51 protein-coding genes and 10 pseudogenes (1 of these 61 cut by a window edge) are annotated in these 56,332 nt (G+C 69.3%); 32 read left to right on the top strand and 29 right to left on the bottom strand.

The annotated features are described in order from the left end of the window. On the top strand, positions 1-170 hold the 3' end of the coding sequence (locus tag ACFYR3_RS36790) for an RNA-guided endonuclease InsQ/TnpB family protein (protein WP_389286330.1). 1,105 nt of this gene lie to the left of the window's left edge; 170 of the gene's 1,275 nt are visible here — the last part of the coding sequence; the start codon falls outside the window, past its left edge; the stop codon is at positions 168-170. On the opposite strand, the gene ACFYR3_RS36785 is transcribed toward ACFYR3_RS36790, so the two are convergent. The 3 genes from ACFYR3_RS36785 to ACFYR3_RS36775 are packed head-to-tail and all read right to left on the bottom strand — an operon-like array spanning position 118 to position 3,262. Then, positions 118-1,023: a carbohydrate ABC transporter permease gene (locus ACFYR3_RS36785; RefSeq protein WP_355839247.1), complete on the bottom strand. Its 906-nt coding sequence runs from the start codon at positions 1,021-1,023 to the stop codon at positions 118-120. The two genes, ACFYR3_RS36790 and ACFYR3_RS36785, sit on opposite strands and share 53 nt — an antisense overlap. Continuing rightward, complete coding sequence (locus ACFYR3_RS36780) at positions 1,020-1,943, bottom strand: sugar ABC transporter permease (RefSeq protein WP_355839249.1); 924 nt, start codon at positions 1,941-1,943, stop codon at positions 1,020-1,022. The genes ACFYR3_RS36785 and ACFYR3_RS36780 overlap by 4 nt, the downstream gene beginning before the upstream one ends. Next, positions 1,940-3,262, bottom strand: coding sequence for an ABC transporter substrate-binding protein (locus ACFYR3_RS36775; RefSeq protein WP_389286327.1), 1,323 nt, complete (start codon positions 3,260-3,262; stop codon positions 1,940-1,942). Before ACFYR3_RS36775 ends, ACFYR3_RS36780 begins: the two co-directional genes overlap by 4 nt. 309 nt (positions 3,263-3,571) lie before the next feature. Between ACFYR3_RS36775 and ACFYR3_RS36770 the strand changes: the two genes are divergently transcribed. The 13 genes from ACFYR3_RS36770 (at position 3,572) to ACFYR3_RS36710 (ending at position 17,667) form a co-directional block, all read left to right on the top strand. Further along, complete coding sequence (locus ACFYR3_RS36770; RefSeq protein ID WP_389286325.1) at positions 3,572-5,593, top strand: beta-galactosidase; 2,022 nt, start codon at positions 3,572-3,574, stop codon at positions 5,591-5,593. Between the two features lie 465 nt (positions 5,594-6,058). Continuing rightward, positions 6,059-7,618 (top strand): arabinogalactan endo-1,4-beta-galactosidase, encoded by a 1,560-nt coding sequence (locus ACFYR3_RS36765; RefSeq protein ID WP_356782284.1) that lies wholly within the window; start codon positions 6,059-6,061, stop codon positions 7,616-7,618. Between the two features lie 144 nt (positions 7,619-7,762). Further along, the gene (locus tag ACFYR3_RS36760) at positions 7,763-8,050 is read left to right on the top strand and encodes a helix-turn-helix domain-containing protein (RefSeq protein ID WP_355839255.1); all 288 of its coding nucleotides are present in this window, start codon (positions 7,763-7,765) and stop codon (positions 8,048-8,050) included. 4 nt (positions 8,051-8,054) lie between these two features. Further along, positions 8,055-9,035, top strand: coding sequence for an SMP-30/gluconolactonase/LRE family protein (locus tag ACFYR3_RS36755; RefSeq protein ID WP_355839257.1), 981 nt, complete (start codon positions 8,055-8,057; stop codon positions 9,033-9,035). A gap of 203 nt (positions 9,036-9,238) precedes the next feature. Continuing rightward, the gene (crcB, locus tag ACFYR3_RS36750; RefSeq protein ID WP_355839259.1) at positions 9,239-9,715 is read left to right on the top strand and encodes a fluoride efflux transporter CrcB; all 477 of its coding nucleotides are present in this window, start codon (positions 9,239-9,241) and stop codon (positions 9,713-9,715) included. After that, complete coding sequence (locus ACFYR3_RS36745; RefSeq protein WP_356782208.1) at positions 9,712-10,125, top strand: DUF190 domain-containing protein; 414 nt, start codon at positions 9,712-9,714, stop codon at positions 10,123-10,125. The genes crcB (ACFYR3_RS36750) and ACFYR3_RS36745 overlap by 4 nt, the downstream gene beginning before the upstream one ends. Continuing rightward, positions 10,122-10,496: a fluoride efflux transporter CrcB gene (gene crcB, locus ACFYR3_RS36740; protein WP_355839263.1), complete on the top strand. Its 375-nt coding sequence runs from the start codon at positions 10,122-10,124 to the stop codon at positions 10,494-10,496. The genes ACFYR3_RS36745 and crcB (ACFYR3_RS36740) overlap by 4 nt, the downstream gene beginning before the upstream one ends. A gap of 83 nt (positions 10,497-10,579) precedes the next feature. Next, the gene (locus ACFYR3_RS36735; protein ID WP_261706428.1) at positions 10,580-11,416 is read left to right on the top strand and encodes an undecaprenyl-diphosphate phosphatase; all 837 of its coding nucleotides are present in this window, start codon (positions 10,580-10,582) and stop codon (positions 11,414-11,416) included. Between the two features lie 202 nt (positions 11,417-11,618). Continuing rightward, positions 11,619-12,296 (top strand): FadR/GntR family transcriptional regulator, encoded by a 678-nt coding sequence (locus ACFYR3_RS36730; RefSeq protein WP_355839333.1) that lies wholly within the window; start codon positions 11,619-11,621, stop codon positions 12,294-12,296. Further along, on the top strand, positions 12,293-13,315 hold the full coding sequence (locus ACFYR3_RS36725) for an asparaginase (RefSeq protein WP_389286321.1): 1,023 nt from the start codon (positions 12,293-12,295) through the stop codon (positions 13,313-13,315). Before ACFYR3_RS36730 ends, ACFYR3_RS36725 begins: the two co-directional genes overlap by 4 nt. A 214-nt stretch (positions 13,316-13,529) precedes the next feature. Next, positions 13,530-14,480, top strand: coding sequence for a glutaminase (locus ACFYR3_RS36720; protein WP_355839267.1), 951 nt, complete (start codon positions 13,530-13,532; stop codon positions 14,478-14,480). 158 nt (positions 14,481-14,638) lie between these two features. After that, positions 14,639-16,045, top strand: a complete 1,407-nt coding sequence (gene mptB, locus ACFYR3_RS36715; protein ID WP_355839269.1) for a polyprenol phosphomannose-dependent alpha 1,6 mannosyltransferase MptB — start codon at positions 14,639-14,641, stop codon at positions 16,043-16,045. A 170-nt stretch (positions 16,046-16,215) separates the two neighbouring features. Next, a complete protein-coding gene (locus tag ACFYR3_RS36710) occupies positions 16,216-17,667 on the top strand; it encodes a glycosyltransferase 87 family protein (protein ID WP_389286352.1) in 1,452 nt (483 codons plus the stop codon). Between the two features lie 59 nt (positions 17,668-17,726). Here the strand turns inward: ACFYR3_RS36710 and ACFYR3_RS36705 are convergent. Then, a pseudogene (locus ACFYR3_RS36705) lies at positions 17,727-18,587 on the bottom strand (D-alanyl-D-alanine carboxypeptidase family protein); the annotation flags it as partial. Between the two features lie 89 nt (positions 18,588-18,676). Beyond that, a complete protein-coding gene (gene rho / locus ACFYR3_RS36700; RefSeq protein WP_389286319.1) occupies positions 18,677-19,852 on the bottom strand; it encodes a transcription termination factor Rho in 1,176 nt (391 codons plus the stop codon). Between the two features lie 775 nt (positions 19,853-20,627). Between rho and ACFYR3_RS36695 the strand changes: the two genes are divergently transcribed. The 5 genes from ACFYR3_RS36695 (at position 20,628) to ACFYR3_RS36675 (ending at position 25,305) form a co-directional block, all read left to right on the top strand. Then, on the top strand, positions 20,628-21,293 hold the full coding sequence (locus ACFYR3_RS36695) for an SDR family NAD(P)-dependent oxidoreductase (RefSeq protein ID WP_355839275.1): 666 nt from the start codon (positions 20,628-20,630) through the stop codon (positions 21,291-21,293). Positions 21,294-21,504: 211 nt separating this feature from the next. Continuing rightward, positions 21,505-22,728 (top strand): cytochrome P450, encoded by a 1,224-nt coding sequence (locus tag ACFYR3_RS36690; RefSeq protein ID WP_355839335.1) that lies wholly within the window; start codon positions 21,505-21,507, stop codon positions 22,726-22,728. A 200-nt stretch (positions 22,729-22,928) separates the two neighbouring features. After that, a complete protein-coding gene (locus ACFYR3_RS36685) occupies positions 22,929-23,675 on the top strand; it encodes a nuclear transport factor 2 family protein (protein ID WP_355839277.1) in 747 nt (248 codons plus the stop codon). Then, positions 23,672-24,013 (top strand): YciI family protein, encoded by a 342-nt coding sequence (locus ACFYR3_RS36680; RefSeq protein ID WP_355839279.1) that lies wholly within the window; start codon positions 23,672-23,674, stop codon positions 24,011-24,013. The genes ACFYR3_RS36685 and ACFYR3_RS36680 overlap by 4 nt, the downstream gene beginning before the upstream one ends. Next, a complete protein-coding gene (locus tag ACFYR3_RS36675) occupies positions 24,004-25,305 on the top strand; it encodes an RNA polymerase sigma factor (protein WP_389286350.1) in 1,302 nt (433 codons plus the stop codon). Before ACFYR3_RS36680 ends, ACFYR3_RS36675 begins: the two co-directional genes overlap by 10 nt. Positions 25,306-25,498: 193 nt before the next feature. Here the strand turns inward: ACFYR3_RS36675 and ACFYR3_RS36670 are convergent, their stop codons facing one another. Together ACFYR3_RS36670 and ACFYR3_RS36665 are read right to left on the bottom strand one after the other, a co-directional pair. Then, positions 25,499-25,942: a transposase gene (locus ACFYR3_RS36670; protein WP_389286316.1), complete on the bottom strand. Its 444-nt coding sequence runs from the start codon at positions 25,940-25,942 to the stop codon at positions 25,499-25,501. Then, positions 25,890-26,057: pseudogene (locus tag ACFYR3_RS36665) on the bottom strand (IS110 family transposase); the annotation flags it as partial. The pseudogene ACFYR3_RS36665 and the gene ACFYR3_RS36670, both read right to left, overlap by 53 nt. A gap of 1,208 nt (positions 26,058-27,265) precedes the next feature. Between ACFYR3_RS36665 and ACFYR3_RS36660 the strand changes: the two are divergent. Beyond that, a pseudogene (locus ACFYR3_RS36660) lies at positions 27,266-27,388 on the top strand (transposase); the annotation flags it as partial. Positions 27,389-27,658: 270 nt separating this feature from the next. Here the strand turns inward: ACFYR3_RS36660 and ACFYR3_RS36655 are convergent. Then, a complete protein-coding gene (locus tag ACFYR3_RS36655) occupies positions 27,659-28,552 on the bottom strand; it encodes a LysR family transcriptional regulator (RefSeq protein WP_389286314.1) in 894 nt (297 codons plus the stop codon). 102 nt (positions 28,553-28,654) lie between these two features. Between ACFYR3_RS36655 and ACFYR3_RS36650 the strand changes: the two genes are divergently transcribed. Both ACFYR3_RS36650 and ACFYR3_RS36645 read left to right on the top strand, forming a co-directional pair. Beyond that, positions 28,655-29,743 (top strand): alcohol dehydrogenase catalytic domain-containing protein, encoded by a 1,089-nt coding sequence (locus tag ACFYR3_RS36650; RefSeq protein ID WP_389286312.1) that lies wholly within the window; start codon positions 28,655-28,657, stop codon positions 29,741-29,743. Positions 29,744-29,931: 188 nt separating this feature from the next. After that, positions 29,932-30,150, top strand: a complete 219-nt coding sequence (locus tag ACFYR3_RS36645) for a hypothetical protein (RefSeq protein ID WP_389286310.1) — start codon at positions 29,932-29,934, stop codon at positions 30,148-30,150. 364 nt (positions 30,151-30,514) lie between these two features. On the opposite strand, the gene ACFYR3_RS36640 is transcribed toward ACFYR3_RS36645, so the two are convergent. After that, the gene (locus tag ACFYR3_RS36640) at positions 30,515-31,138 is read right to left on the bottom strand and encodes a DUF6000 family protein (protein ID WP_389286308.1); all 624 of its coding nucleotides are present in this window, start codon (positions 31,136-31,138) and stop codon (positions 30,515-30,517) included. 85 nt (positions 31,139-31,223) lie between these two features. Here ACFYR3_RS36640 and ACFYR3_RS36635 point away from each other — a divergent pair, with 85 nt between their 5' ends. Beyond that, on the top strand, positions 31,224-31,442 hold the full coding sequence (locus ACFYR3_RS36635; RefSeq protein WP_389286306.1) for a hypothetical protein: 219 nt from the start codon (positions 31,224-31,226) through the stop codon (positions 31,440-31,442). A 6-nt stretch (positions 31,443-31,448) separates the two neighbouring features. Here the strand turns inward: ACFYR3_RS36635 and ACFYR3_RS36630 are convergent, their stop codons facing one another. The 6 genes and pseudogenes from ACFYR3_RS36630 to ACFYR3_RS36605 form a co-directional block, all read right to left on the bottom strand. Beyond that, a complete protein-coding gene (locus ACFYR3_RS36630) occupies positions 31,449-31,760 on the bottom strand; it encodes a DUF6087 family protein (protein WP_389286304.1) in 312 nt (103 codons plus the stop codon). Positions 31,761-31,874: 114 nt separating this feature from the next. Next, positions 31,875-33,560, bottom strand: coding sequence for a dolichyl-phosphate-mannose--protein mannosyltransferase (locus ACFYR3_RS36625; protein WP_389286348.1), 1,686 nt, complete (start codon positions 33,558-33,560; stop codon positions 31,875-31,877). A gap of 311 nt (positions 33,561-33,871) precedes the next feature. After that, a complete protein-coding gene (locus ACFYR3_RS36620) occupies positions 33,872-34,138 on the bottom strand; it encodes a transposase (protein WP_356782278.1) in 267 nt (88 codons plus the stop codon). Positions 34,139-34,486: 348 nt separating this feature from the next. Next, a pseudogene (locus tag ACFYR3_RS36615) lies at positions 34,487-34,593 on the bottom strand (epimerase); the annotation flags it as partial. Between the two features lie 395 nt (positions 34,594-34,988). Beyond that, entirely contained in the window at positions 34,989-36,179 is a 1,191-nt protein-coding gene (locus ACFYR3_RS36610; protein ID WP_389286302.1) for an FG-GAP-like repeat-containing protein, read from the bottom strand. 800 nt (positions 36,180-36,979) lie between these two features. Next, entirely contained in the window at positions 36,980-37,531 is a 552-nt protein-coding gene (locus ACFYR3_RS36605) for a hypothetical protein (protein WP_355858150.1), read from the bottom strand. Between the two features lie 94 nt (positions 37,532-37,625). On the opposite strand from ACFYR3_RS36605, the gene ACFYR3_RS36600 reads away from it, so the two are divergent. Continuing rightward, positions 37,626-38,138, top strand: a complete 513-nt coding sequence (locus ACFYR3_RS36600) for a PadR family transcriptional regulator (RefSeq protein WP_355858153.1) — start codon at positions 37,626-37,628, stop codon at positions 38,136-38,138. A gap of 15 nt (positions 38,139-38,153) precedes the next feature. Here ACFYR3_RS36600 and ACFYR3_RS36595 read toward each other — a convergent pair whose 3' ends face one another. Further along, a complete protein-coding gene (locus tag ACFYR3_RS36595) occupies positions 38,154-39,068 on the bottom strand; it encodes an IS982 family transposase (RefSeq protein WP_355858156.1) in 915 nt (304 codons plus the stop codon). 104 nt (positions 39,069-39,172) lie between these two features. Between ACFYR3_RS36595 and ACFYR3_RS36590 the strand changes: the two genes are divergently transcribed. Next, positions 39,173-39,715 carry a sugar O-acetyltransferase gene (locus ACFYR3_RS36590; protein ID WP_356785051.1) on the top strand — a complete coding sequence of 181 codons (543 nt, stop codon included), beginning with the start codon at positions 39,173-39,175 and terminating at the stop codon, positions 39,713-39,715. 520 nt (positions 39,716-40,235) lie between these two features. Here the strand turns inward: ACFYR3_RS36590 and ACFYR3_RS36585 are convergent. From ACFYR3_RS36585 to ACFYR3_RS36575, 3 genes and pseudogenes are all read right to left on the bottom strand, one after another. Continuing rightward, positions 40,236-41,269, bottom strand: a pseudogene (locus ACFYR3_RS36585) (NlpC/P60 family protein). A gap of 240 nt (positions 41,270-41,509) precedes the next feature. Then, positions 41,510-41,644 (bottom strand): annotated as a pseudogene (locus ACFYR3_RS36580) (IS30 family transposase); the annotation flags it as partial. Between the two features lie 123 nt (positions 41,645-41,767). Next, on the bottom strand, positions 41,768-41,953 hold the full coding sequence (locus ACFYR3_RS36575) for a hypothetical protein (protein ID WP_356785055.1): 186 nt from the start codon (positions 41,951-41,953) through the stop codon (positions 41,768-41,770). Positions 41,954-42,006: 53 nt separating this feature from the next. Between ACFYR3_RS36575 and ACFYR3_RS36570 the strand changes: the two genes are divergently transcribed. Continuing rightward, positions 42,007-42,654 carry an RNA polymerase sigma factor gene (locus ACFYR3_RS36570; RefSeq protein ID WP_389286299.1) on the top strand — a complete coding sequence of 216 codons (648 nt, stop codon included), beginning with the start codon at positions 42,007-42,009 and terminating at the stop codon, positions 42,652-42,654. A 77-nt stretch (positions 42,655-42,731) separates the two neighbouring features. Further along, on the top strand, positions 42,732-43,556 hold the full coding sequence (locus ACFYR3_RS36565; RefSeq protein ID WP_389286297.1) for a hypothetical protein: 825 nt from the start codon (positions 42,732-42,734) through the stop codon (positions 43,554-43,556). 779 nt (positions 43,557-44,335) lie between these two features. On the opposite strand, the gene ACFYR3_RS36560 is transcribed toward ACFYR3_RS36565, so the two are convergent. Then, on the bottom strand, positions 44,336-45,940 hold the full coding sequence (locus tag ACFYR3_RS36560; protein ID WP_389286295.1) for an alpha-amylase family glycosyl hydrolase: 1,605 nt from the start codon (positions 45,938-45,940) through the stop codon (positions 44,336-44,338). Between ACFYR3_RS36560 and ACFYR3_RS36555 the strand changes: the two are divergent. Beyond that, a pseudogene (locus ACFYR3_RS36555) lies at positions 45,939-46,370 on the top strand (hypothetical protein); the annotation flags it as partial. The gene ACFYR3_RS36560 and the pseudogene ACFYR3_RS36555 sit on opposite strands and share 2 nt — an antisense overlap. A gap of 495 nt (positions 46,371-46,865) precedes the next feature. Then, positions 46,866-47,288: pseudogene (locus ACFYR3_RS36550) on the top strand (class I SAM-dependent methyltransferase); the annotation flags it as partial. Positions 47,289-47,500: 212 nt separating this feature from the next. Here the strand turns inward: ACFYR3_RS36550 and ACFYR3_RS36545 are convergent. The 3 genes from ACFYR3_RS36545 to ACFYR3_RS36535 all read right to left on the bottom strand — a co-directional run bounded on the left by ACFYR3_RS36545 (position 47,501) and on the right by ACFYR3_RS36535 (position 51,112). Then, entirely contained in the window at positions 47,501-48,226 is a 726-nt protein-coding gene (locus ACFYR3_RS36545; RefSeq protein WP_389286293.1) for a GntR family transcriptional regulator, read from the bottom strand. Positions 48,227-49,116: 890 nt separating this feature from the next. After that, entirely contained in the window at positions 49,117-49,743 is a 627-nt protein-coding gene (locus tag ACFYR3_RS36540) for a hypothetical protein (protein WP_389286291.1), read from the bottom strand. Between the two features lie 475 nt (positions 49,744-50,218). After that, the gene (locus tag ACFYR3_RS36535) at positions 50,219-51,112 is read right to left on the bottom strand and encodes a 2-dehydropantoate 2-reductase (protein WP_389286289.1); all 894 of its coding nucleotides are present in this window, start codon (positions 51,110-51,112) and stop codon (positions 50,219-50,221) included. A 32-nt stretch (positions 51,113-51,144) separates the two neighbouring features. Here ACFYR3_RS36535 and ACFYR3_RS36530 point away from each other — a divergent pair, with 32 nt between their 5' ends. Then, positions 51,145-51,288, top strand: coding sequence for a hypothetical protein (locus tag ACFYR3_RS36530; protein WP_389286288.1), 144 nt, complete (start codon positions 51,145-51,147; stop codon positions 51,286-51,288). A 269-nt stretch (positions 51,289-51,557) separates the two neighbouring features. Here ACFYR3_RS36530 and ACFYR3_RS36525 read toward each other — a convergent pair. From ACFYR3_RS36525 to ACFYR3_RS36510, 4 genes and pseudogenes are all read right to left on the bottom strand, one after another. Then, positions 51,558-51,892 (bottom strand): annotated as a pseudogene (locus tag ACFYR3_RS36525) (YnfA family protein). Between the two features lie 11 nt (positions 51,893-51,903). Then, entirely contained in the window at positions 51,904-52,218 is a 315-nt protein-coding gene (locus ACFYR3_RS36520; protein WP_389286286.1) for a hypothetical protein, read from the bottom strand. Next, on the bottom strand, positions 52,199-52,645 hold the full coding sequence (locus ACFYR3_RS36515; protein WP_389286284.1) for a MerR family transcriptional regulator: 447 nt from the start codon (positions 52,643-52,645) through the stop codon (positions 52,199-52,201). Before ACFYR3_RS36515 ends, ACFYR3_RS36520 begins: the two co-directional genes overlap by 20 nt. After that, positions 52,642-52,971 (bottom strand): hypothetical protein, encoded by a 330-nt coding sequence (locus ACFYR3_RS36510; RefSeq protein WP_389286282.1) that lies wholly within the window; start codon positions 52,969-52,971, stop codon positions 52,642-52,644. Before ACFYR3_RS36510 ends, ACFYR3_RS36515 begins: the two co-directional genes overlap by 4 nt. 276 nt (positions 52,972-53,247) lie before the next feature. Here ACFYR3_RS36510 and ACFYR3_RS36505 point away from each other — a divergent pair. After that, positions 53,248-53,487, top strand: a pseudogene (locus ACFYR3_RS36505) (hypothetical protein); the annotation flags it as partial. Positions 53,488-53,780: 293 nt separating this feature from the next. Here the strand turns inward: ACFYR3_RS36505 and ACFYR3_RS36500 are convergent. Beyond that, complete coding sequence (locus tag ACFYR3_RS36500; protein WP_389286280.1) at positions 53,781-54,896, bottom strand: WD40 repeat domain-containing protein; 1,116 nt, start codon at positions 54,894-54,896, stop codon at positions 53,781-53,783. Between the two features lie 364 nt (positions 54,897-55,260). Here ACFYR3_RS36500 and ACFYR3_RS36495 point away from each other — a divergent pair, with 364 nt between their 5' ends. Continuing rightward, positions 55,261-55,725, top strand: coding sequence for an SMI1/KNR4 family protein (locus ACFYR3_RS36495; protein ID WP_389286278.1), 465 nt, complete (start codon positions 55,261-55,263; stop codon positions 55,723-55,725). Between the two features lie 40 nt (positions 55,726-55,765). On the opposite strand, the gene ACFYR3_RS36490 is transcribed toward ACFYR3_RS36495, so the two are convergent. Continuing rightward, a partial coding sequence (locus tag ACFYR3_RS36490; RefSeq protein ID WP_389286276.1) for an IS3 family transposase occupies positions 55,766-56,332 on the bottom strand: 567 nt, incomplete at its 5' end.

Here is a 56,332-nt window from a genome sequence, read left to right as displayed (position 1 = left end):
CCTGTGGAGACGGTGTAAGACCTCAACGGGAGTCCTCCCGGACGGGGCGGTCGTCGATGAAGCAGGAACCCCAGCGGGCGACCGCTGGAACCCCCCGCCCTTGGACGGGGGAGGAAGTCAAGACTTTACGGCTCCGGACAGCAGGTCGAGGCTCCAGAAGCGCTGGATGACCAGGAACAGCGCGACCAGCGGGATGATCGCGAGCAGGGCCCCGGTGATCACCAGGGTGTACAGGGCCGGGGTGTTGGAGCCCTGTTCGAGGAGGGTGAACAGGCCGAGCGTGATCGGGAACTTCTCGTCGTCGCTGAGCATGATGTAGGGGAGCAGGAAGTTGTTCCACACGGCCACGAACTGGAACAGGAACACCGTCACCAGGCCGGGCACCATCATGGGCAGCGCCACCCGGGTGAAGATCCGCCACTCGCCGGCACCGTCCATCCGCCCGGCCTCGACCACGTCACCGGGGACGGCCGCCGCGGCGTAGATCCGGGCGAGGTACACCCCATATGGGGAGAGGACGAGCGGCAGCAGCACGGACGCGTACGAATCCGTCAGGTCCGCCTTGGCCAGGAGCAGGTACTGCGGGATCGCGAGGATCACCGGCGGCATCAGCACGCCCGCCAGCAGGACATTGAAGATGGTCTCGCGGCCCCGGAAACGGTAGATCGCGAGGGCGTAGCCGCTGAGCGCCGAGACGGCCGTCGACAGCAGCGCGCCGAGACCGGCGTAGAGCGCGGAGTTGCCCATCCACTTCCAGTAGATGCCGTCCCGGTAGGCGCTGAGTTCCTTGACGTTCTGGGTGAACCCGGTGCCCGGCAGGAAGGTGAACGTCGAGAACAGCTCGCGCCCCGACTTGGTGGCCGCGATCACCACCCAGGCGACGGGCAGCAGACAGTAGAGCGCGCCGAGCAGCAGCGTGAGGGTGGGGACCAGGGCGATCCGGCCGTGCAGGGGCGGTCCCTGCGCGGTGCCGGGCGTCGTGCCCGCGGCCGGCGCCGCCTTGCGGACGGCAAGAGAACTCATCGTGCTTCCTCCTGCTTGGTACGGGAGTTCGCGGCGCGCAGGAAACCGAAGGACAGCACCAGCGTGACCACGGCGATGATCACGGCCTCGGCGGCGGCCGCGTAGATGTCACCGGTGTTGAACGCGTCCCGGTAGACCTTCATCAGCGGACTCCAGGTCGTGGAGACGGAGTTGGTGAGCGGTTTGAGAGTGGTCGGCTCGCTGAACACCTGGAGCGTGGCGATGATCGAGAAGAAGAAGGTGAGCACCAGGGAGGGCGCCACCATCGGGATCTTGATCCGCAGCGCGGTCTGCAGCGGGGTGGCGCCGTCCAGCCTCGCCGCCTCGCGCACCTCGGCGGGGATGGCCTGGAGCGAGGTGTAGATGACGATCATGTTGAAGCCGGTGCCGCCCCAGACCGCGATGTTCGACAGCGCGAGGAACAGCGGGCCGCCGTCCAGCAGGTTCGGCTGCGGCAGCCCCAGCCTGTCGAGGACGAAGTAGAAGGGGCTGACGTCCGGGAGGTAGAGGAAGCCCCACAGCAGGGCCGCCACGACGCCCGGGATGGCGTACGGCAGGAAGATCGCGAGCCGGGTGAAGGGCGCGAGCCGCACCTTCTCGGCGTCGAGCATCAGCGCGAAGACCAGCGCGAGGCCGAGCATCACCGGCACCACGATGAGGCCGTAGCCCGCCACGCGCAGGGCGCCGGCGACCAGTTCGCTGTCGGTCAGCGCGTCGGTGTAGTTCCTGAGGCCCGCCCAGACCTCGCTGCGGGCGCCGGCGCCCAGGCCGAGGCCCTTGACCTGGACCTTGTGCAGGCTCAGCCAGATCGCGTAGCCGATGGGCAGCGCGAAGAAGAGGACGAAGAGGATCGTCGCGGGGAGGAGAAAACCGTACGGGGCCCCCTTGACCCCGTACGGCTTCCGGCGTGCGGTTGTCACTGAGCGACCCCGAAGCCCTGCTTCTTGAGGTCGGCGACGGTGGCGTCCTGCATGGTCGTCAGGGCGGCACCGAAGTCCGACTTGTTCTTCGCGGCGGCGCCGAAGGCGTCGTTGAAGGTCGTGTACGCGACGTTCACGTTCGGGCCCCACGCGGAGGGGGCGGTGGTCTTGGCGATCTCCGAGGCCTTGGTGTAGAAGTCCGGCTGGTTGGAGAAGAAGGCCGGCGGCTGCGCGAACGCGTCACTGGTCTGCGCGCTCGTGGCGGCCGGGTAGATGCCGCTCTCCTTGGCCAGCGCGGCCACCGCCTGCGGGTCCGTGTTCAGCCAGGCGGCGAACTTCGCGGCGGCCGCCTTGTGCGGGGAGTCCGTGGTCACGGCCGTCGAGGAGCCGCCCCAGCTGCCGGTGACGTTCTCACCGGCCGACCACTGCGGCAGCGGAGCCATGGCCCACTTGCCCTTGGTGTCCGGGGCCGCCGTGGTCAGTGTGCCGGGCGCCCACACCGCGCTGACCCAGGCGATCTCCTTGCCGGTGTTCAGCGCCTTGTTCCAGGCCGGCTGGTACATCGGCTGGTTGTCGATCGCGCCCTCCTTGACGAGACCGCCCCAGAAGTCGGCGACCTTCTGGGTGGCCGGGTCGTCGATGCCGACCTTCCACTTGTCGCCGGAGGAGGTCCACCACTTGGCGCCCGCCTGCTGGGCCAGGCCGGCGAACTGACCGGAGTCGTTGGCGGAGAAGGTGGTCAGGGCCTTGTCCGGCGCCTTCTTCTTCAGCGCGCGGGCGGTCTCGGCGAACTGCTCCCAGGTCGTCGGAACCGGCAGGCCGTACTTCTTGAACAGGTCCGCGCGGTAGTAGAACATCATCGGGCCGATGTCCTGCGGGATCGCGTAGACCGCGTCCGTGCCCAGCGTCGTCTGCTGCCAGACGCCGTCGGCGAACTTGCTCTTGGCTTCCTTCGACTCGGCGGCTATGTCGGCGAGCGCGTCATTGCTGACCAGCGTCGGCAGCGCCTGGTACTCGGCCTGGACCAGGTCCGGTGCCTTCTTCGCCTTGTGCGCGGTGAGGATCTTGGTGATGAGCGTGTCGCCCGAGGCCTGCTTCTTCACCTCGACGGTGATCTGCTGCTTCTTCCCCGGCCCCTTGTTCCAGAGGTCGACGACCTTGTCCATGCCCGGCGCCCAGGTCCAGAACGTCAGTGTCGCGGGTCCGGACTGGGATGCGCTCTTGTCGTCGTCCGACGAGCCGCAGGCGGCGAGCGAGGTGGCGCCGAGGACGACGGCGATGGTGCTGGCCACGAGGCGGTTGTGCTTCGTGATGGGCATGGAACGTTCTCCCCTGACCTGGGCCTCCGCCTGCTGCGAAGGCCTGCCCTGTACATGCGCGGGTCGCCTCGGGGCGCGTCTGTCGGTACCGGGACCACGACCGTGTTCTCGACCCTTCGGGCCTTCGCACGGTCGCCTCTCGACACCGGAGCGCCTCCTTCGGCACACTCGCGGTGCTTCTGTGAGCGTTCACAGTAGAGAAACATCCCGGACACTTGTCAATGGTTGTTGCTGTGCGGTTATGTTGGACTCACGCCGCTGGCGCTGTGTGTGCACGTTCCCAAATGATCGATTACATGGGAGAGATCCATGCCGGAGACCAACCCCAAGGGCCTCACCGGGCTCGCCTTCGGTGGGGACTACAACCCCGAGCAATGGCCGGAAAGCGTCTGGTCCGAGGACGTCCGGCTGATGCGCGAGGCGGGCGTCACGATGGTGAGCGTCGGGATCTTCTCCTGGGCGCTCCTCGAACCGGGTCCGGGCACCTTCGAGTTCGGCTGGCTCGACCGCCTGCTCGACCTGCTGCACGAGAACGGCATACGTGCGGACCTGGGCACCCCGACCGTCGCACCGCCCGCCTGGTTCTACCGCGAACACCCCGAGGCGCTTCCCGTGGCCGCCGACGGCACCCGCTACGCCTTCGGATCACGCGGCGCCATCTGCCACAGCAACTCCGACTACCGCGCGGCAGCCGCCGCCATCACGACCCGGCTCGCGACCCGGTACGCGGACCACCCCGCACTCGCCCTGTGGCACGTCCACAACGAGTACGGCGTCCCCGTCTCGGCCTGCTACTGCGACTCCTGCGCCACGCACTTCCGCCGGTGGCTGACCGGCACCTACGGCACCGTCGACGAGCTCAACGAGGCCTGGGGGACCGCCTTCTGGGGCCAGCGCTACGCCGGCTTCGACCAGGTCGACCCGCCGCGCGTGACCCCGACCGTCGGCAATCCGGCGCAGGCGCTGGACTACAAGCGGTTCGCCGACGCGACCATGCGCGAGAACTTCGTGGCCGAACGCGACATCCTGCACCGCCTCGCGCCGGGCATCCCGGTCACCACCAACTTCATGACGGCCCTCAGCCAGTGCGACTCGATCGACTACTGGGCCTGGGGTCGCGAGGTCGACCTGGTCACCAACGACCACTACCTGATGACCGACGGCCGCCGCACCCATGTGAACCTCGCGATGGCCGCCGACCTCACCCGCTCGGTCGCGGGCGGCGCACCCTGGCTGCTCCTCGAACACTCCACCTCGGGCGTCAACTGGCAGCCCCGCAACCCCGCCAAGGCGCCCGGCCAGATGGCCCGCAACTCCCTCTCGCATGTGGCCCGCGGCTCCGAGGGTGCCCTGTTCTTCCAGTGGCGGCAGTCCCGGCGCGGCGCCGAGAAGTTCCACTCGTCGATGCTGCCGCACGCCGGCACCGACTCACGGGTGTGGCGCGAGGTCGTCGAACTCGGCGCGTCCGTCGACTCGTTGGCCTCGGTCAAGGGCACCCGCACGGTCGCCGACGTGGCCGTGCTGTGGGACTGGCAGTCCTGGTGGGCCCAGAACCTCCAGTGGCGCCCCAGTGAGGACCACGACGCACGCGAGCGGGCCGACGCCTTCTACGAAGCCCTCTACGACCGTCATCTCACGGTCGACTTCGCCTACCCGGAAGCCGACTTGTCGGCCTATCCCCTTGTCGTCGTACCCGCCCTCTATCTGATGACCGAGGCCGCGGGGAACAACCTCAGGGAGTACGTCGACAACGGCGGCACCCTGCTGGTCTCGTACTTCTCCGGCATCGTCGACGAGCACGACGCCGTGCACGAGGGCCCCCACCCCGGCGCCCTGCGGGACGTACTCGGCCTGACCGTCGAGGAGTTCTCCCCGCTGCTCCAGGGCGAACTGGTCCGGATCACCGGGCCCGACGGCTCCGAACTCACCGGCGACGTGTGGACCGAGTTCGTGGTTCCGCGCGGCGCCGAGACCGTCTGGACGTACGCCGACGGGCTGACCGCCGGCCATCCGGCGGTCACCCGGTACCAGAGCGGCGCCGGCTCGGCCTGGTACGTGTCGACGCGCCTCGCGGCCGAGGGTCTGGACGCCCTGATCGGCTGGGTGGCCGACGACGCGCGCTTCGCGCCGCGCGCCGATCTGCCCCGTGATGTCGAAGTGGTGCGCCGTACCGGGGAGTCGGGCACCTATGTCTTCGCCGTCAACCACACCGCGTCGGACGCCAAGGTACCGCTGGACGCGCACGGCACCGAGCTCCTGACCGGCGAACGCGCCGCGGGCCGCCTCGCGGTCCCGGCGGGCACCGTCCGAGTCGTACGCCTCGACCGCTGAACGGGCACGGGCCGCGCGGGTCGTCCGACACACGCGGCCCGAACAGCCAACCGGCCTCCGGTGAACGGAACTTGCCCGCGCCCCGGCCCCGCCGGCCGGCCGGGGGATGACCCGGGTGACCGCACCACATATGGCCGGGCCCGCGGATCCGGCCGAACCGCACAGGCCGCCGGGTCCGCCGATCCGGGCGAACCGCATACGCCGCCGGGTCCGCCGATCCGTTCGGGTCGCTTGCACCGGCGCCGACTCCGAATCTTCCGGGTCGCGCACCCCGGTGACCGCTTCACCCGCCGGGGTCGCGCACCCCGTCGGAGCCGCTCCAACAGCCGTCCGAGTCAAGGGACTCGGCGGCGAGCCGACTCCCCTCCGCTCGCGTGAGCCATGAAGCCGCGGGCGGAGGGGTTCGCCCCCGGATCCACCGGAGGGCACTCTCTCCCCACCACGTCGAAGGGACGACGGACAATGATGTTCCATCCCAGACGCACGCTCAGGGCCTTGCTGCTGCCGCTCGCGGCCGGGCTCGCCCTCACCGCCCTCCCCGCGCAGACCGCGCAGGCGGCGAGCACCTTGACCAACGCCGGATTCGAGGCCGACGGGGCCGGCGCCGCCGTGCCCAGCGGCTGGTCGGAGTCCGGCAGTACCGGCGCCTCGTACGTCGAGGCCGGTGGCCACGGCGGGAGTTACCGTCTCAGCCACTACTCCGCCTCGGCGTACAAGGTGGAGACCTACCAGTACCTCTCCGGGCTGACCAACGGGAACTACAAACTCACCGCGTGGGTGCGCTCGGGCGGCGGACAGAACTCCGCCTACCTCGCGCTGAAGAACTGCGGCGGCACCGAGCAGCGCACCGATCTGCCGGTCTCCGCGAGCGGGTGGATCCACCTGGTCGTGCCCGTCGCCGTGACGGGCAACCAGTGCACGATCAGCGTCTACTCCGACGCCAACGCCGGAAACTGGATCAACGTCGACGACCTGACCTTCACCTCCGGCACCACCGGACTGTCCGTCAAGGGCTCCGACATCTCCTCCCTCGCCAAGAGCGAGGCCTACGGCGGGGTCTACAAGACCAGTTCCGGCACCACCGGCGACGCGCTCGCCATCCTCAAGTCCGCCGGGATGAACTACGCGCGCCTCAAGGTGTGGGTGAACCCGGCCGACGGCTACAACAACAAGGCCCGTGTCCTCGCGATGGCCAAGCGCATCAAGGCGCAGGGCATGAAACTCCTCGTCGACTTCCACTACTCGGACACCTGGGCCGACCCCGGCACCCAGACCAAGCCGGCAGCCTGGGCCGGACATTCGTACAGCCAGCTGAAAACGGACGTCTACAACCACACGTACGACGTCCTCAACGCCCTGAAGGCGCAGGGCACCACGGCCGACATGGTGCAGATCGGCAACGAGATCAACGGCGGCATGCTCTGGTCCGAGGGCTCCACGGACAACTTCGCGCAGCTCGCCGGACTGCTCAACTCCGGCTACGACGCCGCCAAGGCGGTCAGCTCCTCCACCGTCGTGGCCCTGCACCTCGCCAAGGGCGGCGATCTCACCGGCACCCGCTGGTGGTTCGACACCGCCCTCGCCAACGGCGTGAAGTTCGACGCCATCGGCCTGTCCTACTACGGCTATTGGCACGGTTCGCTCTACGACTTCCAGACCACCCTCGACGACGCGGCCGCACGCTACAGCAAGCCGGTCTTCGTCGCCGAGACGGCCTACCCCTTCCGTCTGGACAGCGACGACGCGCTCACCAACCAGATCGACACGACAGCCGAACTGGTCTCCGGCTACGCGGCCACGACCACCGGGCAGTCCAACTGGCTGCGGGACGTCATGAACATCGTGGAGGCCGTGCCGAACGGCCGCGGTCTCGGCGTCTTCTACTGGGAGGCCACCTGGACGGCGGTCACCGGCAACGGCTGGGATCCGACCGACGCGACCTCCGGCAACGGATGGGAGAACCAGGCCCTGTTCGGCTTCGACGACAAGGCCCTTCCGGCCATGTCCCTGTTCAGTCACCGCTGAGCGCGGAGGGGCCCGGCCGCCGGTGCGGCCGGGCCCCGTGTCCTTCCGGAACCGTTGGGCTCCGGCCAGGGTCGTGGAAGGCCGTGCGTGCCACCCCGGGCTGCGGGACAGTAGCGGGAGACCGCCGCGACGGAGGGGGACGAGATGCTGAAGGGGCCCGTCAACGGGCAACGACTGGACATCCTGGAGTGGTTGCGGAACCCCGCGGCGCACTTCCCGCCGCAGCGCCGCGGCGACCTCGTCGAGGACGGCGTCAGCCCCGAGGCCCTCGCCGTCAAACTCGGTGTGAGCCGGGCCGTGGCGCGCACCCACCTCGACCTCCTCACCGGCGTCGGACTGCTGCGCGCCAAGAAGGTGGGGCGGCGGATCTACTACCGCCGCGACGAGTACCGTATCGCCGAGGTCACCCACTTCTTCGAGAAGGGCTGGTAGACGCGTGGGACAACGGTCCGCGACGCTGGGACCCACCGCACTCGTACCCTGGCGCGTCGTGCCGCTCGGCGGCCGCGGCCCCGAGGACGTGGTGGCCGACTCCCGGGGCGGGGTGCTGACCGGTCTGGAGGACGGCCGCATCGTACGCGTCGACGGGCTCGGCGACCCCGACCGCACCGGCGTCCGGGTCGTCGCCGAGACGGGCGGCAGACCACTGGGCCTCGAACTTCTCCCGGACAACGCCCTGTTGGTGTGCGACGCCGAGCGAGGACTGCTGCGGATCGGGCTCGACGACGGGGTCGTCCACGTCCTCGCCGACCGGGTCGCCGGTGTCCCGCTGCGTTTCTGCAGCAACGTGGTCGCCCTCTCGGACGGCACGGTGTACTTCACCGTCTCCAGCCGGAGTTACCCCCTCAAGCAGTGGATCGGCGATCTCGTCGAACACACCGGATCAGGCTGCCTGCTGCGCCTCGCGCCGGGGGAGACGGAACCCGAAGTGCTCCTGGAGGGGCTGCAGTTCGCGAACGGCCTCGCCGCCTCGGCCGACGAGTCGTTCATCGTCGTCGCGGAGACCGGCGCGTGGCGTCTCGTCCGCTACTGGCTCACCGGGCCGCGGGCCGGCCACACCGAAACCTTCGTCGACGACCTCCCGGGCCAGCCGGACAACCTCTGGCGCGCTCCCGAAGGTCCGATCTGGGTGGCACTGGCGGGACCCCGCGTCGGCGCCCTGGAATTCCTGCACGGCCGCGGCCCGGCCGTTCGGCGCACCGCGGCCCGGCTCGCCGTGCGCGCTCCCTTCCGTCCGCCGGGCACCACGGGCGTCCTCGCGGTCGACGACACGGGCGCTGTCGTGCATCACCTGGAAAGCCGCCGTGCGCGGTTCCGCATGGTCACCAGCGCCTGTGAGGCCGACGGCCGGCTGATCCTCGGAAGCATCTGGGAGCGGGGCCTCGCGGTCTGTGATCTGCCCGGCGCCTCCGACTGAGCCGCCGCGCGAGGCCTTTCCAGGGGCGGGCCGGGTGTGCGCGGCCCGCACCCCCGGCGTTACCCTGTTCACCGGCCGCGATCTTGCATCGCGGCGCGGCGGTGGGGCCCGCCGTACCCGAACCGCGGCACGGATGCCGCCAACGGTCCCTGCTTGCGATGCCGTGTGCCCGTACCGGCCCGGCGAGTAGGAGCACCACACACATGACAGTCCCGCATCCCGAGCGCGTCGGCGAATCCGGCACGCCCGTGCGCGCGCCCGCGCGCGGGGCTTCACCCTGGCGCGGCCAGGGCCCGGTCGTCGCGGTGGTCGCCCTCGGCGGGGCCGTCGGCGCCACGGCCCGCTACGGAGCGGCGCGGCTGTGGCCCACACCGGACGGCGCGTTCCCGTGGACCACGTTCACGATCAATGTCGTGGGCTGCTTCGTGATCGGCGTCTTCATGGTGCTGATCACCGACGCATGGACGGCACACCGCCTGTTGCGCCCCTTCTTCGGCACCGGAGTCCTCGGCGGCTTCACCACCTTCTCGACGTACGCCGTCGACATCCGGAAACTGGTCGGCACGGGCCACCCGGGCACCGGGCTCGGCTATCTCGCCGCGACCCTGTTCGCGGCGCTCGCGGCAGTGTGGCTCGCGGTGACGGCGACCCGCCGCGCCCTGGCATGGAGGCGGCGATGACACGACTGACGGGCAGCGCCCTGCGGGTGACGATCTTCATCGGCGAGAACGACACCTGGCACCACAAGCCGCTCTACGCGGAGATCGTGCACCGCGCCCACGCGGCGGGCCTCGCGGGTGCCAGCGTCTTCCGGGGCATCGAGGGTTTCGGCGCCTCCTCCCTCATCCACACCTCGCGGCTGCTCTCGCTGAGCGAGGACCTTCCGGTGGCCGTGATCGTCGTGGACACCGAGGAGCGCGTCCGGGCCTTCCTGCCGCAGCTCGACGAACTCGTCACCGAGGGCCTGGTGATCCTCGACGACTGCGAGGTCGTCCGGCACGTGGGACGGGACGGCACTCCTGAGGGCTCCTCCGACGCCACCGGCGCCGGCCGCGGCGACCTGCCTGGAGAGGGTGAGAAGTCGTTGTGAACTGGCTGCTGGTGATCGTCGGTGCCGCGGTCGGCGCACCCCTGCGGTATCTGACCGACCGGGCGGTACAGCTGAGGCACGATACGGTCTTCCCCTGGGGCACCCTCGTCGTGAACGTGACAGGGTGCCTGGTTCTCGGTCTGCTGACCGGCGCCGCCTCGGCCGGTCAGGTGTCCGAACACCTGCAACTGCTGATCGGGACCGGTCTGTGCGGGGCGCTGACCACGTACTCGACGTTCTCGTACGAGACCCTGCGGCTGACCGAGACCGGTGCGGGGTTCTACGCTGCCGCCAACGTGATCGTGAGCGTGACGTCGGGCCTCGGCGCGGCGTTCGCCGGGGTCTCGATTGCGCAAGCTTTGTGGACGTAGGTGACAGGCGTCCGCGCGCATAGGTAACACTGTCTCCTGCACTGTCTACAGCACTGTCGACCAACTCCTCAGAACTGGATCCCATGAGCGTCATCAACGTCGGTCAGGCCGTCGTCCTCGGAGTCGTCGAGGGGGTGACCGAATTCCTTCCCGTCTCCTCGACCGGCCACCTCAAGATCACCGAGGGACTGATGAACATCCCCGTCGACGACGACGCCGTCGTCGGCTTCTCCGCGGTCATCCAGGTCGGCGCGATCGCCGCCGTGCTCGTGTACTTCTTCAAGGACATCGTGCGGATCGTCTCCGCCTGGGGACGCGGGCTGCGCAACAAGGACGAGCGGCACAACCACGACTACAAGTTCGCCTGGTGGGTCATCTACGCGACGATCCCGATCGTGGCCGTGGGTCTCGCGGCCAAGCCGCTCATCGAGGGTCCGCTGGCCTCCCTGTGGGTGGTCGCGGGCTCGTTGATCGCGGGCAGTGCCGTGATGTGGGCGGCCGACCAGATGGGCCGCCACAAGCGCGGTGAGGACGACGTCTCCTTCAAGGACGCGATGCTGGTCGGCAGCTCCCAGATCCTCGCCCTGCTCTTCCCCGGCTTCTCGCGCTCCGGCGCCACCATGTCGACGGGCCTCATCCTCGACCTGGACCGCGTCGCCGCCACCCGGCTCTCCTTCTTCCTCGGCATCCCGGCCCTCACCGGCGCGGGCCTGTACGAGCTGAAGGACGCCCTGGGCACCGGAGTGGGCGCCGCTCCGCTGATCGTCGGCACCGTCGTGTCGTTCGTCGTCGCCTACGCCTCGATCGCCTGGCTGCTGAAGTTCGTCGCCAAGCACTCCTTCAACGCTTTCGTGATCTACCGCATCATCATCGGCGTGCTGCTCTTCGGGCTGCTGGGCGCGGGCATCATCGACAGCTGACACCGCCCGGGGGCCGGTGCGTACCGGCCCCGGGACTTGAATACGCCGCTCACAGGGGGCGCGAAGCCGGTTTCCAGGCGTCGCGCCCCCTGTGTCGTTCCCCGCACCCCCCTTGACATCTCCTCCGGCCATCCGGAGGATCGCCTCCGTGAACCTGTCAGACAGCCAGACAGGTGGGGAGATGCCGCGGCGCGTCAGCGCCATGGAAGCGGTGCTCACCCACCTCCGCGACGCCATCGAGCGAGGCGACCACGCCGTCGGCGACAAGCTCCCCTCCGAGGCCGAGCTCTGCCGCCGTCTGGAGGTCAGCCGCCCGGTGCTGCGCGAGGCGCTGCGGGCCCTCCAGGTGATGGGCCTGACCGTCTCCCGCACCGGCAAGGGCACCTTCGTGGTCGCCGACGCGGTCCAGGACCCGACCTTCGGCGACTACGCGGCCGGTGACCTGCTCGAAGTACGGCGCCATGTCGAGATCCCGGTCGCCGGCTACGCGGCCGTGCGCCGCACCCCGGAGAACCTCGACCACCTCGCCCATCTGCTCGCCCGGATGGAGCGGGAGACCGACACCACGGCGTGGGTCGCCATGGACACGATCTTCCACATCGCCATCGCCGAGGCCTCCCAGAACCCGGTCTTCCGCCGCGTCATCGAGGAGATCCGGGACGCTCTGGCCCGTCAGTCGGCCTTCCTGAACGACCTCGGCGGCCGCCGCGAACAGTCGAACCGGGAACACCGGGCGATCGTCGAAGCACTCGTCGACGGCAGCGAACAGGACGCGGTCGAGGCCATGGCCCATCACCTCGAACGGGTGGACACCGCCCTCACCTCCATCGTGCGCCCCGAGCGCACGGACACCCCCACGAAAGGCGGACCCGACGCGTGAACCCGACCCTGACGTACGCCCGTCCGCTCGCCGCGGCCCCCGTGATCCGCGAACCCCTGCACGCGCCCGTCGCCCACCTCGTACGCGGCGGCGTGATCGAGGGCATCCACTACGGCTCGGTCGTCGTCCTCGGCGCCGACGGCGGCGTGGAACTCCGCATCGGCGACATCGAGGCGGCCTTCTACCCGCGCTCGGCACTCAAGCCCGTACAGGCCGTGGCGATGCTGCGCGCCGGGCTCCCGCTGGACGGCGAACTGCTCGCGCTCACCGCGGCCAGCCACTCCGGCGAGGAACGGCATCTCGCCGGCACCCGGCGCATCCTGGAGACGGCCGGGCTGTCCGAGGAGCGGCTGCGCAACATCCCCGACCTGCCCTTCGACCCGGTCGTCCGGGACACCTGGATACGCGACGGCCGGCTGCCCTCCCGGCTCGCCCAGAACTGCTCAGGCAAACACGCGGCCATGCTGTACACCGCCCACCTCAACGACTGGTCGCTCGACGACTACCTCGACCCGGCCCACCCGCTCCAGCGGGCGATCGCCGCCACCGTCGAGGACCTCACCGGACAGGCCGTCGCCCAGGTCACCGTCGACGGCTGCGGCGCGCCCCTGTTCGCCGTCTCGCTGCACGGCCTGGCCCGCGCCGCCGTCCGGATCGCCACCGCCGCGCCGGGCACCCCCGAGGCCCGGGTGGCCGACGCGATGCGCGACCACGCCGAGATGGCCTCCGGGTCCGGACGTGACGTCGCCGCTCTGATGCGGGCCGTGCCCGGGCTGCTCGCCAAGGACGGTTTCGAGGGCGTTCAGGTCGCGGCGCTGCCCGACGGCCGCGCCGTCGCCGTGAAGATCGCCGACGGCGCCGACCGGGCACGTGTCCCGGTCGCCGCCGCGGCCCTGGCGCGGGCCGGGGTTGACCCGGCCGCCCTCGCCGAGTTCGCGGGCGGGCCCCTCCTCGGCGGCGGCGCGGTGGTCGGCAGCGTCCGGCCCGTCAGCGCCCTCGACCGGCCCGCGTACGCCTGACGCACTGCGGAAGCCCTCGCGACCGGCCGCGGTGACGCCCGACTTGCGCTGGAGAGCGGTCAGTTGGTGCCCGAGCGACTCGACGGTCCGCAGTCGGCGGATCCAAGGACGGCGGCGGCCACGAAACCCAGGGCCAGGACGAGGGCCGGACGCAGCGGGCAAGCTCCCGAGGACCGTCCGAATCGATGAGCCGCGGGGCCGGGCGGGCGGCACAATGGCGATCATGCCCGCGAATTCGTCGTATCCGTCCTCCCTGACCTTCCAACCGGTCCTGGAGCGCATCGCCACCGAGATCGCGCAGACGCCGGGACGCGGGCGGCCCGCCGACTACATCCCGGCGCTGGCCGCCTGCGATCCACGCCGCTTCGGCATGGCCGTCGCGGAACTCGACGGCACGGTGTACGGCGTGGGGGACTGGCGGCAGCCGTTCTCCACCCAGTCCATCACCAAGGTCTTCACGCTCGCCCTCGACCTGGCCCGCGAGGGCGACGCACTGTGGGAGCACGTCGGGCGGGAGCCCTCCGGCAACCCGTTCAACTCCCTGGTCCAGCTGGAATACGAGAACGGCATCCCGCGCAACCCGTTCATCAACGCGGGAGCCCTCGTCGTCACGGACCGTTTGCAGACCCGGACCGGTGACGCGGCCGGGACCCTGCTGGAGTTCCTGCGGGCCGAGAGCGGCAACGCGCAGCTCGCCTTCGACAAGGGCATCGCCGCCTCCGAGACCGCGAACGGCGACCGCAACGCGGCACTCGGCCACTTCATGGCGTCGTACGGCAACATCGACAACCCGGTACCGGTCCTGCTCGACCAGTACTTCCTCCAGTGCTCGATCGCCGCGTCCTGCGCCGACCTCGCCCTCGCCACCGGATTCCTGGCCCGGCACGGCATCCGTGCCGACGGCAGTCGGCTGCTCGCCCAGAGCCAGGCCAAACAGATCAACGCGATCATGCTGACGTGCGGCACGTACGATGCCGCCGGCGACTTCGCCTACCGGGTCGGGCTTCCGGGCAAGAGCGGGGTGGGCGGCGGCATCATCGCCGTGGTGCCGGGCCGCTGCACCCTGTGCGTGTGGAGCCCGGGTCTCGACGAACGCGGCAACTCGGTGGCGGGCGTGGCCGCCCTGGACCGCTTCACGACCCTGACCGGAGTGTCGGTGTTCTAGGTTCTCCGCCCGGACCGTGCCGGTAGTGCGGCCCTGACGGCCGACCCGGCACCCCGGATTTCGTGTCACCACACGGCGGTCACGCGCCGGACCCCGTCAGGAGAGCGCCGCGTCGCCTTCCGGCCACCCGGCGTTGACACGCTTGCGGAGTGTTGGCCATGGCTTTCCCCGTCGATCTCCGCCGCTGCCAGGCTCTGGGCCTGGCCGGTACCGCCTTCCTCGCGCTGGGCGGCGAGACCGCGGGGGCCCTGCCCGCCCGCGACCTCCTCGCCCCCGAGTCGGGGCGGGCCGTACTGGGCCTGGTCGGGGTGTACTTCGGCGTCGTTCTGCTGATAGCCGCGTGGGCGCTGCTGGGTACCGTCGTACGCGGGCCCGAACCGCCCACTCCGCGTTCCCTGCTGCTCGTTCTGGCCACGTGGGCGACGCCGCTGCTGCTCGCACCGCCGCTGTTCAGCCGGGACGTCTACAGCTATCTCGCGCAGGGCGCCATGGTCGACGCCCACATAGACGTGTACGCGTACGGACCCGCGCAGCTCGGCGGCCCGCTCGCCGACGAGGTGGCGCCCGTGTGGCAGCAGACGACGACGCCGTACGGCCCGGTCTTCCTCGCCGTCGCCCGCGGCCTGTCGGCGCTGACCCGCGGGGAGATACCGGCCGGACTCTTCGGCATGCGCATGGTCGCCCTGCTCGGCGTCGCCCTGATGGCGGCGGCCCTGCCCCGCCTCGCCCGGCACAGCGGCGCCGATCCGGCCGCCGCACTGTGGCTGGGCGCGCTCAACCCCCTGGTGCTGCTGCACCTGGTGGCCGGTGCGCACAACGACGCCATCATGCTCGGTCTGCTCGGTGTCGGCCTGGTGGCCGCGCGCGGCCGGTGGCCCGTCGTGGGCATCGTCCTGGTCACCCTCGCCGCACTCGTCAAGGCGCCCGCCGCGCTCGGCCTGGTGGCGGTGATCGCGCTGCGCGGGCGCGGGCAGGGGCGCCGGGGGATCGCGCGGGCCACGGTGACGACCGTGGTGGTCGCGGTCGCGACGACGGTCGCCGCGACGGCGGTGGCCGGTACGGGCTACGGCTGGATAGCCGCCCTGAAGACCCCTGTCTCGCCGCACAACTGGTCACCCACCAGCGTCCTCGGGCGCGCCACCGGCGCCCTGCTCCAGAAGCTCGGCAGCGGACTCGCGCCGCTCGCGATGCCCGCCTGGCACGCGGCCGGACTCCTGGCGACGCTGGGCCTGCTGCTCTTCATATGGCTGCGGCTGCGCCCGCACCCGGTCTACGCCCTCGGCCTGAGCCTGGCCGCGGTGGCGGTGTTCGGTCCGGCCATCCGCCCCTGGTACGCGCTGTGGGGCCTGTTCCTCATCGCTGCGGCGGCCCCCACCGGTTCCGTGCGGAGCCGGGTCGCCGCCGCCAGCGCCGTGCTCGCGCTCGCGGTGCTGCCGAGCGGTTCGCCGGCGGACGCCGGACAGGTGATCCTCGCCGTCTCCGGGGGCGTGCTCGCCCTCGTCGTGCTCTGGCAGGCCCACCAGGCGGCGCAGCCACCGGCACCGGGACTGGAGCGGACGGCATGACGGGAGACATGAAGCGCGGGACGGGCCCGAGCGGGACGACGGAGCCGGGCGCGACGAGCACAACGAGCACAACGAGCGCGACGAGCGCAACGAGGGGGACGACGGGAGTGAAGGTGCCGAGCGGCAGGCAGGGCACCAGTGGCAGACAGGGTCCCGGCGGCCCGGCAGGAATGCTGAGCACCGATCGCCGACGGCTCCTCCTCGTACTCGGACTGGCCGTCGTCGTCGCTGTGTTCACGGCCACGGTGCCGCTCCTGCGCGACTGGTTCGACCTGCGCGTGTACTACGGGGCGGTCGACAGCTGGGTCCATCACGGCGGCAGCATCTACGACTACCGGGTGCCGGGAACGACGTACGGCTTCACCTATCCGCCGTTCGCGGCCCTCGGCATGCTGCCGATGGCACTGGTCGGGCTGAGCACGGCGATCGCCGTCGGACTGCTGCTCAACCTCGCCGCCCTGACCTGCGTGGTGGGCATTCTGGTAGGGCCCGCGCTGCGCCGCTACGGCTGGTTCGGCTTCGCTCTGACGGCCTGTCTGCTGGCACTGCTCGAACCGGTCCGCGACACCTTCAGCTTCGGCCAGGTGAACCTGGTGCTCCTCGCCCTCGTGCTGAGTGACGCCTGGCTGCTGTCCAGTGGCCGCGGCCGCCGGGCCGGCGTCGGCATCGGCCTCGCCGCGGCGATCAAGCTCACCCCGGCCCTCTTCATCGCGCTGCTGCTGCTCGGCCGCCGCTGGCGTGCCGCCGGTGTCGCCACGGCCGTCGCCCTGGCGGCCACCGCGCTGGCGGCCTGGGCGGCGCCGGACGCCTCGCGCTTCTACTGGACCGACGCGCTGTGGGACACGAGTCGCATCGGTCGCCTGGCCTACGTCTCCAACCAGTCGTTGCAGGGTGTGCTGGCCCGGCTCGTGGCGCCGGCGGAACCGAGCAGGGCCCTGTGGGCGACGCTGGCCCTGCTGATCCTGTGCGTCTGGGCGTGGCGGACCTCGCGTGCCGTGGCCGACGAGGACTGGACCGCCGCCTTCGCCCTCACCGGACTCGCCGCCTGTCTCGTCAGCCCGATCACCTGGGTGCACCACCTCGTCTGGCTGCTGCCGTCCTTCGCCGTGCTGCTGCACCGGCGCCGGCTGCGGGTCGCGGCGGCCCTGTACGCGGTGCTGTGCAGCAGCGTGGTGTGGTTGTGGTTCGACGACGCGTCGGGCCTCGACGGCTTCCTCGGGAGCAACACCTATGCGTGGATCACGCTCGGGCTGCTGCTGTGGCTGCCCGTCGGTCAGCCGTGGGGGGTCCGGCCCGCCTTGAGCCGCAGGGCGAGAGCGACGCCCGCGGCGCCCAGCGCGGCGGCACCCGCGATCTCGGCCGCGTCGGACCAGCCGAGCCCCGCGTCGTCCGGGGACGCGGCGGCCACGGGCCGTGCGCTGGTCACGGGCGGAGCGGTGGCCACGGGTCGTGCGGCGCGACCGGGCCGCGCGGCGGGCCTGGCCGGGGCGGAGGGACCGGCGGCCGGGACCGCACGTGTGTCGAGCAGCGTTCCCACCGGATCGACACGGTCCTCCGCCTCGAAGCCCCAGTCGAGCAGTGAGCGCGCCTCCTCGTACACGGTCAACCCGCCGCCCGCCTGAGGGTTCATCACCGTGACGACGAGGGTGCGCGTGCCGTGCTTGGCGGCGGCGACCAGAGTGTTGCCCGCGTTGGTGGTGTAGCCGTTCTTGACACCGATCAGGCCCGGGTACGGTTCCACCCCGTTCGCGCCGGTGAGCAGCCGGTTGGTGTTCTGGATCCCGTACGAGGAGCCGCCGTCGCCGGGGAACATCGCCTCGGCGGTGGAGCAGTACCGCGCGAAGTCGGGGTTGCGCAGCCCGGCCCGTCCGAACACCGCCAGGTCGTACGCCGACGAGACCTGCCCGGGTGTGTCGTAGCCGTCGGGCGAGACGACGTGGGTGTCGCGGGCGCCCAGGGAGCGGGCCTTGGCCTGCATCTGGGCGGCGGTGCTCGTCCAGCCGCCGTTCATCGAGGCGAGCACGTGCACGGCGTCGTTGCCGGAGTTGAGGAAGACACCGCGCCACAGGTCCGCCACGCGGTAGGTGATTCCCTCGGCCACGCCGACCATGCTGCTGCCCGCGCCGATGCCCTCCAGCTCCTCCTCCCTGACGGTGTGCCGGGTGCTGCCGGGCATCGTCGGGAGGACGGTGAGGGCGAACAGGGTCTTGAGGGTGCTGGCGGGCGGCAGCCTGCGGTGGGCGTTGTGTGCGGCGAGCACGTCGCCGGTGCGGGCGTCGGCCACCACCCAGGACAGCGCGGAGATGTCCTCGGGGACCTCGGGTGCCCCGGCCCGGGGCCGTACCTGTGTCCCTCGTTCATACAGCGACGAGGGTGGCGACGCGGCGGGCTGCGGCGCCCCTGGGCCCGCATCGGTGAGTGCGGCGGCCGGGCTCTGCGCGGCGGCCAGCACACCGACGACGCAGACGGCGGAGCAGCAGAGGGCGGCCCGCGTGACCGCGGAGCGAGAAGCGGCGGTCCGGAATGGGAATCCGATAGTCATACCGCAAACGTAGGAACGGACTCGCGACACGCCGGGGTGGCCGGGCCGAGTGGCGGCGTCGAGCACCCGGATGCCGCAGACGCGGGGGGTCAGGAGGGCAGGGTGGGCTGAACCTGGCGCAGGAAGGCGGCGTTGTCCGGGGTGGCGCGCAGCCGCTCCAGGAGTGTCTCCAGGCCGGCCTGCCCGTCCCGCGTCCGCAGGGCGCGACGCAGTCCTCGTGCGGCGGTCAACTCGGGTGTGGACAGCAGGAGTTCCTCACGGCGGGTGCCCGAGGGGGTGATGTCGACCGCGGGGAAGACGCGCCGGGCGGCCAGGGTCCGGTCGAGCCGGAGTTCCATGTTGCCGGTGCCCTTGAGCTCTTCGAAGAAGAAGTCGTCGGCGCGGGAACCGGTCTCCACCAGGGCGGTGGCGAGGATGGTGAGCGAACCGCCCTCCTCGGCGAGGCGCGCCGCGCCGAACAGCCTCTTGGGGCCCTGGAGCGCGGCGGCGTCGACACCGCCGCTGAGGGTGCGCCCGCCGGCGGCGGCCGCGTTGTTGTGCGCCCGGCACAGCCGGGTGAGGGAGTCGAGCAGGATCACGACGTCCTGGCCCGCCTCGACGAGCCGCTTGGCCCGTTCGATGACGAGTTCGGCGAGCGCGATGTGCTGCTTCGGCGTCTGGTCGAAGGTGGAGGCGAAGACCTCGCCGCGTACGGAGCGCCGCATGTCGGTGACCTCCTCGGGCCGCTCGTCGAGCAGCACCACCATCAGATGGCATTCGGGGTGGTTGCCGGCCACGGCGGCGGCGATCTGCTGGAGCAGTACCGTCTTGCCGGTCTTGGGCGGGGCGACGATCAGGCCGCGCTGGCCCTTGCCGACCGGCGCGACCAGGTCGACGACGCGTCCGGACAGTCCGCTCGCCGGGTGTTCCAGCCGGAGCCGGTCACGCGGGTGCAGCGGGGTGAGGTCGCCGAAGTGCGGGCGGCGGCGCAGCTCTTCGGGCGTACGGCCGTTGATCCGCTCGACCTCGGTGAGGGTGCGGGGGCCGCCTCGCACGCCTTCCACGGTGTCGCCCTTGCGCAGTCCGTGACGGCGGATCAGCGCGGGGGAGACCTGGAGGTCGGTGGACGAGGGCAGGCAGTTCGCGGAGCGCAGGTGCCCCTTCCCGCTGCCGTCGATGTCGAGGACACCGGTGGCGACCTGGGCTTGGGGCCGCTGCTGTACAGGGGGGCGTTCGAGTGTGGTGGTCATGGGATGTCCTTTCACGGACGGGAATGCGTGTGGCATGCGCAAGGAAGGGGAGGGGCCGCGAAGGGAGGGCGCGGGGCGCGCCTCGGTGCGGCGGGAACATCACCTCGGGTACGACGGGAGCGATCCCTGGCCGTACTCGGGAGGTGTGCCGAGAAGCTGGTGCGCCGGTCGGAATCGACAGCGTCACAGCGGGAGAAGGAACTGGCACCGGCGCCTGGAAGAAGCGGCGTACACGAGTGCTGAGGGAAGAGTACCACCGATGGGACCGGATGGGACGTGATCCGCGTCTCAGTCATGCGATCCGCTCGGTGGCACCGTCGGCGGCGGGGCCGTCGACGCAGGTGGGCGCCGCGCCGCGGTGTACGGCCCGCCCGCCGTCCAAGTGGTCGTGCCGCAGCGGGAGTTCGTCGCCCCCATCTCGGATCCGGGGGCATCGGACCCGAGGCGGGGGCCAGTGGGAAGGATCCTGGATCGGCGAGTCGTACCGGCCGATCCGGTGCCGCCGGGCACGAGCCATGGCGGACCGGTCCGCGGTGCCACCCCGGCCGAAGACCGCCAGGGCGTCCCGGCGAGTCGCACCGGCGGGTCCGCGCACCGGCTGTGCGGTAGCGGCGCTCTGGGGACGAGGTGTCCGCGCTCCGGGTGTGCGATAGCCGCGCTCTGGTCGTGCGGCACCCCTGTTCCGGGAGCGAGGCGTCCGTGCTCGGGGTGTGCGGTATCGGTTCGCCGTCAGCGCCCCTACCCTGAACTGACCGCCTTCGAGCAGCTCGCCGGGTTCCTTCGACCCGATCGGATCACCGAGGTGAGGACCATGACCACGATCGCCATCATCGGAGCGGGCCCCGGCCTCGGCGCCGCTGTCGCCCGGCGCTTCGGCCGCGAGGGCTTCGACGTCGCGCTCGTCTCGCGCAGCCAGGAGCGGGTGGACGGTCTCGCCGCCGAGCTCGCCGACGCCGGAGTCACGGCACGCGGTTTCGCCGCCGACGTACGGGACCCGAAGGCCCTCGCAGCCGCCTTGGACGCCGTGTCCGGAGCCCTGAGCCCGATCGAGGTGCTCCAGTACAGCCCGGTCCCGCACCCGGACTTCATGCGGCCGGTGCTGGAGACCCGACCCGAAGACGTCATCGGTCCGATCGAGCTTTCCGTCTACGGGCCCGTCGCGGCCGTGCGGCAGGTGCTCCCCGGGATGCGCTCGCTCGGCCGCGGCACGGTTCTGCTCGTCAACGGCGGCAGCGCGGTGATCCCGGACGCCGACCGGGCGGGCACCTCGATCGCGTTCGCCGCCGAGAGCGCGTACGGCCATCTGCTGCACGAGACCCTCGGCGGCGACGGCATCCACGTGGGGCAGCTCGTCATTCCCGGCGCGATCATCCCCGGGCACCCGAGGAAGGACCCGGACGCGCTCGCGGAGACCCTCTGGGGCATGCACCGGGACCGGCACGGATTCCGTCACTTCGCCGACGACCTCGACAGCTGACACTCCCTCACGGCGCGTAGTGTCAAGGGGGCATGGCGTCGGCGCGGGCGTCGAGAACATCAGGCGACAGCCGTTCGCCGAGGTGCTGCGCACGCTGCTCTGAGCAGGCAGAATCGATCGTCGTACGGCGCCCGAAGATGTCGTACGAGCGTCAACTCGGCCCAGCAGCAAGGAGAACACGGTGGACACCTCGCCCGGCGCGCCGCACCGCATGGACCCCGCGGGCGGCTGCCCGCACGCCGACAACGAGCGGCTGCTCGCTCGGGGCGCCGTCGCGACGGTGGCACTGCCCGGCGCGGTGGAAGGTGCGGCGGTGCTCGGGCACGAGGCGCTGAAGGAGTTCCTCGCGCACCCGGACGTCGCCAAGGGGGCCCAGCACTTCACGGCCCTGCGCGAGGGGAACATAGCCGCCGGCTGGCCGCTGCTGACCTTCGCTACCGTGCAGGGGATGACGACCGCCGACGGTGACGACCACCGGCGGCTGCGATCCCTCGTCAGCAAGGCGTTCACCGTGCGACGGGTCGAGCAACTGCGCCCCCGCATCGAGGAGTTGACCTCCGGACTGCTCGACGGCCTGCACGCGGCGGCGGAGGAGGGCGGGGGAGTGGCCGACCTGCGCCGGCACTTCGCGCTCCCGCTGCCGATGGGTGTCATCGGTGAACTCCTCGGTGTCGAAGCCGAGTACCTCGACCGGCTGCACCATCTGTCGAACCAGGTCGTCGCCACCGACATCGGCCCGGAGCAGGCCGTCGCCGCGAACCGCGAACTGGTGGCGGTGCTCAGTGCTGTGGCGGCCGCGCGCGCGGAGAGCCCCGGCGACGACCTCACCAGCGCGCTGATCGCCGCCCGGGACGAGGAGGGCGACCGGCTCAGCCAGCAGGAACTCATCGGCACCCTGGTGCTCATGATCATCGCCGGGCACGAGACCACACTGAACCTGATCACCAACGCCGTGCGGGCGTTGTGCGGGCACCGGGACCAACTGGAGTCGGTCCAGAAGGGCGAGTCGAGCTGGGCGGACGTCGTCGAGGAGACCCTGCGCTGGGACGCGCCCGTCAGCTACTTCCCGTTCCGCTACCCGGTGCGGGACCTGACCGTCGACGGGACCGTCATTCCCCGGGGCACGCCCGTCCTCGCCGGTTACTCGGCCGCCGGCCGCGACCGGGCCGCGCACGGTCCGGACGCCGACCGCTTCGACATCACCCGTTCCGGGCGGCCCGGCGCCGTCCGGCACCTCTCCCTCGGGCACGGCGCCCACTACTGCCTCGGCGCCCCGCTCGCCCGGATGGAGGCCACCATCGCCCTTGAGCGGCTGTTCACCCGCTTCCCCGACCTGGACCTCGCCGTGTCCGAGGCTGAGCTCATCCGGCACGCCAGCTTCGTGGGCAACAGCGTCCGGGCCCTTCCCGTGCGGCCGGGAGCCTCGCGCCTCTGACGCCGCGCCCACCGGCCGGGTACGAAGACGCGCCGGGCCGGGGGCTCGCGTCCCCGCCCGGCGCGTGCCCGAATCCGGTGACACGGACCCGCCGGACGTGTCCCGGCTTCCCGCGAACAAAAAATCACCGGCGCCTGTCGATTCGCCGGGGCGCCGTTCGTCGGTGCGGTGTAGGAAGCTCATGAGCACCGGGAGGAACCATGAAGTACATGCTGCTGGTCTGCGGCGACGACACTGCTGACGCGTCCGGCATGGCGCCCGTCGAACCCTGGGTCGAGGAGCTGGGCGCCGAGCGCGGCGTGCGGCTGCACGGCCACCGGCTCCGGCTGCCCGCCGAGGCGGTCACCGTCCGGGTGCGCGACGGCGAAGTGCTGCGCACCGACGGGCCGTTCGCCGAGACGAAGGAGTACGTCGCCGGCTTCGACATCCTCGACTGCGCCGACATGGAGGAGGCCGTGGAGGCCGCCGCGAAGCACCCGGTCGCCACCATCGGAGCCATGGAGGTCCGCGCGTTCTGGGACGACGAGGACGCCGGGGACGAGATCCGACGCCTCGACGCGGAGCTCACCGAGGCCGCCCGCGAGCGTGACATCGAGCGGGCGATGGCCTGCTACGCCCCGGACGTCGAGGTGTTCCACCCCGTGAGCGGCCTGGAACAGAGCGGCGCCGACGCCCTGCGCAAGGCGGAGGAACAGTGGTTCTCGACGCTCGCAGGACCCGCCGACCGCGAGGTGCTCGACTTCCGTCTGCGTATCGACGAGAGCGTCGCCTTCAGCCATGCCCTGGTGCGTCTGCGCGCCCCGCTCGTCGACGGCGGAACACTGGACACGACCGCACGCGTCACCACGGGCTACCGCGCGGCCGGCGACCGCTGGCAGATCGTCCACCAGCACACGTCGGTGCCGTCGGCCGCCGACAGTCCGGGGACCGGGGAGCTCCGGTCGTGAAGTACGCCCTGTTCATCTGCACGTCCGTCGGCGGCGAGGAGCTCGGTCCCGAGGAGATCGCCGACGACCCCCGGTTCACCTCGTACATCCAAGAGGTGCGCGACCCCGACATCGTGAGGTTCGGTGTCAGGCTGCGGCCGGCCACCGACGCCACCACGGTACGGGTACAGGGAGACGAAGTCCTGCTCAGCGACGGACCGTTCGTCGAATCGAAGGAGTACATCGCGGGCATCGACATCATCGAGGTCGCCGACCTCGACGAGGCCATCGCGCTCGTGTCCCGGCATCCGGCGGCGCTGGGCGGCGGTTCGGTGGAGGTGCGGCCGGTCTGGGAGTGAACGACGACGTCGAGGAGGCCGTCGCCGCCGCGTTCCGCGAGGAGTGGGGCCAGGTCGTCGCCACCCTGATCCGGGTGACCGGCGACTGGGACCTCGCCGAGGAGTGCGCGCAGGACGCCTTCGCCCAGGCGCTCGACCGGTGGCGGCGCGACGGAGTACCGCGCCGCCCCGGCGCCTGGCTGACCACGACCGCGCGCAACCGCGCCCTGGACGTGCTGCGCCGGGACGCGGTCGGTGCGCGGAAGCTGCGGGAGGTGGCGGTGTCGACGCGCGACGAGGGGCCGTACAACCTGTACGGCTCGTACGACCCGTACAGTCCGTACGATCCCGACGACCCGGAATGCGACGACGGGAGCGGAGTCCGCGACGACCGGCTGCGGTTGATCTTCACCTGCTGCCACCCGGCGCTGCCCGTCGAGGCCCGGGTGGCGCTCACCCTGCGTACCCTGGCCGGGCTGACCACGCCCGAGATCGCACGCGCCTTCCTTGTCCCCGAGGCGACGATGGCGCAGCGCCTGGTGCGCGCCAAACGGAAGATCCGCAACGCGGGCATCCCGTACCGCGTACCGCCCGCGCACCTCCTGCCCGAACGGACCACGGGCGTCCTCGGCGTCCTCTACCTGCTCTTCAACGAGGGGTACGCGGCGACGGCCGGCGAGGATCTGGTCCGCACGAACCTCTCCGTCGAGGCGATCCGCCTCGCCCGCGTCCTGGCCCGCCTGATGCCCGACGAACCCGAAGTCCTCGGTCTGCTGGCGCTGTTGCTGCTGCACGACGCGCGCCGCGGAACGCGCGTCGACGCCGCGGGCGACCTGGTGACCCTGGAGGACCAGGACCGTACGGCATGGGACAGGTCCGAGGCCGACGAGGGCGCCGCACTGCTGGAGACCGCCCTGCGCCGGGGGCGCCCCGGCCCGTACCAGATCCAGGCCGCGATCGCCGCCTGCCACACCACCGCCGCCACGGCCGCGGAGACCGACTGGGCCGACATCGCGGCCCTCTACGGCGAGCTCCGGCGCTTCGTGCCCTCCGCCGTGGTCCGGCTCAACCGAGCGGTCGCCGTGGGCATGTCCGAAGGCCCCGACGCCGGGCTCGCGCTGGTCGCCGAACTGGAGGCGGAGGGCGAGCTCGACACGTACCACCTGCTGCCCGCCACCCGCGCGGACCTGCTGCGCCGCGCCGGACGCATGACGGAGGCCGCCGAGGCGTACGAAAGGTCCCTCGAACTGGTGGAGAACGCGGCCGAGCGGAAGTTTCTGGAGAAGCGGCTCGCGGAGTGTCGATCGGCGTAGGGGCCCTTCGTCGGTTTTGGGTTTGGAAAATGTAGGAGGCTCACCAGGAAAGGCCCAGGTCAACACTTCTGAACTGGGACTTTCTGGGTTCCTTGATTGATGCACGGTCCATTCCACTGCTCAATGAAGCGGGAAATTGGGCCTGATGGGTCCAAGACGGGTCCCGCGTGTGACCCAACGGGCCCGGAGCCGGTCAGGCAACCCGGCGGATGTCGTCGCGTATCTCCCAGCGGATCCGCAGGCGGCAAAACCAGTGCAGGTGGGCGAAGGTGCGCTCCACGACCCAACGTTGGGCGCCCAGGCCGGAGCCGTGTTCAGTGCCGCGGCGGGCGATCGGCAGTTTCACGCCGAGATCCCGGACCAGTCGGCGGTACTTGTCATGGTCGTAGCCGCGGTCGCCCAGCACCACGTCGGGGTGGTGCCGGGGCCGGCCGCGCACGGGCGGCACGGCCTGGAGCAACGGGACCAGCTGGGTGGTCTCCAGCAGGTCATACCGGAGCCCCAGCCGAGTTCCTGCGGCAGGTGTTCCCAGGCGATCCCGGTGTGCAGCGCACAGCCCGCGCGAACTCCTCCGAGGTTCGGTGGAAGAAGGCCCTCTTGAGCTCCTTGTTTCCTCTCCAGGAGGGCTGTTCGCCACGGATCGACGACCCAGAACTGCGGGGTGCCGGGGCGAGACCGGCGTAGGCGGTGAGGTGGCCGGCGGTCGGGAAGGTGCTGCCGTCACCGACCTCGATCAGGATCCTGGCTCCTGTGCCAATGAGTTGAGACGTCGAACGCCTCCCTCAACGGCACGGGAGCCTTGTCCGTTGCGGATGGCGACATCGTCGCCCGATCAGTGGCCACTCTGAAAGAGTTCAGTTCGACAGCGGTGTACTCGGGCCACATCGATTCGAGGATCTGGCAGGTTGCGGGTCCAGGCAGCGTCAGCAATTTGCCGCCGATCCACCGTCGGAACTGTGTCTCGCCGCATGTCGGGTTGGTAGGGCTGTTCCCGAAGAGCCAGGCCGTAGAACCAAGTAGGACCCGCAGTCCCCATCCTCCGCCGGGCGGCGCTTCACGCGGCGCCCGGCGTTTTTGCACCGTCTGACGAACACAGGGCCGGAACACTGCAAGCCAGGTGTTCGAGGGTTCGCTGCACAGACCCAGCATCTGGGCCCTGATGCCCGCACTAGCAAACCGGAAGCCGAAACGGCCCGCCGGAGAATCCGACGGACCGTCACGAAAGATCGAGACTAGGACTTACTGTTGCTCCGCTTGAATATCCGTAATTTGACCGCCTTCCTGACCCTCCAGAGCAAGGTGACGGTGAAGAGGGCAAAGACGGACAGCCGGAACACTTCGTCAGCGAATATCTGGCTGGGGTGATCCAGCAGCTTCACCCCGATGATTAGCAACTGCCAGAAGTGGACGAATGTCCCCATCATCCGAAGTGGTTGTATCGCCAGGACTGGGTGTGCGCGAGGCTAAGGTCTTCCCCGGTCACTCCGCTATCTCGTTCTCCGCGGTTTGCGTATCGCGATCGCGATAGCTGCCCCGACGATAATTCCAGGGATGACCAGGATTCCGAGTGACAATTTTGGCATCACGAGGTGCGCCAGGTAGATGCTGCTCACGCTGGCGATGGCAGCGATGATGGACCCGATACGGTCGGGTTTACGATCAGACGAGCGCATTTGTGTCATCTTTTTCAGCCCCATCGATAACTGCCCATTCCGGCTACACAGCCGAAGCCGCCGGCGAGCCCGGCCATGCCCCAGTCGACTGGCCCAGACCAGAAACCGTACGTGATGACCGGCCCAGCTGCGCCTCCGCCCCACCACGCGCACTGTCTGACGTAGTGATTGTGGAATATGCGAGACGCAGCCACATGATAGAGGTGGAAAACGCGATGGTGCCTCATGTAGTGGACGGCTCGGTAGCGTGCACGATGCCAGTAGCGGCGCCAATGCGGCCATTGCCCATCGAGGCCACTGTCTCAGAAACCGTTCTCGCTCACGGACTGCGTCACTGCCGCTACCGAGGCCTGGCAAAGACGCACGTCCAACACGTGCTCACAGCCGCCGGAACCAACATCGTCCGACTCAGCGAATGCTTCCCACCCGGCACCACACCGGCTTCTCCACCACGACCACCCAGCCACTTCCGGCAGCTCTGCGGAAGGCTGACGGCCTAGAGATCACCAACAGCATCCGGAAAGTGAGCCAGAACCCGAGTTTCGACGTCACCCGGGTGCTTGCTCGGGCAGCATCGGGGGTGCTCCTGCTGAAGGGCCCTGACCAATGCTGAGGTACACGTGATGGTGTGCGTTGTCGGCGGGTTATGGCACCGAATCCGGCGGCCCGGGCGGCACGTATCAGGCGGTCGAGGTAATTGCTCGGGTGACGGCCGTGGTCGCCGGGCTTGGGCGGCCGGGGAGTCGCGCTACGAGAACCCGGCGGATCTCGGGAGGTGCGCCTTCGACGTGCAGCAGGCTCACCCCGGGCGGCAGCACGGGAGAGAGCCGGGAGGGCACCGTTGTCACCCCGAAGCCACCGGCGACCAGCTGAAGCTTCGTCAGCCAGTCGCGCGCGTAGTGGACGATGTGCGGCCGACCGGGCAGGCCGGGCCAGACGCCGAGCAGTGGCTCGGCGTTCGACGCCGGGGTGGCGATCCACGGGAGGTCGACCAGCTCGTCGACATGCGCCGAGGTGCGGCCGGCGAAGTCTCCGGTCGAAGGCGCCGCCACGACCAGTTCGGTGTCCGCAACGTTCTCGACGTGCAGGCGCGGCGACTCGCCGTCCAAGGGGCGGTGGGGTGGGCGGGACGTCAGTACGGCGAGGTCGATCGAGCCCGCGCGCAGTGCCCGGATCAGCGTGGGCGTGGTGCCCTCGGTCGTCGTGACCGTGATCTGCGGGTCGGTCGCCGCGAGGCGGGCGAGCGAGGGAGGCAGGATGGCCGCGCCCGCGCTCAGGAAGAGTCCGAGCCGCACCCGTTCGGTCCGCGGGACGATGCCGGTGAGGTCGCGCTCGGCCGCTGTCAGGCAGTCCAGGATCGTGCGAGCGTGACGCAGCAGAGTCAGACCCGCGGGGGTGAGCCGCACTCCGTCGGGGCGGCGTTCGAACAGGGCGGTGCCCGCGCTTCGTTCGAGGGAGGCGGCCTGGCGTGAGACCGCCGACTGGGTGTAGCCGAGCCGGGCGGCTGCTGCGGTGAAGCTGCCGGACTCGGCGATCTGCTGCAGGACCCGCAGGCCTGTGCTGGAGATGTCCATGCGGCATACGCATACCACGGATGCTTGATCGTCGCTTCCCGCATGTCTGCCTGACTCCTAGTGTCGATCGCGACGAACACGGACGAACCCGGAGGTCATCACGTGCGAGCAGCAGTTCTGACGCAGTTCGGTGCCCCGCTCACGGTGCGGGAGGTGCCCGACCCCGAGGCCGGCGGCGGCGAGGTGGTGGTCGAGGTGGTCGCCACCTGTGTGGCCCCGTACGCGGCCGAGGTCTTCAGCGGCGAGCGGAACTACCCCCTGGTCCCTCCCGTCGTGCCCGGGATCGGCGGCGTGGGACGGGTCGTCCACGCGGGCCCGGACGCCACCCGGCTGCGCCCCGGCGACCTGGTGTGGTGCGACTGCACGGTGCGCTCGCGGGACGACGCACTGACACCCGACATCACGCTCCAGGGCTGGAGCTCTCGCGGCGAGGGCGGCGCGCGGCTCGCCCGGAACCTGCACGACGGATCGTTCGCCGAGCTCATGCGGGTCCCGACGGAGAACGTCTTCCCGCTGCCCGCAGCCGCGGGGGAAGACCCGTCCCGCTGGGCCGCGCTCGGCGTGCACGTCATCCCTTACGGCGGGCTGCTGGCCGGAGGCCTCGCAGCCGGTGAGACGCTGCTCGTCAGCGGGGCCACCGGCAACCTCGGCAGCAGTGCGGTCGCGGTCGCGCTCGCCATGGGGGCGGGCCGCGTGGTCGCCCCAGGCCGCAACCGGGCCGCGCTCGACCTCCTCGCCGACCGGTTCGGTCCGCGTGTGTGTCCGGTCCCGCTCACCGGGGACGAGGCCGGCGACCGCGCGGCGATGTCCGCGGCGGGCGACGGCCCGATCGACATGATGATCGACCTGCTACCGCCGAGCGCACCCAGCTCGGCGGCGCGCACGGCGGCCATGACCGTGCGCGAGTACGGCCGAGTCGTTCTCATGGGCGGCGTCGGCATGCTCGGTGGCGACGACCTCGCACTCCCGTACCCGTGGATCATGCGCAACTCAATCTCCGTGCGCGGCCAGTGGATGTACCCGCGTACAGCGAACGTCGGTATCATCCGGCTCCTCGCCTCGGGCACCCTGGACCTCGCCTCCGAACGGGTCCGGTCGTTCGGCCTCAGCGCCGTCAACGACGCCGTCACACACGCCGCCGCGCATGGCGGCCCGTTCGACCGGACCGCCCTCACCCCACCGGCTTGCTGACAAGATCTCGACGAGACGGGCCCGCTGGGTCGAATCCGGGCGAAGGAGTGAGCACCTGACGCCCCGTTGACTGAACGAACCATATTGATTGTGCAGTTCAGGGCACGGGTGGGGTTGTCGCCCAGTACGGTCTGCGGTCGCAATGAGCGATCGTGTGCCCGAGCGGGATCTGTCGAGGTGGGCCGTTGGTGGAGATCCGCGACAAGCTCGTCGCCCGCATCGCCGAAGCCGAACACGAGGGCTGGCTCGGCGAGGTCGAAGGACTCCGGGTCAGCTTGGCCGGCGCCGAAGACAAGCTCGCCCAGGTCGACGCACTGGTCGAGAGACAGTCGGCTGCGGTCCAGCTCGGAATGCCGGGCTTCAGCCGGTCTGGAGGAACCGCTGGGACGCCGAGACCAACGTCATGATCGAACCCCAAGGCGAGCGAAGAGGAAGATTAGAACGGAACCGACAGCCCGGCCTCGCGCAGCTGGGACAGGGCTGTGGACATGCATTGCTGCACAGTCCTCCCATCGGCACGCATTCCTTGCTCCAAGGGCCCCCACTGGCAGCGAACGTCCACGCCGGCGAGTTGTCGGCCACCCTCTCGGCGTCCACTCTGATCATGGCGTTCACGCCCTGCTCACCCAGCCATTCCAGGATGAGCAGTGTCACGTCCTCGATGCCACCATCCTGGTCGATCTTTGGCCAGCGGCCCTGGTTTCCTGTCATTGCCCAGACTCTACCGAGGGGGCCGAAGCAGTCGGCTGTCCAGCGGTCAGGTCGGGAGGCTCAGCGCCTGGTCTCCGTTCTGGCAAAGAGTTCAGCGCACTCGCTGGCGAAGGAACAGAGCTGGTGCACGACCTGCCGGTACTCCTGCGGATCCCGCACCATGTTCGGCGTGGCATCGGTCCACTGCTGCCACAGGCCGCCGGCGGCAAGGTATGGCGATGCTCGCTCGGTTCCAAGGACGGCATCGAGGTGAAGCAGTGTGCTGAGAGCAAAGGTGCGGTCGTAGACGAGGTCGGCTTGAGGCGAATAGCGATCAAGGTATCTGCAGACCAGATCGGCGTCCGCGCTGGTGCCGAAGGTGGCAAGAGTGATGCAGTAGGCCCCGCTGTAGGGGCCTCCGCTGGCCAGCAGCAGTTCGCCGATGCGGCTGCGGAACTCGGTCCTGCCCGCCACAGCAACCAGCCAGGAGGCAGTCCTGCACTCTCGCCAACCGCCTTCGAAAAGGATGCCGAGCTCGGCGGGAGTGATCTCCCCGGCAGCCTGGACCAGTTCCCTCACGAACAGGTCGCGCTCAGTCCCGCTCAACCGCAGCGAGCTTCCACCCAGCCGCATGTACCGCCGACCGGGCGTGACGAATCGTCGGATCAGGTCCATCAGCTCGGGGTCGGTGTTGGCATAGCGCATGGCTGCATCTTTGCCCGGCGAGGACCCAGCTGCCAGCGGTCTACCCAGAGCCCCGAGTAGCGATCGCTGGTTCAGAGAAGCAGGCGTGCTCGTGTATGCAGGCGGTGCCGTCTTGATGGCCGCTCTCAAGGAGTCCGTGGCCAAGGCCCGCAAGTCCCGAGGCGAGGACGCCACCGTCCACGACATGTCCAAGAAGAAGACCGCAGCCAAAAAGACGACGACCACAAAGACGGCACAGAAGAAGCAGCCCGCCAAGAAGGCAGCCAAGAAGACGGCGGCGCGGAAACCGCGGCGCAGCGCCTGAACCTGCTCACTGCCCGGCTGAGCGTGGCGGCGTCGAAAGGGAGGAACAGGCGAGACCCCGTCCATCCGCTGGGGGGAGCGGATGAACGGGGCCGGTATAGGACAGTCCGGTCGACCTACCGCGGGTCTGCGGCTTGCGATGCCTACCGTTTCCGCTGCCGAGAAGCTCGGGGGCCAACCCCTTGGGCGGCTCCGGAGCTCCAGCAGCCTCCGGGTACAGGAGGCGCTTCGCCTCGTCCAAGCTCACCGCGAACCCGTAGGGCTCCCAGGAGTGTCCATTCCACCGTTCGATGACGCGCGGCGCGTCAGCATTCGTCACGTTGTCCTCGCCAAGCCGGTGGCAGCAGGGCCGCCGAGTAGCCGGTCCCCGCCCCGATCTCCAGAAACCGGTGTCCGTCCCTCGACGTTCAGGCTCTCGATCATGTGGCCAGGCTCAGATCCAGGTGTCGAGCCACATTCTGGCGAGCCAGTCGGCACGCGGGATCGTCTGTCCGGTGTGGATCGGGAAGAAATAGATGAAGTTCCAGGCGATGAGCAGGACAAGGACGCTTGCGGCCACCGCACCCCGTATGCGGCGCTTTTCGGTCGCTCCCGCCGGACCCAGCAGCGCTCCCAGCATCATCGTCACGGCCAGGCACAGGTACGGCACGAAGACGACCGCGTAGAAGGAGAAGATCGTGCGGTCCTGGTACAGGAACCAGGGCAGATAACCGGCGCCCACCGCACAGAGGATGGCGCCGGAGCGCCAGTCGCGGCGCAGCGCCCATCGGTAGAGCAGGTACACGAGTGCGCAGCATGCCGACCACCACAGGAGCGGTGTTCCCAGGGCGAGGATCGCCTGTGTGCAGCCGGCCGCCGCGTGGCAGCCGTCTTTACCGGGTGCCGGCGACTGGTAATGGAACAGCACAGGGCGGCCGACGACCAGCCAACTCCAGGGATTCGACTCGTACTTGTGGGGAGTACTCAGCCCCACGTTGAACTGGTAGACGCCGTGCTCGTAGTGCCACAGGCTGCGCAGCGGGGCCGGAATCCACGACCATGTGCCGCCGCGGGCGTCCGCCCAGTGGCGTCCGTAGCCGTTGTCGGACAGGAACCAGCCGGTCCATGTCGCCAGATACGTCAGGACAGCGACCGGGGCGAGGGACAGCACCGACCAGCCGAGGTCCTTGCGCAGCACCGCGCGGTAGGCGCGGCGCGCCCCAGCTACGCGGCGAGAGCCGACGTCCCACAGCAGGGTGAGGATCACGAAGAAGGCGAGGAAGTACAGGCCGTTCCACTTGGTTGAGGCCGCCAGTCCCAGGCAGAGGCCGGCAGCGAGCCGCCAGGGACGCGCTCCCGTCCCGGCATGGTCGCCGGTGTGTCCGTCCGGGCGCGCTCGGCCGTCCTCGTCGACCGGTAGAGCTGCCGCGAGCCGGGCTCGCGCACTGTCCCGGTCGATGAGCAGGCAGCCGAACGCCGCCAGTACGAAGAACATGACGACGAGGTCGAGCAGAGCGGTGCGGCTCATCACGTAGTGCAGACCGTCCACCGCCATCAATGCTCCGGCCAGGCAGCCCAGCGGTGTCGAACGGAACAGGCGGCGTCCTATTCGGCACAGCATCAGCACCGACAGCGTGCCGAGGAGCGCTGTCATGAAGCGCCAGCCGAAGGGGGTGAGGCCGAACATCCACTCGCCAAGGGCGATGACCCATTTGCCCGTCGGCGGGTGCGCGACGAATGACCCGGTGTCGGAGAGCGGGATCACCTGGGGATCGGCCAGGATCTGCGGGTCGGAGATCTGGCCCTTCGGCCAGGTTCCCTCGTAGCCGAGCTGCAGCAAGGACCATGCGTCCTTGGCGTAGTACGTCTCGTCGAACACGACCGCCCCCGGGCTGCCCAGACGCCAAAAGCGCGGCAGCCCGGCAAGGAGCGCCACCAGCAGCGGGCCGCCCCATTGCGACCAGCGCGCCAGACGGCACGCCGCTACTGGGGACAGCCCGAGCGTGCGCCAAAGCCGTGACCCGGGTTCGGGAAACGGCACGACCAGGCGGTCGCGCACGAACGTAGGCGGGCGCTCGGCATGCCCGAAGTGCCGCAGCCGCCGCTCCCAGGAGACCGGCCGACGATTCGCCCCCTCCAGTGACTCGTCGACAAACGCGGACGTTTTCTCATGGATCACGTGGTGAACCTTCGCATCGCGGAGAACAAGACGAGCGGGAGCAACGGCCCGGCAAACGGTGGTCGGTGGTCGTCACGCCGGCTCAAGTCAGCCCTCGCTGATCGGGACTGCCTGGACCGGGACAATGCGCTGCCTGGGTGGTCGAGGTCGGCACCGGCTCGGGCGTTGAGAAGCGGTACGGCATCGGCACCCTCTTGGCAGCGGAGGCGGAGCGAGCAGCAGACGACATCGCAACCAACCTGGCAGAGGTGACGGGGCGAGGTCGAGGACCACTACTGACCCTTGGTGTCGGATGTGCAGTGAAGTCCAGGTTCGGCCGGTTTCGGTGAGGCAGTCATTGATGAGGGCGGGATGTCGTTGGACGTGTGCCGGTCCGCGACGGAAGGTGCGCTCAAGGTGTTCGGGATCGGTGAACGCGGTGTTGGCCATGGGCCTCGCCGCAGCAGCGACCAAACGTCCTCGACAGGGTTCAGATCGGGAGCATAGGACGGGAGTTGGAAGATTGTGAGCCAGTCGTGGTCAGCCCCGCCCTGACACAGTCCGGCCGTCCTGTGGATGTTCCGATTGTCTCAGACGATCACCACGGGGACCGAGCTGAAGATGCGCACGGACCAGAAGGGCATCGTAATCCGTCCACGAAAAGCTCTTCCGGGCTCCCTGAAAGGGCAGTTGGAGCAGCTATTTCTGGCGAAGAAGCACTGCCGCAGTCGTCGTCGGCAGCCAAGAAGACGACGGCGCGGAAACCGCGGCGCAGCGCCTGAACCTGCTCACTGCCCAGCTGAGCGTGGCGGCGTCGAAAGGGAGGAACAGGCGAGACCCCGTCCATCCGCTGGGGGAGCGGATGAACGGGGCCGGTACAGGACGGTCCGGTCGACCTACCGCGGGCCTGGGGCTGGCGCGAGAATCCGCCCGCCGTGCTTGGCCCGGGCCAGCCACCAGGGGAGCCGGCCAACGTACTCACCGGGCCCCAAATCACGCCAGGACGTAGGAATACAATCCCAGTGACAATGCTCGCCATGGCCGTCGCGGACCATTCCCAGTCCGTACGGGGAGCAGGTCACGCCATCATGGCTGTTGGCCTTACGAAAGGGGCCATCCCCGCGTCCGCGGGAAGACGGGCGAGAGGCGCTTGACGATCTTCATCGGCCTGGAACATCCCACGAACGCGGGGATTCCCGGACAGCGCACCGATCCGGACAGCTCCGAGTTCGTCCAGCCCACCCACGTGCCCCGCCCCCATGACGCCCGGTTACGCGCACGCCTGACCGCCGCGGTGACCGAACCGGAACGTCGGCGTGAGGGCATGAGCCCCAGAATGCGGCGGTGCCCCGATCGCCCAGGGTGATCGGGGCACCGCCGCATTGCCGTCCGGGTAGCTACTCCGCCGCGCTACTCGAAGGAGAGGGTGCCCTGGCCGGGCTGGCTGAGGTAGTTCTGCCAGCCGGAGGAGAGCGGCTGGTTGGCGCCGAAACTGGTGCCGGAGCCGAGGTGGGTGGCGATGGTTCCGTCGGTGCCCTGGATGACGAGGTCGGCCTTGCCGTCGCCGTTGATGTCGGGGAAGGTCAGGCGACCCTGGCCGGGCTGGCTGAGGTAGTTCTGCCAGCCGGAGGAGAGCGGCTGGTTGGCGCCGAAACTGGTGCCGGAGCCGTTGTTGAAGTGGACGCCGATGGTGCCGTCGGTGCCCTGGACCAGGAGATCCTTGTTGCCGTCGCCGTTGATGTCGGCGTAGTACAGGCGGCCCTGACCGGCGCCGCCGAGGAAGTTCTGCCAGCCCGCGCTGACCGTGGTGCTGGCACCGAAGCTCGTCCCCGAACCCGGACGGAGCCCGATCGTCCCGTCCGTGCTCAACACCATCAGATCGGCCTTGCCGTCACCCGTGACGTCCGCGCGATTGTTGGTGTCCTGGATGTTGTCGTAGCGGCGGGGGCTGAAGGTGCCGTGACCGCTGTAATAGGGGTAGGGGATGCTGTGGTGGACGGCGCCGCTGCTGCCGGACTCCTCCAGCGCGTCGTACGTGGAGTGATCGGAGCTCGTCCATCCGTTGAAGATGACCACATGGCCGCTGGCGCCCGAGTCCGGGTTGAGGAGGACGTCACCCGGCTTGAGGGACTCCTTGGCTATGGAGGAGGTGTAGTTCAGCAGAGTGCCGGTGGTCTCGCCCCAGTTGTTCCCGCTGGAGGAGTCCAGGTGCCAGGCCATGGAGACGAAGCCGGAGCAGTCGGTGCGGTACTTGCCGTTGGCGTCGGTGCGGTAGCTGGTCATGCTGTACGGCACGCCTGCGTCGACCCACGACTGGGCTCGGGCAATGACGTCCGCCCTGCTGATGCTGCCCCCTGCCGAGGAATCCGCGGTCAAAGTCGCGAAGGCGCCGACCGGCCTGGGTGCGGCGGCCAACTGCGCCACTGAGGCGGTCGTCGGGTTGGGCACGGTCGGGGTGAAGTGGGTCAGTAAGCCCGAGTTCGCCGTACTGGACGCGTCGGCGGACGGCGCCGGGGTGTCGGCGACGGCCTGCCCCAGCGTCATGGCGGTGACCGCGCCGACGACCGCGACGGACAGGGAGAGACGTTTGATCATGTTCATGACATACTCCTGATGAGGTTTGTAGCGCAGAGGTTCTCCGGGTCCGGAGAACCAGGAGCTGAACTGTGAAGAGGGCGAGCGGGATCGCTGTCGCACGGGCGCGACGATCTGGCGGCGCGGCTCGTGGGAGTCGGAGAGGGCGGCGACGCGGGCGCCTGCCTTCGGGGAGTGACGTCGGGCCGGGGTTCGGCTCGCGACTCCCCTTCTCAGGGCTTCAGTTGGGGTACGTCCCATCCGACGGCATGTCGGAGGCCGGTGGCGGGCCTTGCGCCTGAGGAGGAGGCTTGGCGGCCGGGGCCGGGATTACTACGAGGCGATGCCGTGCGATGCGATGTGGTGCGGGGACGTTCCAGTGCGTGCCCCGCGTCGCGAAGGTGAGTGGCAGTCAGCCGCCCTTGCCGCCGGCCCGGCAGGTGGGAATGTCGACGCCGGCCGGTGTGCCTGCGGGCGGTGCGCCCGTGAACCCCCGTGGTGGGCCTCGGCTCGCCGTCCCGGCCGGTCTTCCTGAGGTGGTCGGCGGGGTGTGGGCCGGGAGGGCGGGCAGGTTCAGTGAGCAGGCGACGGTAGTGGTCGAGTGAGTGGTCCTGGTCATGACGATCCCCCCGGATGGCCGCGCGGTGATTGGCTCAAGAGCGGTAACTGTGGATCAGGGTCATTCCGTCAGGCGGCCCTTCGGAGGGGCTCGCACTTCCCGGGGCCCCGCCGGCAGAGCGCCATCCGCTCCGATCGCGCCGCAGACCGTGCCGCAGACCGGGGCGCGCTCGCCCGAGGAGCGTCCGGCGCCGAGTGTCCGGTATCGGCTAGCCCCTGACCTTGGCCTGGGCGGCGGCGACGTAGCGCACGGTGAACAGGACGGGGACGACGAATCCGGCGGCCTGGACAAGTGTCGCCGTCGTGGAGTGGCCCTGGCCGGTGTGGGCGAGGGCCGCGAGGGCGCCGGCCGTGACGGCGAAGGCGGCGGTCCATACGGTGGTGATGACCACGTTGACCCGGACGAAGGGCTTGAGGCTCCAGACTTCGGGTGGGGTGGTGCGCTTGGCGATGCCCAGCGTGAACGGCTTGCCCGCGAACAGTGAGGCCCCGGCGATGAGGGCCAGGGTCGCCGAGGAGAGCGCCGCCGAGTAGGCGTGTGCGACCGAATGGGGGTCCGCGAAGGCGACGCCTGCCAGGACCGCGAAGAAGACGGCCGAGCCGGTTTCCATGATCAGCGCCTCGAGCCCGACTCCCGTCCGCCGCTGCTGGGCAATCACCGCCACCGCCACCAGCAGACCGGCGAGCGCCCCCCACTGCCACTGGGCGGACGGGACCAGTGCGAAGACGATCCATGGAAGGAAGGCGCGTACGTACGACATCGAAGACCCCCGGGTTGCTGACGTTCCTGTTTTGACATGTCGAAACTAGAAGTTCCACCATCGACGTGTCAAGAGTGGAAGGTAAACTGATGGCATGAGCCTTCGACACGCCCTCCTCGGGCTCCTGTCAGAGCGCCCCGCCAGCGGCTACGACCTGCTGAAGCGCTTCGAGACCTCTTTGGCCAACGCCTGGCCCGCCACGCAGAGCCAGATGTACACGGAGCTGTCCAAGCTCGCCGACAACGGCCTGATCAGCGTCTCGACCCAGGGCCCGCGTGGCCGTAAGGAGTACACCCTCACCGACGAGGGCCTGGCGGAACTGCGCCACTGGCTGACGGAGATCAAGCCCCAACGCCACACCCGCAGCGACATCCTGCTGCGGGTCTTCTTCCTCAACGTGATCACACCCGACCAGGCGCGCGGCTACCTCACCGAACTCATGGAGCTGTCGGAGCAGGAGCACGAGGCCTTGCGTCGGCTGGCCGACTCCATCGACTGGGGCGACGACCCACTGTCGGTGAACGGCAAGATCGCCCTGGAGTACGGCCTCCGCTTCAACACAATGCGCCGCAAGTGGGCCGCGTGGGCGGCCGACCAGATCCGCTAGATGATCGATTCCAAGTCAGTGGTCGTAGGCGGTCAGTGAGCGTAGGACGGGCTGTCCGGTGTGGTCGTCGTGCCAGATCGCGGCGGTCAGCGCGAGGATGCGCTGCATGACGCGGGCGATCACACCGCCTGGTGCGCGGCCTCGGTGCTGTTCGAGGTCGAGTTGGCCCTTGAAGGTCTCGTTGACCGACTCGATGACCTGCCGCAATGGTTTGAACAGCGGGGCGCCGGGCCGTTCTGGCTCGCGTTTGCGGGCCGGCCGCAGCAGCCGGATGTCCCGTTTGGCGAGCTCGTCTTCGAAGGCGCGGCCGTAGTAGTTCTTGTCGCCAATCATCGTCTGTCCAGGGCGGGTGGAGGTCAGGCCCGGTTCGGCGGCGAGCAGGTCCAGCAGGGTCTCGCGTTCGTCGGCCTTGGCCCCGGTCAGGGCGAACGCGACGGGCAGGCCCTGGAGGGTGCACACCAGGTGCAGACGCATGCCCCAGAAGAAGCGGCTGCGACTGGCGCAATACCCGTACTCGGCGCATCCAGCCAGGTCGGAGCGTTTGACGGTCTCGCGTGAGCGGCCGCATTCCACCGGTGTGGAGTCCACGATCCACACTTCGTCGCTCCACGCGGAGGTATCTGTGGCCGGCAGCCGGGTGACCCGGCGGAGCAGCCCGGCGGCCTTGCGAAGGCTCTTGTTGCAGCCGGGTTGCTGGGGCAGGTACGTGAAGAGATGCCGCAGGTGGGAATGGGCGTGGCGGAGCCACCGGGCCTCGGAGGTGAAGCCGGGCATGGCCTGCATCATCGCCGGCGTGACGAGTTCGGCGTCGGTGAACTGCGGGGCGATCCCCACGGCCGGCCGCCAGGGCGCGAGGCGCGGAGACGCCTTCAGCAGGTCGTCGGTCTTCACATAGAGTGCGATCGCGAGGGTGTCCAGGTTGTTCGTCAAAAAACGATCTTGGACGCTCTCGTTCTCGTCTCCGCCGGCCCCCCTGGAAGTTGTTCATCCAGTGAGCCTTATCCAGTCACCGGTACACCAGAAAGGATCGTGGCATGTCCAGCGACCGTCTCATGCGCATCCACAGCGCCGAGTTCCAGGCCATGGCCGAGAGGGTCCTGCGGGTCACCGAGCTCACTTCCCGCCTGAACGTCCTGCCTTTCGAGGACGAAGCGGGCAAGGCGGAACTGTTCGAACGGATCCTCGGCAAGCCACTGCCACCGAGAGTCACGATCTATCCGCCCTTTTACACGGACCACGGCCTCCATCTCGACCTCGCCGAGCGCGTGTTCATCAACCAGAACTGCACGTTCCTGGACTACGCCGGCATCCGCCTTGGCGAGCGCGTGATGGTCGGCCCGAAGGTCACGTTCATCACCAGCGGCCACCCAGTCGATCCCGAGGAGAGGCGGCTGTACCTCACCGGCGCACCCATCGACGTGGCGGAGAACGTGTGGATCGGTGCCGGTGCCACGATCCTGCCGGGCGTCAGCATTGGCCGTGATGCCGTGATCGCCGCCGGCGCAGTCGTGACCGATGACGTTCCGCCAGCAAGTCTGGTGACCGGTAGTAAGGCCACAGTGAACCGACGGTGGTGACGATCTCTCCGAGCCTCCAACTACAGGCAGTCGTCAACCACATCGGAAGCCTGGCGCCCCTCCTCGAGGCAACTGGCTCCAGTCCAGAGGCCAGACACTCCGCTCGCTCACCCCGTGCGGTCGCTGACCCCTTGGAATTGATCATCTAGCGTCCCTGACTGGCTGCAACGGGTTTGCCGGATCACCTCCGCTCGCGCGGAGAGCACTTCCCCAGACTCGCGTTCACCGCGTTGAGCTGCGGATCACCTCCGCTCGAGCGGAGGTGAATGAACAGCTACAGCTCGCGCGCCGGGGCGCTGTGCGGGCAGCCACGGTCCCACCCCTGGAGGCGTAGGGCTTCCCTGCTCCGCAAGGGCTCTGCGTTGGAGGTGCTTTCGTGCCCGGCGCTTCAGCCGGAAGCCCGCCCGGCTGAAGCCGGGACAGCCTCCCGATGTGGCTTCTCTGGGTCCAATCTGGGTCCGGAAGGACGGTGAAACCCCGTGAACCAAGACCGCACCGCAGCCCCGGACCGAGGCACGGATCAGATCCGGACGCCGAACTGGAAGGGCATGTCGGCCATCGACTCGTTGCGGACGAACGCGCCGGTGTGCGGGGCGTGCAGCACTTGGCCGTTGCCGGCGTAGAGGCCGACGTGGTGCTGGTCGCCGTAGAAGATGACCAGGTCGCCGACCTGTAGATCACTCTGCGAGTAGATGCGGGTGCCCGCGTTGGCCTGGGCCTGCGAGGTGCGCGGAATGGTCACGTCGGCCTGGGCGTAGGCCCAGGAGGTGAGGCCTGAGCAGTCGAAGGTGCTGGGGCCGGAGTGGGCGTACGCGTACGGTGATCCGATCACGCTCTGGGCGGCGGCGAACGCGGCGGCGGCGCGTCCCGAGGCGGCCTTGTGGTGCCGAGGTCGACCCGCTCGTCGGCGCGGGTGGCCCGCTGCTGGTCCTGGGTGGCCAGCGCCGCCTTCTCCTGCGCCGTCAGCGTGTTCAGGAGCTTCTGCGCCGCGCCCAGCTTGCTCTGGACTTCCTTCTTCTTGCTCGCGAGTTTGGTCCGGGTGTCGGCGAGGTCCTTGAGCTTCGCGGAGGCCTCGGAGCGCTGCTGGGCGAGCGAACGCTGCTTCTCCTGGACCTTCTTGAGCGACTCGGCCTGCTGAGCGGTCAGCTGGTCCATGGCCGAGGCCTTGTCCAGGAAGTCGTCCGGGTTCGAGGAGAGGAAGAGCGCCACGGAGGGGTCGATGCCGCCGGTGCGGTACTGGGCACTGGCCATCGAGCCGAGGCCGTCGCGGAGCTGATTGAGCGCGTCCTGGCCGCGGGCGACGTTGTCCTGCAGGGAGTTGATCTCCTTCTGCAGTTCCTTCTGCTTCTCCTGGGCGCCGTCGAGCTTCTCCGTGGCCTGCTCGGCCTCCTGGTAGAGCTTGTCGACCCTGGTCTTGACCTCGTCCTTGTCGGGCTTCTCGGACGGCGCGGCATTGGCGACGTTGGCACTGAGGGCAACGGCGGCAGCGGCGGCTGTGGTGAGCACGGTCACACGGGCACGGCTCGGCTGCTTGGGTCGACGGTGGGACGCCACGAAAGCGAGCTCCTTCTTCTTTCGGCCGCCTGCCGAATACGCCGACGAGCGGTGATCCTTTGCTGTCACCCCAGCGAGTGAACAAGCGAGCAAAGGTTCGGGTGGCGACTGTAGTGACTCAGTCTTCATTAGAGCAAGTGGCGTTGTAATGCCGGATGTTGAGTGACAGAGACGAGTGACGGCTCCCTTCAGGGTGTTGCCGGTGAGGCGGCAGGTGTTGATTTGGATTCGACCGGTCAAGGCGACACTCTCGGCTGATGTGCGAAATCCCGGGCACTCGCGCGGCCGGTTGTTGAGCTTCGTCGCGATGGTGTCAAGCTCGTCCTGGCTGAACGTCGACAGGTTTGTTCCTTTGGGCAGATACTGCCGGAGCAGCTTCTCGATCGGTCGGGCGTCGGTGATCTGTGAACGCCACTGGCCTTTCACCGTGTTGCGCTTGTTCTTCCGGATCGGGCGGCCAGTTCGAACGCGCCTGCACAGTTCGCGGGGGACCACCTGTCAGCGGGTGGTGTGGATCGTCCGGTAGATCGTCTCGTGGGTGATCTGCGTCCGCGGGTCGTCCCCGTGACGCAGACGCGGGTGCCCGGCGATCTGTTCGGGCGACCACTTCTCCGGCAGCAGGGGCAGCGCCGTCTGCCTCCAACCGGCACCGTCGCTCTGGCCGGTTGGATCCGAGTCCGTCAAAGCGGATCTGGTTCAGCGGGAACCTTCGGCCGGTTGCCGGACACGTATAGGGCATGGAACTGAATGACGCTGGTCCCGCCGTACCGGTCGGAGGGATATCTGATCGAGAACTGTGGGCGAGGGCCGTCGACGGCGACCGGGAGGCGTTCGGTCGGATCTTCGACCGTCACGGGAAGACCGTCTACAACCACCTGTTCCGGCGGACGGCCGACTGGTCCGAGGCCGAAGACCTCACGTCGACCGTGTTCCTGCATGCCTGGCGTCGGCGATCGGAGACGCTGCTGGACCGCGACTCGGCCCTGCCGTGGTTGCTGGGCATCGCCGACCGCCTGCTGTCGAACACCAGGCGGCGGCTGAGGCGGGCCGAGGCGTTGCTGCGCCGGCTCGTCTCGCACGACGAGTCGGTGGGCGACCACGCGGACCGCGTCGCCGTCCTGGTCGACGACGAGCGTCGTATGTCGGAGATCCACCGGGCGCTGGCTCGGCTGCCGCGCCACGAACGCGAGGTCGTCGAGCTCTGCGTGTGGTCGGGCCTGGATCAGCAGGCGGCTGCGGCAACGCTGGAGGTGGCGGTCGGAACCGTGAAGTCCAGACTGCACCGGGCGCGGCGGAGGCTGGGGGTCGACCTCGTCGGCAGATCCTCGGTTCCGGCGTCATTCAGTTCGAGGAGTCCCGTCAACGCGGAAGAGGTCGCACGATGAATGACATGCCGGGCATTCCCGCGGCTCCTTCCGATCGTGATCTGCCGAACCACCGGCGGACCCGAGAGGAGCTACTGATGAAGATCGATCCAGAGGACAACCGTGCTTCGCTGCGACGCAGGTGGGGAGTGCCGCTGGGTGTTGCCACCGGCGTCGCGGCGGTGAGCGTCGCGGCCGTGGCCGTCTTCAGCGGGGTAGGGGATGCCAAGCCGCTTCTTGCCAATCCTGCCGGAAACCCGACGAGCGTCGCCGCACCACCGAGTCCGATCACAACGCGTGGCTCCACATCGGCCGGAGCCGGGTCGGCGCCGTCATCGACTCGCACGACTTCCACCCCGGACGCGTTCGCCATCACCAGCGGGACGACGAGCCCGATCGACGCGGGGACCGTCGCCAAGATCCTGGCCTCCTGCCTGGGCTCGGATGCCTCGAGTTACCACGCGGTGGTCGCGGCCCGCGCTCCCATCGCCTCGCGGGACGGGGACGGTGTGGTCATCGCTGTCAACTCCGCCGATCAGTACGCGCAATGCCAGTCAAAGGGCGACAAGGGCAACAGTCAGGATTCCCCGCCCACGTTCATCAACAATCGCCTGTGGGGCACCGGTCGTACGATCGAGTATTTCGACTCCATTCGCGAGGCCGCCGGCAAGGGGCGATATCTCATGTTGGGCGCCGGGCATTACACATCCAACATTGCCAAGATCGCCATCAGCTACGGCGATAATCCGAAGCAGTACCCGGCGGTCATGGCAGGCGGCGCGTTCGTCTACGCGGCGGCTCTCTCCGTCGACAACCCCGGCTCGCACTATGCGGGCCCGAGTCCCTACGTCCATGCCTACAACGCATCAGGTGAGGAGATCTACAACCAGGAGAAGGACCCGCAGTTCACCAACAACCGGTAAATGGGCCATTCGGTCGACCTTATTGCTGCCCGGCGAAGCCGAAGGACTACACGCCGGCCTCGCCGGCGCTGAGGATGAGCTCGCCCAGATCGACAGGCGTTCCCGCAAGTAAACGGTCGTCGGTCTCGGTATGCCTACGGCCTGGAGCGAAGATCGTCGAGTGCCGTGCAGATCGGGCGGACGCCGGCGCTCTCGGCAGCAACTGGCGCGAGCTGCCTATCGAGCGGATCCGTGAACTACGGCGTCACAAGAACCTGACAGCCCATCTGGAGAGGCTTCTCAGCCACCTGCAGTCCGGCTACGACGGCTGCTCACCGTTATCGAAGGCGGCGGCGACAGGCCGGCCGGCCGATGCCGCGTACCACCACCGCCCCGGCCGAAAGCACCGGAGCGGGTCACCGGACCGGTTCCCGGACCACTGCCGACCTCGCCTTCCTCGCCTACGCGATGAAGGCCCCGGCCCACCCGCCCGGCAGTCAGCCGGCGGGCAGGCAGGGAAGCGGTAGACGAGGGGGCGCCGACGGCCTCGGCAGGGTTGCAGGTGGGGGGCAACTGATCATGGGAAAGCCGAGATCGGTGCCGTGTGACACGGCAACTGCCTTGCCGGTGAAGGGTGCACGTGCACGGACGGTCGATGGCGGACAAGCGAGGGGGGGAAGACATGAACGGCAGTGCACGCACCGCGGCGCCGAAGCGGCTGGCGGCGCGCTTCGCGGCGATCGGGCTGGGGGCGCGGCGACGCTGCTCCGGGGGCTCGTCGTCGTGCCGGGTAGGCGTGCTCAGTGTCCCGCCCGCCGCCCGACGAGCTCGAAGACGCCGTAACCGAATCCCTCGGTGTGCACGGTGTCGGCGTCGATGCGGATGCCGTCGGCTTCCAGGGGGTGAGCGTCGAGGCCGCCTTCGTACCGGCAACTGGCCCGCTCCCGGCGGGGATTGATCACGACGAGATACCGGCGGCCCCGCACGTACACGAACGGATACCCGGCGTGCACCACCTCCACGGAGCCGCCCGGCCCCAGTTCCGGGGTGCTGGTGCGCAGGGCGACGAGGCGTCGTACGAGATGCAGGAGCGAGGTATCGTCGGCCAGTTGGGCGGCGACCGTCGGGCGGTCCGGGGACGGGTCGAGGGGAAGGTAGAGGCGGTCGGCGGGGGCGGTGGAGAAACCTGCGTTGGGGCCGGCGTCCCACTGCATCGGTGTGCGGGAACCCGCGCGGTTGTAGCGCGGTCCCAGCACGCTGCCCTCCTTCTCGGGCAGTCCCGGAACGTAGCGCATGCCGATCTCGTCGCCGTAGTAGATCGCCGGAAGGGTCGGCCAGGTCAGCTGGAAGGCGAAGGCGGCGGGCAGTTGACCGGCCGTGCGGGGACCGCAGTTGAGGCGGGAGAAGTCGTGGTTGGCGGTCGGGAGCGCGACGAACCCGTCCTCGCCGAGCGCGGCGGCCGCACTGCGCCAGGCTTCCAGGAAGGGGCGCGGGGAACCGCGGCCCTCGGCGTCGAAGAAGCAGTCGAGCGGGTCCCAGGCCTCGTTGACGGTGCCCTCGCCGTTGCTCCAGAGCGAGCGCAGGGCGAGCCCGTCGGTGGGGCCGCCGAACTGGAGGAAGAAGTCCGCGTGGAACCCCGCGGGGACGGACACCTCGGGTTCGCCCCACTCCGAGAGCAGCACGGCGTCCGGATGCGCGCGGTCCAGCCAGTGGCGCAACTCCGTCCAGATCGCGGCTGTTTCCTTCTTGCCGGGGTCGTCCTTCACGAGCGAGGCGGCCATGTCCACGCGGAAGCCGGACAGTCCGAGGCCCAGCCAGTGGTCCATGACCGTGCGCAGCGCGGCACGGTTGGCGCGCGGGCCCTCCGCGTCGACCGGCCGGCGCCAGGGCTCGGCCGGATGGGCGCGCCCGTAACCGAAGTTGAGGGCGGGCTGGAACGCGAAGAAGTTCGGCAGGTACGACCCCGGGCGCGTCCCGGGGGAGGGGACGAACCCGTCCGGCGAGCCCTCGGGCGTCCAGATGTACCGGTCGTCGGCCGGATCGTCCATCGCGGCCCGGAACCAGGGGTGTTGGTCGGAGGTGTGACCGGCCACGAGGTCGAGGAGTACACGGATGCCGCGTCGGCCCGCCTCCTCGACGAGGCGGGCGAGGTCGTCGGACGAGCCGTAACGGGGCGCGACGTCCAGGTAGTCGGCGACATCGTATCCGGCGTCGCCGAACGGGGACACGAAACACGGGTTGAGCCACACGGTGTTGACGCCCAGCCACGCGAGGTGGCCGAGGTGCCCGGCGATTCCGTCGAAGTCGCCGATGCCGTCGCCGTTCGAGTCGGCGAACGACTGCGGGTAGATCTGGTAGAAGACGGCGTCGGCCAGCCAGGCGGGGGCGGGGCGGAACGAGGTCATGTCCGGGACGATAGATCAGCGCACCCGGCATTCGCTGCCCCCACGGGCTGCCGTTCGGCGGTCGTTCGACTCACGCCGGGGACACGGGACCACCCCAGCCGAGCAGGCGCCCTCCTCACGCTCCTCACTCTCCGTACCGTCCGTACCCTGCGACCCGATCCGGACAACAGCCCCTAAGCTCGGCGAGATGTTCACCCCGCAAGGTCCCACCCTCCGCGAACTGGCCGTGCAGGCGCTCTCGTCGATCGAACACGGCTACGACCTGCTCGCGCCCAAGTTCGACCACACGCCGTTCCGGACCCCGGACGCGATCCTCGAAGCGGTGGGGCGTGCCCTCGCGCCGATGGGACCGTTCGCCGCGGGACTCGACCTCTGCTGCGGCACCGGCGCGGGCATGGAGGTCCTGCGGGAGCTGTGCCGGGAGAGCGTCACCGGCGTCGACATCAGCACCGGCATGCTGACGGTCGGACGCTCGCGGCTCGGCGCAGGCGGCTCGTCGTCGTCGGCGGGGACGCGAGGCGACGGGTCATCGTCCTCGGCGGGGACGGGGGATGGCGGGTCACTGTCCTCGGCCGGGGCGCGTGACGGTGGGTCACTGTCCTCGGCTGGGACATGCGACGACGGGTCACCATGCCCGGCGGGGACGTGCGATGGCGGGTCACTGTCCTCGGCCGGGGCGCGTGACGGTGGGTCACTGTCCTCGGCTGGGACATGCGACGACGGGTCACCATGCCCGGCGGGGACGTGCGATGGCGGGTCACTGTCCTCGGCCGGGGCGCGTGACGGTGGGTCACTGTCCTCGGCTGAGACATGCGACGACGGGTCACCATGCCCGGCCAAGACGGGCGACGACGGGTCACCATCCTCGGCGGCGGGGCGCGACGGCGGGTCATCCTGCCCGGTGGCAGGGCCCGACGAGGGGACACCGTCGGTCGCCTGGGTGCGTGGAGATGCCCGCGCCCTCCCCTTCGGGCCCGCGTTCGACCTGGTCGTGAGCTTCGGTGCCTTTGGGCACTTCCTGCCGCGCGAGCTGCCCGGCCTGTTCGCCGGGGTCCACGCCGCCCTGCGCCCCGGCGGACGTTTCGCGTTCCCCGTAATGGCTCCGCCCCGACCCAGCTCGCCCTGGTACTGGGCCCTGCTGGGCTTCGACACGGTGATGCGGGTGCGCAACGCCGTCCGGCGTCCGACCTTCGTCATGTACTACCGCGAGTTCCGGCTCAACGACGTCGAGCGGGAGCTGGCGCGGGCCGGATTCCGGACGGAGCTTCACGCGCTGACCGAGTTCGGCCGCCGACGGGACGGCAGCCCGCGGGCCCGGATGGTCGTGGCCACGCGCGAGGACACCTAGGGAAGGTCCGCCGGCGTCGTATGACGGCCGGGCCCGGGACCCCCCGGACTTGGGCGGACGCCGGTCCACGCCCGCTCGCCGGATGCGCCGAGAGGGGCGGGCGTAGGATCGACGTCCGCGGAGCCCGTCGCCCGTCGCCCGTCGCCGGTCAGGCGGGCGGATGAACTCGAGCAGATCGGCGTCGACGGCCGGTGTTCACCGTCCCCGGGAGCTCACTTGGCCGCCGGGAGCGTGAACTCATAGACCAGGGCGTCCTGTTGGGCGTCGACGGTCAGGTCGGTGATCTCCAGTGGTCGGTCGTACTGGTCGTGCACGCGCCGGGTGACCCGCACCGACTGCGGGAGCCGGGTGATCGCGTCCCGGTGATGCAGGGTCAGACCCGCCTTGCGCATCCAGTCGTAGGCCCGTGACAACTGCGCCGAGGCGTGGCCGTCCGCGCGGTCGCGGTAGCGGGCGAGCTCCTCGACCTCGGTCACCGCGATCGCGGAGAAGGACGTCACGGCCGAGCGCAACCCGCTGCCGTCGGCGGCGGCCGACTCGTAGCGGTGTACCAACGTCGCCCGCAGCGGGGCGAGTCCGAGGGCCTGGGCGTGTTCCGGTGGGGGAGCCTCCCAGGTCACGGTGGTCCGACGGCACCCGTCGGGTTCGCCGGTGTGCGCGCCGACGGGGAAGTCGAGCGACGGGACGTGCTCGGCGCCGGTGCCGGACAGCGTCGCATGGCTGCCCCGCCGGTCGGTGGAGACCTGGCCGTCGCGGCGCAGCATCTGCAACGCCTGTCGTACGGTCTCCCGGCTGACGCCGAACCGGGTGGCCAACTCGCGTTCTCCCGGCAGGCGTTCGCCGGGCGGGATGGTCCCGTCGCTCAGCTCGCCGAGCAGTTGTGTGGCGATCCGCGCGTAGAGCGGTTCGTGGTCGGACGGATGGGTGGTGCGGGCCATGTCCGCGCCTCCTGCGTGGTGACAAAACGTAGCCGTGTGGACTCGGTGCGCCACCACATCTAGCATTGGTCTAAACCAGCAGGAAAGGGCGTCCGGGTACTTCGGCCGATTTCGGCCTGCGCCCCTGGTCAGCATGGGCCGCACCCGGAGCGTGCCGCACAGGGTGTCGACGAGCCCCGACTCCCTTGGGTCGACTGCGATGCGCGGGCACGCGCGGCTCATCGCACCCCCGCCAATACGCCGCCTCGGGGTCCACAAGATCGAGAAAGCCGCCGAACCCACCGTGTCCGAAAGTCCTCGGGCCAAGCCTGTACGGGCCGTTGACCCGTCCACCCCGGCTGGAAGGAGCCGTTCGAGGGCAACGCGCCGCGGCCTCGCCCGCCACCGGGAAACGGCGAGCGAACACCACACGGCGAACGGGCTACCGCGCGCCGCCCGAGGAACGGCGAACCGCAAAGCGGTGGACCCTTGATGCCCGGCCATGGCGTGCGCAACACCTCCGCGAACACAGCCCCCTGCGGCTGCCCAAGGCGTCCTTGCCGCGATGACCGGCCCGGCCTGGATTCGTCCCACGCAACGTCTTCCCGTGAGCGGACCGCGCTGAGGCTGTCTCCGGTGGATGGCAGTGGTTCCTAGTGCATGGAAGAGGGACAGGATGACGTGGAGCATCATGCCGCGTTCGCAGACCTCAACAGGCGGTTTGCCAGGGGGCAAGAGTGGGTCCGTCACTGATCAGAGGCGTCGACCGCCTGCCGACAAGCGACGAGGATGGGCGCGGCACCAACCTGACGAGGGGACAGCTCATGAACCTCTCGTATCGAGCGGGTGGAGGCTCTCCTTGTGAACTCGCTGCTGTCCTCGGTGAGGTAACAGCTCCCGGTTCTGCGCTGTCAGTCGAATGCCACGACCAGGCGAACACCGTCGTCACCAAAGCGGCCGGCCAGTGCCTTCATCACAGCGAACACGTGCGGCCAGTGAGTCTCCGAACCCAAGACAGCTCCCGCGGTCAGTGGTTCGTAAGCGCAGTCCAAATCGCCGGTGGTCCACTCGACACGTTCCGACGTGCTGCGCGAGTCCACGGGTGGCACGCCTACCGCGGACAGGACCTCCGACGGCCACTGATGGGATACGAGCTGACGGTGCAGCGTCGACGGCAGCGACTTCGTGCGCCAGGTCACTCGGCCGACGAAGCTCTCAGGCCGGGTCGCGGCGAGATCGATGGAAGCAAGTTCCCCCCAACTGACCCAGCTCGCGCTATCCATCTCCCCCCGGGCGACCCAGGAGCCCAACGCTGAGCGCATACCGCTCGACAGGTCATCGGGAACACCACGGCCGGGCGCAAGCGGCGGAAAGCCGGCGTAGTTGCGCACTCCGAAGAGAAGACCGAACGCCCTGTAGTCGGTCTCGTCGTACAGCGGCCACAGATCCATGGCAGTCACCCATGACTCGCCGTCGTAGTCATCGGTGCCAGCGTAAGGATGCCGAAACTCGATCCCGCCATAGATGTCCGTGCCCATGATGGAGCACCCTAACGACCCTGGTTTGAACAGCGCACGCCACTATTGACGGTCAGCGGCAGAAGCAGTCCGCGTCCCGCTCGATGCGCAGACTGCAGCGTCCCCCGGTCTTCGTGACGGTCACGGCCAAAAAGTCTGTGAACGCGGCTTGACATGGGTCGTCAAGTGGCGTTCACAGACTTCATCCACCCAACATCACCGGGACCTCAAGTGGATCAACTCCACGTCGATGCCGAGATCCTGAACGAGTTCCTCCAGACCGCCCGCGTAGCACTTGCCGCCCAGCATGAAGTCCCGATCCCCGAGCTCGTAACACGAACTCGTTGGGACTGGTAAGGCACGGGGTGCCGGTCGGGTGAGGCTGGAATGACTGCGGCCATGCCGACGACCTCGGCGAGCGAGGCACCCCACCTCATGGGCGACCCTGGCCTCGGCTACCGCGGCCGCGCCTGGAAACGTCACCATGCAGCGGACGCTACGTCACATCCCCGGCTTCACTGACGGCTTCCAGCAGCGCGGTTGCGGTCTCGTTGTGCGGGGTGGGGATGCCTAGACGGGCACCCATGCGCACCACTGCGCCGTTGCGCGCGTCGTATTCCAGCGGTCGGCCTGCCAGGCGGTCCCACAGCATACTGCTGCCAGACTCGGCCGGCATCGTCCGCAGCCGAGCGATGACCTGGTCGGCCAGGTCATCGGGAAGGTTCGCGCCCGACGCGGTGGCGACCTGTCGTGCCTCTTCCACCAACGCGTGGCCCAGGCGGGCGATGCGGGGATTGGCGAAGACCGGCATACGGCGCATCGTCAGGGCGGTAATGGCGCCGTTGGCCGCATTCAGGCACAGCTTCGCCCAAGCTGCGGTCACGAAGTCTTCGGTCAGGGTCACGGTGATGCCGCTGTCTTGGCACAGGGCCGCAAAATTCGCGCCGTCGTCGCCCTCGGGTACCACGACCCTCGGGCGTTCGAACAGCCGGATGTGGCCGCGTTGCGGCGATTCGGCCGCGATCTCCACCACCACCGGAAGGACCCGAGCCGCGTTCGTCAGCGGCGCGACGCGCTCCAGGTGCTCGACACCGTTCTGCAGCACCGCGACACGGGTGTCCGCATTGCACAGCCGTTCCAGCCAGGGCGCGGCCCCAGCCGTCTGATGAGCCTTGGTCGCCAGCACCACCCACTCGACTGCAGACATCTGAGCAGGGTCAAGAATCTCCGGAATCAATATGTCCTCTACCGCCCCGTCGGGCCGCGTGATCCGCAGGCCGCCCAGCGGCGAGCGCACGCAGGCAGTCACCTCCATACGCCCCGTCGAGGCCAAGCCCGCGGCCACCACCGAGCCCACCGCGCCCATGCCCACCACCGCAACACGTGTCATGACCACTGAGCCTACCCACGAGTAGGGGGACCATGGTGAGTGCTGGTGTCCAAGAGGCCGCTCAGGCAGGGCGGTTCGCCCTTTTGCAGGTCGCCTATCTGCCCAGCGCCGGTCTCGCCCAGCAGTGCGGCGAGACCTATGACGACTACTTGGAGGTCCTCGACCTGCTGGGCTGACGAATCACGTGAGCGCCGTATGGCGAAGGCGCGTTCGGCGAGTCGGAGAAAAGGTCTGTGAACGCGGCTTGACATGGATCGCCAAGCCGCGTTCACAGACCTCATCCATGCTGTCGGCGTGGTTGGGAAAGTTGCCGGGTGCGGGTCAGTGATGCGGATTCCTGAAAACGGCCAGGGCTGCTCGTCGCCCTACTCGGTCCGGAGTTCAGCAGAGTGGGGAGTTGCAACGAGCGCGGCCCATGCCGTCGGGAGTCCAGGGCGTGCGCGCGTCAGTGGCTGCGGGGCGCGTACATGATCACGGCCATGCCGGCGAGGCAGACGAGGGCGCCGATGACGTCGTAGCGGTCCGGACGGTAGCCGTCGGCGACCATGGCCAGGCGATTGACCCAGCGACGAAGATCCCGCCGTACGCGGCGAGGATGCGGCCGAAGTTGTCGTCGGACTGGAAGGTGGCCACCACCCCGTGCAGGCCCAGCGTGATGACGTCGGCGCCGATCCAGATCCAGCCCTTGTGCTCGCGGATGCCCTGCCAGACCAGCCAGGCGCCACCGATCTCGAAGAAGGCGGCGACGACGAACAGGGCAACGGAACGAGCGACAGCCATACCGTCGGACCCTAGCGGCGGCCCGCACCCGTGATCTTCAGCGGGTGCCCGGACCCCTGGCAGCCGCAACCGTTCTCACCAGGGGCCTTCGGCGGGCACGAGCAGGCGTGGCGGCGCTGGCCGAGCCACCAGGTTCCGGCGGCGAGCACTGCCAGGACGACGGCGACGGCAGGCAGCCAGCCCACCATCGCCCCGGCGCCGGCCCCGACGACGCCTGCCGTGATCAGGACGGGCAGCGCGCAGCACGCCACACACGCCAGGGCGGCCAGACCCCCGAGCGCCTTCGGGGTTCGCTGGGGACGGGGGTCAACAGCAGGGTCCGGCATGGCGGTTCTCCTCGGCGAGGTCGGTGAAGGGGATGGGGCAACACGCACTTCCGGCACAGACGGTCAGGTCGTCGCACCCGGCTTCGACAGCCGCGGCCAGTGTGGTGCGGATGGTGGTCAGGTCGGCGATCTTCGCGTCGACCTCGGCGAGCTTGGCCGCGGCCCGCTCCTGGAGCCCGGCGACGGGACGGCCGTGCCGGTGGCGGCCGGCCTCCAGCAGCTCAGCGACCTCCTCCAGCGTGAACCCGAGCCGTTGGGCGGCCTTGATCACCCGCAGCGCGGTCACCGCGTCCTCGCCGTAGAGGCGGTGGCCGCCGTTGCTGCGTTCCGGCTCGGCCAGCAGGCCGCGCCGCTCGTAGTAGCGCAGCGTCTGGACGTTCACTCCGGCCGCGTCGGCGACCTGCCCGCTGCGCAGGCCCGCGCTCACACCTGCATCCTGGCGGTCCGTGCGGCGATGGCGTCCAGGACCGTCTCGTGCGCCGGGTCCACCGCGATGTCCAGGCGGATCAGGTCCTCGCCGGGGGTGGTAGTGAAGGTGAAGAACGAGCAGCAGCCGCTCTCCCGCGCCACCAGGTCTCTCACCCGCTCCTCGACGCCCGCTCCGCCGGCCAGGTCGAGACGCAGCCGCAGCGGCTCGGGCCTCGACGACGAGGTCAGCCGCTCGGAGAACAGGGCGTCCCACTCCGCGACCCGTAGGGGTCGCTCCTCGGTGGGCAGCGTGCAGGACTGCGGCACCCACGCCAGATTGCTCATCGCACTCACTCCCGTCGTCACGTCCCCGAGGGCGGGGACACCTCCGACGGTAAACCTGTACCTAAGTATCGGATGCAAGTCCGAAGGGGCTTGGGCGGGGAGATCCACTGAGCATGTGGGGGCACCCTGAGTATGGGGTGGCCGTTTTCAAAGAGCGCCATCAAACTGAAGGCCACGGTGGACCGAGGTGGCCTTCGGGGCAGGCCTGTCGGGGCGTGGATCATGGTTCCGTGATGAAGTGGATGAAGGAGACGCCTCCGGTCGGGCGGTCCGAGCATCTTCGGCGGCGGGCTGCACACCACCACCGAAGACGGCTGGACCCTGGAAGTCGTCACCCTGGCCTGGCCGAACGAACGGATCCTGCTGTCCCGTGATGGCGGGCTCCCCCACTCGGGTCCGCACGGAGACGAGTGGTGGCACATCTTCCACTCGAACTACTCCACATTCCGCACAGCCGGCTTCTCCCCCTCCGCCCGCACGGGCCATGGAGCAGTCGGCCAAGTCCGCTGGTACTGACGTGGCCGAACACCGCACGCACCCCGATACGGTGTACCCGCCGCAATGGGACAGACACCACGAAACCCTGTACACAGGCTCCGCTACCTCGCGGGAAAGGTCTGTGAGCAGGGCTTGACATGGATCACCAAGCAGCGCTCGCAGACCCCAGAAGCACGCACGTGACACTTTGTCCGGCCGGCTTCCTTGGGTGTCCGCCGGAGTGTGGATCGTGGCCATGAACCCTCGACAGAGTGCCGGCCGGGCCAGAGGTCCTGTGCCAGCGCTCGAAGCACGGGAAACGGCGCGCACCGTCACCTCGTTTCCCACAGCCTCACCGTTGTGTCGACGCCGCAGCCGGCGAGCATCCGTCCGTCCGGGCTGAACGCCAGACCCCGCACGGCCTTGCGGTGGCCGGTGAGATGGGCGGCCGGGGTCAGGTGCGTGGGGTCGGCGACATCCCACAGGGTCACGGCCGCGTTCTCGCATCCGGAGGCCAGCAGCCGTCCGTCCGGACTGAACGCCACCGCATACATCTGCCCCGTGTCCCCAAGACTGGCCAGGGGGAGGGTGCCTGTGCCCGTCCTCACGGGATGTGCCGGGTCGGTGACGTCCCACACCGTGACGGCTCCTTGCCGCCACGACCCGGAAGTGCCGGAGACAACGCCCAGATCCCCGCTACCGGCGGCCAATAGCCGCCCGTCATGACTGAATCCCACCGAATGGACGGTCGGCGCCCCGCCCGCGGACAACACCTTGGACCAATCGCGGGCCTGTGGTCGTACGACGGCGGTTCGGACCGGATGCGCCGGCTCGCTGACATCCCACAGGACCCCGGTGTTCTTGTCGCCGTCGGAACCCGAGGCCAGTAACCGTCCGTCCGGACTGAACATCACCGATATGACGGGACCTGACTGCCAGACATGCCGATGGTGGGTGACACGGGCGCACCGGCTCGGCCGTGCCGGGTCGGAGACATCCCAGACGAACACGGTGCGGTCGCTGGCGCAGGCGACGAGCCGTCCGTCCGGGCTGAAACTCACCGCGTGGACACCACCTTGCCGCCGGCCGTCGCGAAACAACCAGTTGGGGCGTTCATGGACAAGGACCGCCGACCGGGTCGGGTTCGCCAGGTCCGTGACGTCCCAGAGGATCGCGCTCCAGTCGGTGCTTCCGGAGGCCAGCAGCCGTCCGTCCGGGCTGAACGCCACCGCGTTCACCGCCCTGTGATGGCTGGTGAGACCGGCGGCCCGGGCCGGGTGAGATGCATCCGTGACGTCCCAGAGGACCACGGTCCTGTCACTGCTTCCGGACGCCAGCAGCCGTCCGTCCGGGCTGAACGCCACCGCGTTCACCGCTCTGCCGTGCCCGCTGAGGGTAGCGGCCGGTCCCCGCGGCGGAGGCGGCGACGGCCGTCCCAGGAATGCCATGGTGCAGTCTCGCGCGATCCGGCATCCCGCGGAAGGCGGAGCGCCGACTTCCGCCGTCCGGCCGTACGACGGTGCCGACGGATCCGCCAGCCCGGCCTGTGGACGCAACATGCCCATCACCTCGCATCACACAGGCATCAGGGCAAAGGTCTGCGAGCGCGGCTTGACTTGGATCACCAAGGCGCGTTCACAGACTCTTACCGAGGCCGAGACGTTCTGAGCGTGGGAGTCCGAGGACTCCAGGGGTGTGAACGACGGCCATATTCCCCAGGGGTCGTGTCGGTGTAATTCCCCACCCTCGGGGCTTGAGACGCAGGGGGAACTCAGCTGCGGCGTCAAAGGCCATCGTCTAGCCTCGGGCTCCATGAACCGTCTCGCTGTGCCACCTCGACTGACCGAGGCCGACGTGGTCGAAGCCGAAGTCGATCTCGGAGTTGCCTTCCCCGGCGAGTATCGCCGCTACTTGCTACAGGTGAGTTCGGGCGGGGCTGTTGCACAGCTTGAGAAGACGGAGAACGGTTGGTGGTGGGCAGGCAACAGCACGAGGCGACGTGACCTGCTGCCTCTGCCCTTCCCGCACCCGGACTCCTATGAGGATGCCGACGACGAGTTCTATCGGCGCCTGCCCCGGGCTGAGGACTATCCCGACGGGGACGCGTTCGCGGAGCCCATGAATGCCTGGAACACCGAGTACTGGGACTTCGACGAGCGGAAGACGGCAGGATCTGTCGTCGCGGAGGAGCACGGCTGTGGATTCGCCACGCTCCTGGTGATCACAGGTCCGCTCGCTGGCACGCTTTGGTGGGACGGACGGGCGACCTGCGACTGAGGGGCCTCGCGTTTTCCGGACGTGTGTCTGACCGTATATTTCACGCGGCGATTCGCAACTTCTCGTGCTCGGCGTGGACTTCGCGTGGAGGGCGGTAACCCAGCGCCGAATGAAGGCGTTTGCGATTGTACCAGAATTCGATGTAGCGAGTGATGTCCTGCCGGGCGGCCTCACGGGTCAGGTAAGTCACCCTTGATACGCGCTCGTTCTTCAGTGCGCCGAAGAACGACTCGGCCATGGCATTGTCGAAACAGATCCCGGTACGGCCGGAAGATCTGCGGAGCCCGAACCGGTCGAGCGTCTTCCCGAACTCGGCTGACATGTAGTTACTTCCGCGGTCGGAGTGAAATATTGCTCCGGCCGAAAGGTTCCTATTGCGTGCCGCGTTGCGGATCGCCCTGGATATCAGTGGGGTTTGGTAGTGGTCGTCCATGGCATAGCCGATGACTTCCTTCGTGCAGCAGTCGATGACCGTTGCGAGGTACAGCCAGCCTTCCCCGGTCGCGATGTAAGTGATGTCGGTGTGCCACGAACGCATGAAGAGGGGTAATTGATGTTCAGGTAGGTGCCCTTTGGAATGCGGTGCTGCGTGAAAGATGAAGGTAGG

Source organism: Streptomyces sp. NPDC005784, from assembly GCF_042871525.1.
GTDB lineage: Bacteria > Actinomycetota > Actinomycetes > Streptomycetales > Streptomycetaceae > Streptomyces.
This window is presented reverse-complemented; position numbering and strand designations above follow the sequence as displayed.

Coding starts and splice junctions, on each gene's coding strand:
- ACFYR3_RS36530 (WP_389286288.1), top strand. CDS start 51,145: ATGGTGAGTGCTGGTGTCCAAGAGGCCGCTCAGGCAGGGCGGTTCGCC.
- ACFYR3_RS36710 (WP_389286352.1), top strand. CDS start 16,216: ATGCTGAGCACCGATCGCCGACGGCTCCTCCTCGTACTCGGACTGGCC.
- ACFYR3_RS36685 (WP_355839277.1), top strand. CDS start 22,929: ATGAAGTACATGCTGCTGGTCTGCGGCGACGACACTGCTGACGCGTCC.
- ACFYR3_RS36590 (WP_356785051.1), top strand. CDS start 39,173: ATGTCCAGCGACCGTCTCATGCGCATCCACAGCGCCGAGTTCCAGGCC.
- ACFYR3_RS36510 (WP_389286282.1), bottom strand. CDS start 52,971: ATGAGCAATCTGGCGTGGGTGCCGCAGTCCTGCACGCTGCCCACCGAG.
- crcB (WP_355839259.1), top strand. CDS start 9,239: ATGACAGTCCCGCATCCCGAGCGCGTCGGCGAATCCGGCACGCCCGTG.
- ACFYR3_RS36690 (WP_355839335.1), top strand. CDS start 21,505: ATGGACCCCGCGGGCGGCTGCCCGCACGCCGACAACGAGCGGCTGCTC.
- ACFYR3_RS36720 (WP_355839267.1), top strand. CDS start 13,530: ATGGCGATCATGCCCGCGAATTCGTCGTATCCGTCCTCCCTGACCTTC.
- ACFYR3_RS36770 (WP_389286325.1), top strand. CDS start 3,572: ATGCCGGAGACCAACCCCAAGGGCCTCACCGGGCTCGCCTTCGGTGGG.
- ACFYR3_RS36730 (WP_355839333.1), top strand. CDS start 11,619: ATGGAAGCGGTGCTCACCCACCTCCGCGACGCCATCGAGCGAGGCGAC.
- ACFYR3_RS36775 (WP_389286327.1), bottom strand. CDS start 3,262: ATGCCCATCACGAAGCACAACCGCCTCGTGGCCAGCACCATCGCCGTC.
- mptB (WP_355839269.1), top strand. CDS start 14,639: ATGGCTTTCCCCGTCGATCTCCGCCGCTGCCAGGCTCTGGGCCTGGCC.
- ACFYR3_RS36565 (WP_389286297.1), top strand. CDS start 42,732: ATGAAGATCGATCCAGAGGACAACCGTGCTTCGCTGCGACGCAGGTGG.
- ACFYR3_RS36785 (WP_355839247.1), bottom strand. CDS start 1,023: ATGAGTTCTCTTGCCGTCCGCAAGGCGGCGCCGGCCGCGGGCACGACG.
- ACFYR3_RS36500 (WP_389286280.1), bottom strand. CDS start 54,896: ATGGCATTCCTGGGACGGCCGTCGCCGCCTCCGCCGCGGGGACCGGCC.
- ACFYR3_RS36640 (WP_389286308.1), bottom strand. CDS start 31,138: ATGCGCTATGCCAACACCGACCCCGAGCTGATGGACCTGATCCGACGA.
- ACFYR3_RS36695 (WP_355839275.1), top strand. CDS start 20,628: ATGACCACGATCGCCATCATCGGAGCGGGCCCCGGCCTCGGCGCCGCT.
- ACFYR3_RS36655 (WP_389286314.1), bottom strand. CDS start 28,552: ATGGACATCTCCAGCACAGGCCTGCGGGTCCTGCAGCAGATCGCCGAG.
- ACFYR3_RS36570 (WP_389286299.1), top strand. CDS start 42,007: ATGGAACTGAATGACGCTGGTCCCGCCGTACCGGTCGGAGGGATATCT.
- ACFYR3_RS36560 (WP_389286295.1), bottom strand. CDS start 45,940: ATGACCTCGTTCCGCCCCGCCCCCGCCTGGCTGGCCGACGCCGTCTTC.
- ACFYR3_RS36735 (WP_261706428.1), top strand. CDS start 10,580: ATGAGCGTCATCAACGTCGGTCAGGCCGTCGTCCTCGGAGTCGTCGAG.
- ACFYR3_RS36745 (WP_356782208.1), top strand. CDS start 9,712: ATGACACGACTGACGGGCAGCGCCCTGCGGGTGACGATCTTCATCGGC.
- ACFYR3_RS36610 (WP_389286302.1), bottom strand. CDS start 36,179: ATGAACATGATCAAACGTCTCTCCCTGTCCGTCGCGGTCGTCGGCGCG.
- rho (WP_389286319.1), bottom strand. CDS start 19,852: ATGCCACACGCATTCCCGTCCGTGAAAGGACATCCCATGACCACCACA.
- ACFYR3_RS36545 (WP_389286293.1), bottom strand. CDS start 48,226: ATGGCCCGCACCACCCATCCGTCCGACCACGAACCGCTCTACGCGCGG.
- ACFYR3_RS36495 (WP_389286278.1), top strand. CDS start 55,261: ATGAACCGTCTCGCTGTGCCACCTCGACTGACCGAGGCCGACGTGGTC.
- ACFYR3_RS36535 (WP_389286289.1), bottom strand. CDS start 51,112: ATGACACGTGTTGCGGTGGTGGGCATGGGCGCGGTGGGCTCGGTGGTG.
- ACFYR3_RS36520 (WP_389286286.1), bottom strand. CDS start 52,218: ATGCCGGACCCTGCTGTTGACCCCCGTCCCCAGCGAACCCCGAAGGCG.
- ACFYR3_RS36605 (WP_355858150.1), bottom strand. CDS start 37,531: ATGTCGTACGTACGCGCCTTCCTTCCATGGATCGTCTTCGCACTGGTC.
- ACFYR3_RS36540 (WP_389286291.1), bottom strand. CDS start 49,743: ATGGGCACGGACATCTATGGCGGGATCGAGTTTCGGCATCCTTACGCT.
- ACFYR3_RS36760 (WP_355839255.1), top strand. CDS start 7,763: ATGCTGAAGGGGCCCGTCAACGGGCAACGACTGGACATCCTGGAGTGG.
- ACFYR3_RS36600 (WP_355858153.1), top strand. CDS start 37,626: ATGAGCCTTCGACACGCCCTCCTCGGGCTCCTGTCAGAGCGCCCCGCC.
- ACFYR3_RS36765 (WP_356782284.1), top strand. CDS start 6,059: ATGTTCCATCCCAGACGCACGCTCAGGGCCTTGCTGCTGCCGCTCGCG.